This window comes from Methylobacterium sp. CCH7-A2 (assembly GCF_001557075.1).
Taxonomy (GTDB): domain Bacteria; phylum Pseudomonadota; class Alphaproteobacteria; order Rhizobiales; family Beijerinckiaceae; genus Allobosea; species Allobosea massiliensis.
On record NZ_LSKN01000235.1, the window covers coordinates 55,480 to 111,032 of the forward strand.

General features: G+C 68.8%; 53 protein-coding genes and 2 tRNA genes (1 of these 55 running past the window's edge). 34 read left to right on the plus strand and 21 right to left on the minus strand.

From position 1 onward, the window contains the following. Positions 1 to 53: 53 nt before the first annotated feature. The 4 genes from AX750_RS17510 to bchF are packed head-to-tail and all read right to left on the minus strand — an operon-like array spanning position 54 to position 3,706. Complete coding sequence (locus AX750_RS17510; protein ID WP_066726405.1) at positions 54 to 260, minus strand: hypothetical protein; 207 nt, start codon at positions 258 to 260, stop codon at positions 54 to 56. Further along, positions 235 to 1,899, minus strand: coding sequence for a ferredoxin:protochlorophyllide reductase (ATP-dependent) subunit B (bchB, locus tag AX750_RS17515; RefSeq protein ID WP_066726402.1), 1,665 nt, complete (start codon positions 1,897 to 1,899; stop codon positions 235 to 237). The genes AX750_RS17510 and bchB overlap by 26 nt, the downstream gene beginning before the upstream one ends. A gap of 2 nt (positions 1,900 to 1,901) precedes the next feature. Next, positions 1,902 to 3,191, minus strand: a complete 1,290-nt coding sequence (locus AX750_RS17520; RefSeq protein ID WP_066726399.1) for a ferredoxin:protochlorophyllide reductase (ATP-dependent) subunit N — start codon at positions 3,189 to 3,191, stop codon at positions 1,902 to 1,904. Beyond that, positions 3,188 to 3,706 (minus strand): 2-vinyl bacteriochlorophyllide hydratase, encoded by a 519-nt coding sequence (gene bchF, locus AX750_RS17525; RefSeq protein ID WP_066726396.1) that lies wholly within the window; start codon positions 3,704 to 3,706, stop codon positions 3,188 to 3,190. The genes AX750_RS17520 and bchF overlap by 4 nt, the downstream gene beginning before the upstream one ends. Positions 3,707 to 4,182: 476 nt before the next feature. Between bchF and AX750_RS17530 the strand changes: the two genes are divergently transcribed. The 5 genes from AX750_RS17530 (at position 4,183) to AX750_RS17550 (ending at position 9,642) form a co-directional block, all read left to right on the plus strand. Then, on the plus strand, positions 4,183 to 5,091 hold the full coding sequence (locus AX750_RS17530) for a cobalamin B12-binding domain-containing protein (protein ID WP_082735477.1): 909 nt from the start codon (positions 4,183 to 4,185) through the stop codon (positions 5,089 to 5,091). A gap of 73 nt (positions 5,092 to 5,164) precedes the next feature. Then, positions 5,165 to 6,619 carry a transcriptional regulator PpsR gene (gene ppsR / locus AX750_RS17535; protein WP_082735478.1) on the plus strand — a complete coding sequence of 485 codons (1,455 nt, stop codon included), beginning with the start codon at positions 5,165 to 5,167 and terminating at the stop codon, positions 6,617 to 6,619. A gap of 193 nt (positions 6,620 to 6,812) precedes the next feature. Then, positions 6,813 to 8,153, plus strand: coding sequence for a BCD family MFS transporter (locus AX750_RS17540; RefSeq protein WP_066719083.1), 1,341 nt, complete (start codon positions 6,813 to 6,815; stop codon positions 8,151 to 8,153). Between the two features lie 5 nt (positions 8,154 to 8,158). Next, the gene (locus tag AX750_RS17545; protein ID WP_066719090.1) at positions 8,159 to 9,373 is read left to right on the plus strand and encodes a geranylgeranyl diphosphate reductase; all 1,215 of its coding nucleotides are present in this window, start codon (positions 8,159 to 8,161) and stop codon (positions 9,371 to 9,373) included. Then, entirely contained in the window at positions 9,373 to 9,642 is a 270-nt protein-coding gene (locus AX750_RS17550) for a hypothetical protein (RefSeq protein WP_066719079.1), read from the plus strand. The genes AX750_RS17545 and AX750_RS17550 overlap by 1 nt, the downstream gene beginning before the upstream one ends. A gap of 15 nt (positions 9,643 to 9,657) precedes the next feature. Here AX750_RS17550 and ppsR (AX750_RS17555) read toward each other — a convergent pair whose 3' ends face one another. After that, positions 9,658 to 11,097, minus strand: coding sequence for a transcriptional regulator PpsR (gene ppsR, locus AX750_RS17555; RefSeq protein ID WP_210173043.1), 1,440 nt, complete (start codon positions 11,095 to 11,097; stop codon positions 9,658 to 9,660). Positions 11,098 to 11,747: 650 nt separating this feature from the next. Between ppsR (AX750_RS17555) and AX750_RS17560 the strand changes: the two genes are divergently transcribed. From AX750_RS17560 to hemC, 3 genes are all read left to right on the plus strand, one after another. Beyond that, positions 11,748 to 15,512, plus strand: coding sequence for a magnesium chelatase subunit H (locus tag AX750_RS17560; protein WP_066725399.1), 3,765 nt, complete (start codon positions 11,748 to 11,750; stop codon positions 15,510 to 15,512). Further along, positions 15,509 to 16,435: a chlorophyll synthase ChlG gene (gene chlG, locus AX750_RS17565; RefSeq protein WP_066725401.1), complete on the plus strand. Its 927-nt coding sequence runs from the start codon at positions 15,509 to 15,511 to the stop codon at positions 16,433 to 16,435. Before AX750_RS17560 ends, chlG begins: the two co-directional genes overlap by 4 nt. 173 nt (positions 16,436 to 16,608) lie before the next feature. Next, positions 16,609 to 17,553, plus strand: a complete 945-nt coding sequence (gene hemC / locus AX750_RS17570) for a hydroxymethylbilane synthase (RefSeq protein ID WP_066725403.1) — start codon at positions 16,609 to 16,611, stop codon at positions 17,551 to 17,553. An 8-nt stretch (positions 17,554 to 17,561) separates the two neighbouring features. Here the strand turns inward: hemC and AX750_RS17575 are convergent, their stop codons facing one another. The 3 genes from AX750_RS17575 to AX750_RS17585 form a co-directional block, all read right to left on the minus strand. Next, positions 17,562 to 18,044, minus strand: a complete 483-nt coding sequence (locus AX750_RS17575; protein ID WP_066725406.1) for a TspO/MBR family protein — start codon at positions 18,042 to 18,044, stop codon at positions 17,562 to 17,564. 87 nt (positions 18,045 to 18,131) lie between these two features. Next, the gene (locus AX750_RS17580; protein WP_066725408.1) at positions 18,132 to 18,779 is read right to left on the minus strand and encodes a CDP-alcohol phosphatidyltransferase family protein; all 648 of its coding nucleotides are present in this window, start codon (positions 18,777 to 18,779) and stop codon (positions 18,132 to 18,134) included. Positions 18,780 to 18,864: 85 nt separating this feature from the next. Continuing rightward, positions 18,865 to 18,939 (minus strand) — tRNA-Gln (locus AX750_RS17585). 204 nt (positions 18,940 to 19,143) lie between these two features. On the opposite strand from AX750_RS17585, the gene AX750_RS17590 reads away from it, so the two are divergent. Further along, a tRNA-Pro gene (locus AX750_RS17590) sits at positions 19,144 to 19,220 on the plus strand. A 66-nt stretch (positions 19,221 to 19,286) separates the two neighbouring features. Here AX750_RS17590 and AX750_RS17595 read toward each other — a convergent pair. Next, positions 19,287 to 19,940 carry a hypothetical protein gene (locus AX750_RS17595; RefSeq protein ID WP_066725410.1) on the minus strand — a complete coding sequence of 218 codons (654 nt, stop codon included), beginning with the start codon at positions 19,938 to 19,940 and terminating at the stop codon, positions 19,287 to 19,289. Positions 19,941 to 20,077: 137 nt separating this feature from the next. On the opposite strand from AX750_RS17595, the gene AX750_RS17600 reads away from it, so the two are divergent. Further along, positions 20,078 to 20,215: a hypothetical protein gene (locus tag AX750_RS17600; RefSeq protein ID WP_156446667.1), complete on the plus strand. Its 138-nt coding sequence runs from the start codon at positions 20,078 to 20,080 to the stop codon at positions 20,213 to 20,215. Positions 20,216 to 20,301: 86 nt separating this feature from the next. Here the strand turns inward: AX750_RS17600 and AX750_RS17605 are convergent, their stop codons facing one another. Continuing rightward, positions 20,302 to 20,928, minus strand: coding sequence for a biotin transporter BioY (locus AX750_RS17605; RefSeq protein WP_082733118.1), 627 nt, complete (start codon positions 20,926 to 20,928; stop codon positions 20,302 to 20,304). 126 nt (positions 20,929 to 21,054) lie between these two features. Between AX750_RS17605 and AX750_RS17610 the strand changes: the two genes are divergently transcribed. Beyond that, positions 21,055 to 21,969 carry an MBL fold metallo-hydrolase gene (locus AX750_RS17610; protein ID WP_066725414.1) on the plus strand — a complete coding sequence of 305 codons (915 nt, stop codon included), beginning with the start codon at positions 21,055 to 21,057 and terminating at the stop codon, positions 21,967 to 21,969. Positions 21,970 to 21,972: 3 nt separating this feature from the next. Here AX750_RS17610 and AX750_RS17615 read toward each other — a convergent pair whose 3' ends face one another. Next, on the minus strand, positions 21,973 to 22,749 hold the full coding sequence (locus AX750_RS17615; protein ID WP_066725417.1) for a DUF1499 domain-containing protein: 777 nt from the start codon (positions 22,747 to 22,749) through the stop codon (positions 21,973 to 21,975). Between the two features lie 105 nt (positions 22,750 to 22,854). Here AX750_RS17615 and AX750_RS17620 point away from each other — a divergent pair, with 105 nt between their 5' ends. Continuing rightward, positions 22,855 to 23,337 carry a MarR family transcriptional regulator gene (locus AX750_RS17620; RefSeq protein WP_066725420.1) on the plus strand — a complete coding sequence of 161 codons (483 nt, stop codon included), beginning with the start codon at positions 22,855 to 22,857 and terminating at the stop codon, positions 23,335 to 23,337. A 7-nt stretch (positions 23,338 to 23,344) separates the two neighbouring features. Here the strand turns inward: AX750_RS17620 and AX750_RS17625 are convergent, their stop codons facing one another. Continuing rightward, positions 23,345 to 23,869: a hypothetical protein gene (locus tag AX750_RS17625; RefSeq protein WP_066725423.1), complete on the minus strand. Its 525-nt coding sequence runs from the start codon at positions 23,867 to 23,869 to the stop codon at positions 23,345 to 23,347. Positions 23,870 to 24,087: 218 nt separating this feature from the next. On the opposite strand from AX750_RS17625, the gene AX750_RS17630 reads away from it, so the two are divergent. Then, positions 24,088 to 25,467: an aspartate aminotransferase family protein gene (locus tag AX750_RS17630; protein ID WP_066725426.1), complete on the plus strand. Its 1,380-nt coding sequence runs from the start codon at positions 24,088 to 24,090 to the stop codon at positions 25,465 to 25,467. Positions 25,468 to 25,894: 427 nt separating this feature from the next. Then, positions 25,895 to 26,785: a metallophosphoesterase gene (locus AX750_RS17635; protein ID WP_066725429.1), complete on the plus strand. Its 891-nt coding sequence runs from the start codon at positions 25,895 to 25,897 to the stop codon at positions 26,783 to 26,785. A 24-nt stretch (positions 26,786 to 26,809) separates the two neighbouring features. Here the strand turns inward: AX750_RS17635 and AX750_RS17640 are convergent, their stop codons facing one another. After that, entirely contained in the window at positions 26,810 to 27,406 is a 597-nt protein-coding gene (locus AX750_RS17640; protein WP_066725432.1) for a L,D-transpeptidase, read from the minus strand. A 225-nt stretch (positions 27,407 to 27,631) separates the two neighbouring features. On the opposite strand from AX750_RS17640, the gene AX750_RS17645 reads away from it, so the two are divergent. From AX750_RS17645 to ribB, 4 genes are all read left to right on the plus strand, one after another. Then, positions 27,632 to 28,561, plus strand: coding sequence for a histone deacetylase family protein (locus AX750_RS17645; RefSeq protein ID WP_066725435.1), 930 nt, complete (start codon positions 27,632 to 27,634; stop codon positions 28,559 to 28,561). 240 nt (positions 28,562 to 28,801) lie between these two features. Next, a complete protein-coding gene (locus AX750_RS17650; protein ID WP_066725438.1) occupies positions 28,802 to 32,824 on the plus strand; it encodes a Pls/PosA family non-ribosomal peptide synthetase in 4,023 nt (1,340 codons plus the stop codon). Between the two features lie 72 nt (positions 32,825 to 32,896). Beyond that, positions 32,897 to 34,015: a chorismate synthase gene (gene aroC, locus AX750_RS17655; protein WP_066725441.1), complete on the plus strand. Its 1,119-nt coding sequence runs from the start codon at positions 32,897 to 32,899 to the stop codon at positions 34,013 to 34,015. Between the two features lie 107 nt (positions 34,016 to 34,122). After that, positions 34,123 to 35,400, plus strand: a complete 1,278-nt coding sequence (gene ribB, locus AX750_RS17660; RefSeq protein WP_082735481.1) for a 3,4-dihydroxy-2-butanone-4-phosphate synthase — start codon at positions 34,123 to 34,125, stop codon at positions 35,398 to 35,400. 6 nt (positions 35,401 to 35,406) lie between these two features. Here ribB and AX750_RS17665 read toward each other — a convergent pair whose 3' ends face one another. Beyond that, a complete protein-coding gene (locus AX750_RS17665; protein ID WP_156446668.1) occupies positions 35,407 to 36,003 on the minus strand; it encodes a histidine phosphatase family protein in 597 nt (198 codons plus the stop codon). Positions 36,004 to 36,155: 152 nt separating this feature from the next. Between AX750_RS17665 and folP the strand changes: the two genes are divergently transcribed. Genes folP through folK form a run of 3 tightly spaced genes read left to right on the plus strand, consistent with a single transcriptional unit; the run spans position 36,156 to position 37,877 of the window. Further along, entirely contained in the window at positions 36,156 to 37,001 is an 846-nt protein-coding gene (folP, locus tag AX750_RS17670; RefSeq protein ID WP_066725443.1) for a dihydropteroate synthase, read from the plus strand. Beyond that, the gene (gene folB, locus AX750_RS17675; protein ID WP_066725445.1) at positions 36,998 to 37,372 is read left to right on the plus strand and encodes a dihydroneopterin aldolase; all 375 of its coding nucleotides are present in this window, start codon (positions 36,998 to 37,000) and stop codon (positions 37,370 to 37,372) included. Before folP ends, folB begins: the two co-directional genes overlap by 4 nt. After that, complete coding sequence (folK, locus tag AX750_RS17680; protein ID WP_066725447.1) at positions 37,362 to 37,877, plus strand: 2-amino-4-hydroxy-6-hydroxymethyldihydropteridine diphosphokinase; 516 nt, start codon at positions 37,362 to 37,364, stop codon at positions 37,875 to 37,877. The genes folB and folK overlap by 11 nt, the downstream gene beginning before the upstream one ends. Before the next feature lie 7 nt (positions 37,878 to 37,884). Here the strand turns inward: folK and fabI are convergent, their stop codons facing one another. From fabI to AX750_RS17695, 3 genes are all read right to left on the minus strand, one after another. Continuing rightward, positions 37,885 to 38,727 (minus strand): enoyl-ACP reductase FabI, encoded by an 843-nt coding sequence (gene fabI / locus AX750_RS17685; RefSeq protein WP_066725449.1) that lies wholly within the window; start codon positions 38,725 to 38,727, stop codon positions 37,885 to 37,887. 90 nt (positions 38,728 to 38,817) lie between these two features. Beyond that, complete coding sequence (locus AX750_RS17690) at positions 38,818 to 39,732, minus strand: J domain-containing protein (protein ID WP_066725452.1); 915 nt, start codon at positions 39,730 to 39,732, stop codon at positions 38,818 to 38,820. A 136-nt stretch (positions 39,733 to 39,868) separates the two neighbouring features. Further along, positions 39,869 to 40,330 (minus strand): RT0821/Lpp0805 family surface protein, encoded by a 462-nt coding sequence (locus tag AX750_RS17695; RefSeq protein WP_082735483.1) that lies wholly within the window; start codon positions 40,328 to 40,330, stop codon positions 39,869 to 39,871. Between the two features lie 127 nt (positions 40,331 to 40,457). Between AX750_RS17695 and pdxH the strand changes: the two genes are divergently transcribed. From pdxH to AX750_RS17735, 8 genes are all read left to right on the plus strand, one after another. After that, entirely contained in the window at positions 40,458 to 41,072 is a 615-nt protein-coding gene (pdxH, locus tag AX750_RS17700) for a pyridoxamine 5'-phosphate oxidase (protein WP_066725455.1), read from the plus strand. 68 nt (positions 41,073 to 41,140) lie between these two features. Beyond that, positions 41,141 to 41,863, plus strand: a complete 723-nt coding sequence (locus tag AX750_RS17705; protein WP_082732862.1) for an SDR family oxidoreductase — start codon at positions 41,141 to 41,143, stop codon at positions 41,861 to 41,863. Between the two features lie 15 nt (positions 41,864 to 41,878). Then, entirely contained in the window at positions 41,879 to 42,358 is a 480-nt protein-coding gene (locus AX750_RS17710) for an NUDIX hydrolase (protein WP_066725461.1), read from the plus strand. After that, on the plus strand, positions 42,355 to 42,780 hold the full coding sequence (locus tag AX750_RS17715) for a TIGR02301 family protein (RefSeq protein ID WP_066725464.1): 426 nt from the start codon (positions 42,355 to 42,357) through the stop codon (positions 42,778 to 42,780). Before AX750_RS17710 ends, AX750_RS17715 begins: the two co-directional genes overlap by 4 nt. Positions 42,781 to 42,996: 216 nt before the next feature. Continuing rightward, positions 42,997 to 43,266: a hypothetical protein gene (locus tag AX750_RS17720; RefSeq protein WP_066725466.1), complete on the plus strand. Its 270-nt coding sequence runs from the start codon at positions 42,997 to 42,999 to the stop codon at positions 43,264 to 43,266. A 139-nt stretch (positions 43,267 to 43,405) separates the two neighbouring features. Then, a complete protein-coding gene (locus AX750_RS17725) occupies positions 43,406 to 43,702 on the plus strand; it encodes a GNAT family N-acetyltransferase (protein WP_066725468.1) in 297 nt (98 codons plus the stop codon). 31 nt (positions 43,703 to 43,733) lie between these two features. Next, a complete protein-coding gene (locus AX750_RS17730) occupies positions 43,734 to 44,057 on the plus strand; it encodes a hypothetical protein (protein ID WP_066725470.1) in 324 nt (107 codons plus the stop codon). A 194-nt stretch (positions 44,058 to 44,251) separates the two neighbouring features. Beyond that, the gene (locus tag AX750_RS17735) at positions 44,252 to 45,124 is read left to right on the plus strand and encodes a hypothetical protein (RefSeq protein WP_066725473.1); all 873 of its coding nucleotides are present in this window, start codon (positions 44,252 to 44,254) and stop codon (positions 45,122 to 45,124) included. A 62-nt stretch (positions 45,125 to 45,186) separates the two neighbouring features. Here the strand turns inward: AX750_RS17735 and AX750_RS17740 are convergent, their stop codons facing one another. Beyond that, positions 45,187 to 45,990, minus strand: coding sequence for a DUF1365 family protein (locus tag AX750_RS17740; RefSeq protein WP_066725476.1), 804 nt, complete (start codon positions 45,988 to 45,990; stop codon positions 45,187 to 45,189). After that, the gene (locus AX750_RS17745) at positions 45,987 to 47,339 is read right to left on the minus strand and encodes an NAD(P)/FAD-dependent oxidoreductase (RefSeq protein WP_066725479.1); all 1,353 of its coding nucleotides are present in this window, start codon (positions 47,337 to 47,339) and stop codon (positions 45,987 to 45,989) included. Before AX750_RS17745 ends, AX750_RS17740 begins: the two co-directional genes overlap by 4 nt. Positions 47,340 to 47,594: 255 nt before the next feature. Between AX750_RS17745 and AX750_RS17750 the strand changes: the two genes are divergently transcribed. The 4 genes from AX750_RS17750 to AX750_RS17765 are packed head-to-tail and all read left to right on the plus strand — an operon-like array spanning position 47,595 to position 50,600. Then, positions 47,595 to 48,137: a sigma-70 family RNA polymerase sigma factor gene (locus tag AX750_RS17750; RefSeq protein ID WP_066725482.1), complete on the plus strand. Its 543-nt coding sequence runs from the start codon at positions 47,595 to 47,597 to the stop codon at positions 48,135 to 48,137. Next, positions 48,134 to 48,763 carry a ChrR family anti-sigma-E factor gene (locus tag AX750_RS17755; protein WP_066725485.1) on the plus strand — a complete coding sequence of 210 codons (630 nt, stop codon included), beginning with the start codon at positions 48,134 to 48,136 and terminating at the stop codon, positions 48,761 to 48,763. Before AX750_RS17750 ends, AX750_RS17755 begins: the two co-directional genes overlap by 4 nt. After that, positions 48,760 to 49,566, plus strand: a complete 807-nt coding sequence (locus AX750_RS17760; protein WP_066725488.1) for a DUF1295 domain-containing protein — start codon at positions 48,760 to 48,762, stop codon at positions 49,564 to 49,566. The genes AX750_RS17755 and AX750_RS17760 overlap by 4 nt, the downstream gene beginning before the upstream one ends. An 8-nt stretch (positions 49,567 to 49,574) precedes the next feature. Then, positions 49,575 to 50,600 (plus strand): cyclopropane-fatty-acyl-phospholipid synthase family protein, encoded by a 1,026-nt coding sequence (locus AX750_RS17765; protein ID WP_066725490.1) that lies wholly within the window; start codon positions 49,575 to 49,577, stop codon positions 50,598 to 50,600. Here AX750_RS17765 and AX750_RS17770 read toward each other — a convergent pair. Next, on the minus strand, positions 50,597 to 51,010 hold the full coding sequence (locus AX750_RS17770; RefSeq protein WP_066725492.1) for a DUF2177 family protein: 414 nt from the start codon (positions 51,008 to 51,010) through the stop codon (positions 50,597 to 50,599). The two genes, AX750_RS17765 and AX750_RS17770, sit on opposite strands and share 4 nt — an antisense overlap. Positions 51,011 to 51,238: 228 nt before the next feature. On the opposite strand from AX750_RS17770, the gene AX750_RS17775 reads away from it, so the two are divergent. Beyond that, entirely contained in the window at positions 51,239 to 52,495 is a 1,257-nt protein-coding gene (locus AX750_RS17775) for a cyclopropane-fatty-acyl-phospholipid synthase family protein (protein ID WP_066725494.1), read from the plus strand. Positions 52,496 to 52,517: 22 nt separating this feature from the next. Here AX750_RS17775 and AX750_RS17780 read toward each other — a convergent pair whose 3' ends face one another. After that, positions 52,518 to 55,553: the 3' portion of a PAS domain S-box protein gene (locus AX750_RS17780; RefSeq protein WP_082735486.1), read on the minus strand. 507 nt of this gene lie beyond the right edge of the window; the window shows 3,036 of its 3,543 coding nt (coding positions 508–3,543); its start codon lies off the right edge, out of view — the gene reads right to left on this strand; the stop codon is at positions 52,518 to 52,520.

A 55,553-nucleotide genomic window follows, 5' to 3' on the forward strand; every position in this document is an offset into this window, starting at 1 on the left:
TGGGGTCTTGGCGCGGTAGTCGGCCTTGAGGCCGGGATGCTGGAACAGGACGGTCATGCCCGGGCCTCGCTGGAATGCTCGCCGCTTCGCTCGCGGGCCTGACGCTCCGCGGGGCCCGGCCGGTGGGCCGAGGCCTGCTCCGTCGCGCGCGGGGCGTCGGGGGCGATGGCACCGTCGCCCATCAAGGCGCGGCGCCGGTCGATCATGACCATCGCCAGCAGGGTGGGGACGAAATCAGCGGCCGAAATGGGCTTTGGCATCGTAGAGTGTCTCCACCGTGATCGGGCTGATCCCGCGTTCGCCTGCGAATTTTTCGGTGTTGCGCCGCGCCTTGCCGCGCACGAAGAACGGGATCTTCTTGAGTTCGAGTTCGGCGTCCGGCGCCCAGCTGAGGACGATCGGCCTGTCGGCTTTCTCGCCGTCATTCCGGGGCGGCCCGTCAGGGCCGAACCCGGAAGCCACGACGGGGTGAGCCCGATCGACCGGACCGCTGGCAGCGGCGTGCACGGTCGTGGGTTCCGGGTTCTTCGCTTCGCGAAGCCCCGGAATGACAGGGGTGCCGAGATGCGAGGAGCCGGCGCCGTCGTTGAACTCGAAATCGTCGCGGAACATGCCGAGCAGGTGTTCCTCGAGGCCCATCATCAGCGGATGGACCCAGGAGTCGAAGATGACATTGGCACCCTCGAAGCCCATCTGCGGCGAGTAGCGCGCAGGGAAGTCCTGGACATGGACCGGCGCCGAGATCACCGCGCAGGGGATGCCGAGGCGCTTGGCGATGTGGCGCTCCATCTGCGTGCCGAGCACGAGCTCGGGTTGCAACTCGGCGCAGGCGGCTTCGACTTCGAGGTAATCGTCGGTGATCAGAGCCTCGAGCCCGAGCCGGGCGGCGGCCTCGCGCATGTCGCGGGCCTGCTCGCGGGAATAGGTGCCGAGGCCGACGACCCTGAAGCCCAGCTCCTCGCTGGCGATGCGGGCGGCGGCGACGGCATGGGTCGCGTCGCCGAAGATGAAGACGCGCTTGCCGGTGAGATAGGTCGAATCGACCGAGCGCGAATACCAGGGCAGGCGCGAGGTCTCGTCGGCCAGGACCGGGGCGGGGTCGACCCCGGCGAGCCGGGCCACCTCCGTGACGAAGTCGCGCGTGGCACCGACGCCGATCGGCACGCTGGCGATGGTCGGCTGGCCGAAGGCCCGCTTCAGCCATTGGGCGGCGAGCCCCGCGATCTCGGGATAGAGCACGACGTTGAAGTCGGCCTGGCCTAGCCGGGCGATGTCGGCGGCGCCGGCCTGCCAGGGCGCGACGACGTTCACCCCGACGCCGAGCCGCGCCAGCAGCTCCTTGACGGCGCGGACATCGTCGCGATGGCGGAAGCCGAGCGCCGTCGGCCCCAGAATGTTGCAGCGGGCCGGTTCGCCGAGCTTGCGCGCGGGGCGGGCGCTTCCGGGTGGGGGCATGTGCGGGCCGGCGAGGCCGCGCACCAGCTGGTAGAAGGTCTCGGCCGCGCCCCAGTTCTCCTTGCGCTGATAGGAGGGCAATTCGAGCGGGATCACCGGGATCGGCAGTCCGAGCGCGCGAGCGAGGCCCGCCGGATCGTCCTGGATCAGTTCCCCGGTGCAGGAGGCGCCGACGAGCATGGCGGCCGGCCGGAAGCGCTCATAGGCGTCGAGCGCGGCGCGCTGGAACAGATCGGCGGTGTCGCCACCGAGATCGCGCGCCTGGAAGGTGGTGTAGGTCACCGGCGGGCGCTGGCCGCGCCGCTCGATCATGGTGAAGAGCAGGTCAGCATAGGTGTCGCCCTGCGGGGCGTGCAGGACGTAATGCACGTCGGTCATCGCGGTGGCGATCCGCATCGCGCCGACATGCGGGGGGCCTTCATAGGTCCAGACGGTGAGCTGCATGGCTACACCTCCAGCGCCGCGCGCCGGTTCAATGGCCGTGCGAACAGTTCGGCGAGATCGCCGGCCTGCTCGAAGCCCTGAATCGGGGTGAAGACGAGCTCGATCGCCCATTTGGTCGTCAGGCCCTTCGCCTCCAGCGGATTGGCGAGGCCGAGCCCGCAGACGGTGATATCGGGCGCCGCCGCTAGGCAGCGGTCGAGCTGGCGGTCGACGTCCTGGCCCTCGCTGAGCTGGACGCCGGCCGGCAGCAAAGCGATGTCCGCCGCGAGATGCTCCTTGTGCAGATAGGGCGTGCCGACCTCGACCAGCTCCATCTCGAGTTCGCGGGCCAGGAAGCGGGCGATCGGGATCTCGAGCTGGCTGTCGGGGAAGAAGAAGATGCGCCGGCCGCGCAGGGCGGCGCGCGAATGGTGCAGCGCTTTCACGGCTCGCTCGCGCGGCGCGGCGATGGCGGCGTTGAAGACCGCATCCGCGACGCCGAATGCTTCGGCAGCGGCGCGCAGCCAGGCGGCGGTGCCCTCGGCGCCGAGCGGGAAGGGGGCGGCGAGGCGCGTCGCGCCGCGGTTCTCAAGGGCGCGGGCCGTCTCACCGAGGAACGGCTGGACGAGCAGATAGCGGGTGTTCGGACCCACTGCCGGCATGTCCGCGGCACGACGGGCCGGCAGGAAGGCGAGGCTTGTGATGCCCATCGCGCCGAGGAGCCGGCGGAACTGGTCCTCGACCGCATCCGCCAGCACCCCGACGACGAGCAGAGAGGCTTCCGCGCCAGCGGGTTCGGCCGGCAGGGTCGGGACAAGCGCGGTCAGGCAGGCGTCCTCGCCTTGAGTGAAGGTCGTCTCGATGCCACTGCCGGAATAGTTCAGCACCCGCACCTGCGGTGCGAAGCGCTGGCCAAGCCGCAGCGCGGCCCGCGAGAGGTCGAGCTTGATGACCTCGGAGGGGCAGGAGCCGACGAGGAAGAGCATTCGGATCTCGGGCCGCCGGGCGAGCAGGCGCTCGACGACGGCGTCGAGTTCGGCATTGGCGTCGGCGAGGCCGGCGAGGTCCTTCTCCTCGATGATGGCGGTGGCGAAGCGCGGCTCGGCGAAGATCATCACGCCGGCGGCCGACTGCATGAGATGGGCGCAGGTGCGCGAGCCGACGATCAGGAAGAACGCGTCCTGGATCTTGCGGTGCAGCCACATGATCCCGGTCAGGCCGCAGAACACCTCGCGCTGGCCGCGCTCGCGCAGGACCGGCGGGGCGGCGCAGCCCGAGGCGGGCACGGGCGTGGCGAGAAGCGGCGCGTTCATGATGCCAGTTCCAGCCGGTCGTCGAGCGCGCCGGGGGCGGCCGCGGCCTGCAAGCGGGCCGCGCGCAGCTTCAGCAGGAACTGCGCGGCGTTGACGACATAGGTCGCGTAGGCGGCGAGCGCGATCAGCATCTGCTCGGCCGGCGTCAGCCAGCCCGTGACGATGGTGACCAGATAGGCCGTGTGCAGCGCGATGACGACGAAGCTGACCGCGTCCTCCCAGAAGAAGGCAGGCGCGAAGAGATAGACCCCGAAAACGTCGCGCTCCCACAGGGCTCCCGTCACCATGATGGTGTAGAGCACCAGCGTCTTGAGGATGATCGACAGGTTCGCGGCGTCATAGCCCGCGCCGGTTGCGAGATAGCGCAGCACGAGCGCGAGGCTGACGAGGAAGACGAGGAACTGAAGGGGGGCGAGCAAGCCCTGGACCAGCGTCCAGCGGGAAGCGTCCCGGCGACGACGCTGCTCGGGCGTGTAGAGCGTCTTGACGCTGCCTTCCCTCGGCCCTGCCGGCATCGGACGTCTCCGGTCCGCTGCGCCGCTGGCGGATCGCCGCGGCGTCGATGGGGGGAGATTGGCGTCCTCCAGAGTATGTGTCAACTCATCATGACACTTTGCTGCGCTGCAATGTCAAATTGAGTGGACATATGCGTTGCGGCTGCCTAAGGTTTGATCGCTGCTTCGTGAGCGGCCCGGCAGCTCCAGCGCGTCGCGCTCCCCCCGACCGCTGCCGGAGTAGATCAGTGTGAACGCGCTGGTCCTTTTGTTGTTTTCGCAACAGTTTATCGGTGATCTGTCGCTGCGATTGCCTGCGAATACAGTTTCGATCGATAATCATTTCACGATTGCGGTCAGCGCGATGTCGTGCTTCAATCTTTGACATAGGTCAAAGGAACTGCCTTCCAGACCGTCGGTGCCTTCGGGCGCCATCACGTAACAGGACCGACAGAGTTCCTGGCTGGATCGGACGGTTGCCTGAGGGAGGTGACCTCATGCCTGACTCGGGACGCGCTTTCCTGGCTGCTCGATCGACCTACTCCGAGGACCAGGCCGCGCGACGCGACCTGCCCGGGGCGGAGTGGTGTCCCCTCGACGGTCTTGGTCCCGCCGCAGTGCCCGGACTGAGAGCCGATCTCGCTCGCACCATCGAGGCCGAGATCATTCCGAGGCTGATGCTCGCGCATCGGGCGCCCGGCTCGGCTGGCGCCAAGAGCGAGCCTCAGGCGACCATCGTCATTGACGACAGCGACATCGCGGTCTTCGCCGAAATGATCGTCCACAAGCCGCTCTCGGCGGCGCGGGCGCATCTCGATGCGCTGCGGGACCGCGGGCTGACGGCCGAAGCGATCATCACCACGGTTCTGTCATCGACGGCGCGCCATCTCGGCGTGCTGTGGGAGCAGGACCGCTGCAGTTTCGTCGATGTCACGGTCGGGCTGTCGCGGCTGCAACAATTGCTGCGCGTCTACGGGCCTGATTTCGAACTGGCGCCGGCTCCCGAACTCGATCGCGGGCGAATGCTCCTGGCTGTCGTCCCGGGCGAGCAGCATACCTTCGGCCTCGCTGTGGTGGAAGAGTTCTTCCGCCGGGCGGGCTGGCAGGTGCAGTCCGAATTCCTGCCGTCGCGGGCGATCCTGCTCGGCCATGTCCGCAACAGTTGGTTCGACGTCGTCGGCCTCTCGGCCAGCGGCGAGGTCGCCGCGGCGGGCGTTGCGGCGATCGTCGAGGCGGTGCGGGCGACTGCGCTCAATCGCGACGTCCGCATCATGCTTGGCGGCAATCTGTTCTCGACCAATCCGGAGCTGGCTGTCTCGCTGGGTGCCGATCTCGGTGTTCGCGATGCGGCAGATGCGGTCCGCCAGATCGATCTCATGATCGACGGCAAAAAGATGCCTTGTTGAAGACCGGCTGGGCCTTTATCAGCTTCACGCTTGCTCGACGCCCGTCACAGCCAGGAACCGGGTTTTCGTCGCTATGGATGTCTTCGCGCCGCAGACGCCTACACTGGGGTTCAAGGGTCAGTCGGGCTGGCTCGGCAGACTCGCGCCGGAAACCGCCGGCAGCCTGATCACCGCCTCCAGCGACATCGCTCTCGTGCTCGACCGTGAGGGCGTGATCGTCGATGTGTCTTTGGGGACGCCGGAGCTTCGCCGCGAGGATTGCCGCTCCTGGATCGGACGGCCCTGGACGGAGGTGGTTTCGGTCGAGAGCCGGCCCAAGGTGCAGGATCTGCTCAAGGGCGCTGCCGACGAGGCGGCCATCCAGTTTCGGGAACTCAATCATCCGCTGCCGGGCGGGACGGATCTGCCGGTGCGCTATTCGGCGATGCAGGTCGGCCAGGACGGGACGATCGTCGCGTTGGGGCGCGATCTGCGCAACCTCGCCCATCTGCAGCAGCAGCTGGTCGAAGCGCAGCAGGCGATGGAGCGCGAATATGCGCGGCTGCGCATGGCGGAGACGCGCTACCGCATGCTGTTCCATCTGACGTCGGAGCCGGTGGTCATCGTCGAGGCGACGCAGCTGCGCGTGGTGGAGGCCAATCCCGCGGCGCAGCAGCACCTCGAACTGCCGGCCGACAAGCTGACCAATACCTCGATCCTGGCGGGGCTGGCGCCGGAGAGCGGCGAAGCGCTTCAGGGCATGCTGCGGACGGTGCAGGCGACCGGCCGCGCCGACGAGACGGAGATCGCGTTGGCCTCCGGCGGGAAGCGCTTCCGCGCGCTGGCCTCGGCCTTCCGCCAGGATCAGGCCGGCTATCTGCTGATCCGCCTGACGCCGCTCGCCGGCGAGGGCTCAGCCGGCTCAGGTTTCGAAAGCCGCATTCTCGGCCTGCTCGAGCACCTACCCGACGGCTTCGTCGTCATCAGCCCCGAGCTGAAAATCCTCGAGGCGAACCGGGCCTTCCTCGATCTCGCACAGCTCTCGAGCAAGCATCAGGCCCTCGGCGAGCCTCTCGACATGTGGCTCGGGCGCCCCGGCATCGATCTGCAGCTGCTGATGGTGACGCTGACGGAGCACGGCGTGGTCCGCAACTTCAACACCATCGTCCGCGGCCAGTTCGGGACGGTCGAGGAGGTCGAGATCTCGGCGGTGCCGGCCCTGAGCGGGTCGACGCCGTCCTATGGCTTCGTCATCCGCAGCCTCGGTGTCCGCAATGCGCTGGCCGGCCAACGCGGCCGCGGGCTTCCGCGCTCGGTCGAGCATCTGACGGAGTTGGTGGGGCGCGTCTCGCTGCGCGAACTCGTGCGCGAGACCACGGACGTCATCGAGAAGCTCTGCATCGAAGCGGCGCTCGAGCTGAGCAAGGACAACCGCGCTTCCGCTGCCAACATGCTCGGCCTCAGCCGCCAGAGTTTCTACGCCAAGCTGCGCCGTCACGGCCTTGGCGATCTCGACGATGGCGAGGACGATGGCAGCGATCTGAACTGACGAAGGGGCGGCGGCGTCAATTTTAGTTGACGCTCTTTGGCTTCCTGATTTGTCAATTTTGATTGACGGTTTTGGTATGCGGGCCTAGCCTTCGGTCTATGAAGCGCTCGCCACCCGCAGCTGTTCAGACCCGCAGTCCGCGCTCTCGCGCCGGGCGGTCGCCGTGCCCCGGATGTCGATCAGGGGCTGCGCGATGAGTGCGCCGCTGGGCTGGTTCGGGATCGTCCGTCTCGGGCTCGTCCAGACGGCGATCGGCGCCATCGTCGTTCTCACCACCTCCACCATCAACCGCGTCATGGTCGTCGAACTGGCGCTGCCGGCGGTGCTGCCGGGGCTTCTGGTTGCACTGCATTACGCGGTTCAGATCCTGCGACCGCGCTGGGGGCACGGTTCAGACGTTGGCGGACGGCTGACGCCTTGGATCCTCGGCGGCATGGCGGTGCTGGCGCTCGGCGGCTTCGGCGCCGCCGTCGCGACCGCCCTGATGGGAAGCGCCTTCTGGCCCGGCGTCCTGCTCGCGGCCTTCTCCTTCGCGGCGATCGGCATGGGGGTTGGCGCCAGCGGCACCTGCCTGCTGATCCTGCTCTCGCGCCGGGTTGCCGATGCACGGCGGCCGGCCGCGGCGACCGTCGTCTGGGTGATGATGATCGCCGGATTCATCGTCACGGCCGGGCTGGTCGGCCATCTGCTCGATCCGTTCTCGACAGCGCGGCTCGTCGCCATCTCCGGCGCGGTCAGCGCGATCGCGCTCACCGTGACCGTGCTGGCGGTCCGGGGCGTGGAAACTGAAGCCCGCGCCGCTGCACCTGACGAGCCGGTGGCCTCTGGCGACACGAGCTTCCGCATGGCCCTGCGGGAGGTCTGGGACGAGCCGCAGGCCCGGCTCTTCGCCATCTTCATCTTCGTCTCGATGATCGCCTACAGCGCGCAGGACCTGATCCTCGAGCCTTTCGCGGGAACCGTCTTCGGCTTCACGCCGGGTGAGAGCACGCGGCTCGCCGGCGTCCAGAACGGCGGCGTGCTGACGGGGATGGTGCTCGTCGCCGTCGTCACGACGCTGGCCGGAGCGCGAGCCGGTTCGCTGCGGCTCTGGGCCGTCGGCGGCTGCCTCGCCTCGGCGCTGGCGCTGGCCGGGCTCGCCCTGTCGCCCTTCGCAGGGGCAAGCTTTCCTCTGCGCGGTACGGTCTTCGCGCTGGGCCTCGCCAACGGCGCTTATGCGGTGGCGGCGATCGGTTCGATGATGCGCCTCGTTGGCGAGGGCCGCTCCGAACGGCAGGGCGTGCGGATGGGGCTCTGGGGTGCGGCCCAGGGCGTCGCCTTCGGGCTCGGCGGCCTCTGCGGCGCCGGCGCCACCGATCTCGCACGGCATGTCACGGGCACGCCGGCCTTAGCCTATTCCGGCGTCTTCGCCGTCGAGGCCCTGCTGTTCGTCGTCTCGGCCGCCCTCGCGCTGGCGGTGGCACGGCAGGCGACACAGCGCGAGCGCCGCACAACGCGCGACGGTGACGGACTTCTCCTTCCCAACCCAGGGTGACCGCGATGAATCAGGTCCAGCCGCCTCTGCATGACGAATCGGAGATGACCTATGACGTCGCCGTCGTCGGCGGCGGGCCTGCGGGAGCGACGGCAGCCGACGACCTTGCCCGTGCGGGACACAGCGTCGTGCTGATCGACCGGGCGGGACGGATCAAGCCCTGCGGTGGCGCGATCCCGCCACGGGCGATCCGCGATTTCGCCATCCCACCCTCGCAGATCGTCGCCCGCATCGCCTGCGCCCGCATGGTCGCGCCTTCGGCGACCAGCGTCGATATGCCGATCGACGACGGCTATGTCGGCATGGTCGATCGCGAGCCTTTCGACGAGTGGCTGCGGGAGCGCGCGGCCCAGTCGGGCGCACGGCGCATCACCGCGACGTTCGAACGGTTCGAGCGCGATCCCGACGGGACGGCGCGGCTGCATCTGCGGCCGCGGGACGGCGAGGCGCCGCTCAGCCTGCGGGCGCGGATGGTGATCGGCGCCGACGGCGCGAACTCGCCGCTGGCGCGCGCGGCGATGCCCGGCAGCAAGCGCCCGCCTTTCGTCTTCGCCTATCACGAGATCGTCCGCGTCCCGACCCAGGCCGGCGGCGGCTATGACGGCAAGCGTTGCGATGTGGTCTATCAGGGGCGGATCTCGCCCGATTTCTACGGCTGGATTTTCCCGCATGGCGGCACGGCCAGCATCGGCACCGGCAGCGCCCATAAAGGTTTTTCGCTCAAGGACGCGGTTGCCGTGCTGCGCCGCGAGGCGGGGCTCGAAGGCGCCGAGACGATCCGCCGCGAGGGCGCGCCGATCCCGATGAAGCCTCTGAAGAAGTGGGACAATGGCCGCGACGTCCTGCTGGCGGGCGATGCCGCCGGGGTGGTCGCGCCGGCCTCGGGCGAGGGCATCTACTATGCCATGCTGGGCGGGCGGCTGGCGGGCGAGGCCGTCCAGCTCGCGCTGAAGACCGGCGATGCCCGCGCGCTCGCTACCGCCCGCAAGCGCTTCATGGCCGATCACGGCCGGGTCTTCTGGATTCTCGGCCTGATGCAGTGGATCTGGTATCGGAACGACAAGCGCCGCGAGCAGTTCGTGAAGCTGTGCCGCAACCCGGACGTGCAGAAGCTGACCTGGGATTCCTACATGAACAAGCAGCTGGTGCGCGGCAAGTTCATGGCCCATGTCAGGGTCTTCTTCAACGATCTCAGCCATCTGCTCGGCATGGCGCGCTGATGGCGCTGCCTGGGCTCGCGAGCGTCGTCGATCTGGCGCTCGCCATCATCGCCGTCGAGCTGCTGTTGATCGGGCTGTCTCTGCGCCGCCCTGGCGCATCGTGTGCGGGGTTGTTGTCGACCGTGCTGTCCGGCCTCGGGCTGCTGCTGGCGTTGCGCAGTGCGCTGGCCGGGGCGGCGCCGGCCCTGACGCTGGCGGCGCTCAGCTTCGGCGGCCTCGCCCATGTCGCGGATCTGGTGCTGCGGCTGCGGCGGCATGGCCCACGCTGAGGACGACGCGGCGCGTCAGGCCGGCTCGTCCTGATCAACGAGGGCGCCGAGCCCGTGGCGCCGCAGCTTCGCATAGAAGCCCTGGCGGCTGAGGCCTAGCATCTGGGCAGCGGCCGCGCGGTTGTCCCGGCTGAGATCGAGCGCCGATTCGATGCAGAGCTTCTCGATGACGTCGCTGGTCTCGCGCACGATGTCCTTGAGCGGAACGCTGCCGACGAGTTGAGACAGCTGCTCGACCGAGCGCGGCAGGGCCGGGCCGCGCTGTGGCTGCGGTGCGGCGAGCTGGGCGCCCTTGCTGCGGATGATCAGGCCGGTCGAGCCCGTTTCGCCGGTCCAGGCCGTGACCGCCGACAGTTCCACGGCCTCGACGCTGCCGAAGGCGCCGCGGATGATCGTCGGGAAATTGCGGACGACGCCGTGATCGGCGAGCGTGCCCTGGATCAGCGGCAAATCGATGCCAGGCCGGCCGAGCCAGCGGTCCAGTGGCTCTCCCAGTGCCTGATGGCGCGAGGAGAGCTGGGCCAGTTCGAGGAAAGCCCGATTGGCGTGGAGCACCAGCCGGTCCGGGCTCATGATGACGCAGCCATCGGGCGTCTGCTCGACCATGCCGTGGACGTGGCGCAGCGCCGGGTCGGTCGCGACGCCGGCGCCGTCTGACGGGGTGATCCCGAGGCGGACGAGCAGATGCACCGCGCCATCCTGGCGGAAGGCAATGGCACGGATGGAGGTCCGGCGCGTGGTACCCGCACGAGCGACCTCGATCTCGGCGGCTTCGCCGGAATGGCGCGCGGCGGCCAGGACGGATGCGAGCGCGTCGCCGCTCAGCGGCGAAAAAAGAGAGGTCAGCGACACGCCCGCCAGACGATCCGCCCGCAGGCCGAGTTCATCAAGGGCGGCTGGGTTGGCTTCCACCAGCCTCAGCGTCGCGGCCTCGGCGATGACAATCGGTTCTGGGGCGGAGCGGAAGATCATGCGATAACGCGTTTCCGCGAGCCGCAGCCGCGCATATTCGCGCTCCATCGCCTGCTGCGCCTCCAGCAGGTTCTGCTGAAGCGCCGCAACTCCCGCCAGATCCCGTCCGACGAGGCAACGCAGGCCCCTGTCCGCAGGGGCGATCACCCGGTAACTGAAGGGCCAGAAGCTGCCGTCGGTCCGGAGATGGTTGAGCTCGGCGGCTCCCATCAGGCGTGGATCGCCGCCGGCGGCGAGGCCTGCGGCCTTGGCCCGGCTGTCCGTCGCCACGACATCCGCGAAGGCGCGGCCGATCCAGCCTTTTCCCGGAGCGAGCCTCGGCAGGGTGCTGCCGGTCGCGGAGCGGATGATGCCGTCGCCGTCGATCGTCAGCAGGATATCGGCTGCAGCCTCGGCGACGGCGCGCGCGAGATCGGCTTCGCCTGCCGGCCATGGCTCGGCGGGTGACTGCGTGCTGGGCTCCCGGGGCGGCGGAGAAGACATGGCAACGAGGCCCGTTCCGTTGTCGGCCGGCATGGACGGAAGGCTAATCCGAGCGCCGGAACGGCCGGCGCTGGCGGCATTGTCCTGATCTCGCCCCCAGCCCCTCAAAACGGATCCGGCCTTGCCGATGACGGCGTTTCGCCGTCTCGCAATACCGAGCCCGACCCTGAGACGATGCCGTTTGGTGCCGGCTACACCGGCAGGGGTCACGCGCCTGTGCGGCTTTGCCGATGAGCGCCGCCGCGAACCGATCCCGTTGAGGGAAAGTAGCGCAAGATGTCGGGATGTAAAGATAAATATACACATTGAGCACGATCGATCGTCAATCAAACTTGACATATGCGGCGTGCGGAGCGAGCCTCGTCTTTGCCGCGAGCGCAACCGCCATCCGGTTGTCGGCGTTGGCAGGAGGCGTCCCATGACGTTTCACGCAGAACTGAGCCGGCCGGTCTCTTCCCGCAGCGCGAACACGGTGCCATCCGCCTTTTCCGGTGCGGCGAGGGGAGCGGTGGCGCGTCGCGAACCGCTCTACGACGCCCTCCACGCCTGCCCGACGCGAAGAATGCTGGGCTGGCGGATGTCCGACTCCGCCAGCATCGTCCCGGAGCCGGAAGGCGGTGCCGCAGTCTCCGCAAACGAGCGGTCGTGACATGGTCGCGCCGGGCGCGCAGCACCGGGCCGACGGCGCGACGCCGATCCGCGTCGTCATCGTCACCATGGACACGCATGTCGCCAGCGCGACGGTCCGCGCCCAGGCGGCGCTGACGCGCGATCTTCCCGGGCTCGAGCTCAGCGTGCATGCGGCCTCCGAATGGTCGGCCGATCCGCGCCTGCTCGCACGCTGCCAGGAGGCCGTCGCGGGCGCCGACATCGTCATCGCCACGATGCTGTTCATGGAAGACCATTTCCTGCCGCTGGTGCCGGCGCTGCAGGCGCGGCGCGAGCATTGCGACGCGATGATCTGCCTGATGTCGGCCGGGGAGGTCACCAAGCTCACCCGTGTCGGGCGGTTCCGCATGGACGGACCGCAGAGCGGGCCCATGGCTCTGCTCAAGCGCCTGCGCGGCAGCAAGGGCAAGGCCGCCAGCGGCGGCGCGGGGCAGATGAAGATGCTGCGCCGGTTGCCGCAGATCCTGCGCTTCATTCCCGGCACCGCTCAGGACGTGCGCGCCTATTTCCTGGCGCTGCAATACTGGCTGGCGGGCTCCGAGGAGAACATCGCCAATCTCGTCAGGCTGCTGGTCGACCGCTATGCCGACGGGCCGCGGCGTGTCCTGCGCGGTTCGCTGAAGGTCGGCAAGCCGGTCGATTATCCCGAGACCGGCATCTATCATCCCGCTCTGCCGGGGCGCGTCGGCACCGATCCGCAGGCGCTGCCGGCCATGCCCGGAGCCAAGGGGATCGTCGGGCTGCTGGTGCTGCGCTCCTATGTGCTGGCGGGCAATGCGGCGCATTACGACGGCGTGATCCGCAGCCTCGAGGCCAGGGGTCTCTCGGTGCTGCCGGTCTTCGCCACCGGTCTCGATGCGCGCGAGGCGATCGACGCCTTTCTCGTCCGCGACGGCCGGCCGGTGGTCGACGCGCTGGTCTCGCTGACCGGGTTCTCCCTGGTCGGCGGGCCCGCCTACAACGACGCCGCCGCTGCTCAGGACGTGCTGGCGCGGCTCGACGTGCCCTACATCGCCGCCCATCCGGCCGAGTTCCAGACGCTCGACCAATGGGGCGCCTCCGATCGCGGCCTGCTTCCGGTCGAGTCGACGATCATGATCGCGATCCCGGAGCTCGACGGAGCGACCGGTCCGATCGTCTTCGGTGGACGCACGGACCAGCCGGGCCGATGCAGCGGCTGCGCCCGCGCCTGCACCTTCCCGGCCAGCGAGGGCCAGCGCGACATGCATGTCTGCGCCGAGCGGGCGGAGACGCTGGCGGCGCGGGTCGAGAAGCTGGTGACGCTGCGGCGGCGCAGCCGCGCCGAGCGCAAGATCGGCATCGTGCTGTTCAATTTCCCGCCCAATGCGGGCAACACCGGCACGGCAGCCTATCTCTCCGTGTTCGAATCGCTCCACCGGACGCTCGGTGCCCTGCAGCGCGAGGGCTATGCCGTGGAGATGCCCGCCAGCGTCGAGGCGCTGCGCGAGGCGATCATCCAGGGCAATGCCGCGCGCCATGGCGCGATGGCGAATGTCCATGTCCGTATCGGCGCGGCGGACCATATCCGGCGCGAGCGCTGGCTGTCCGAGATCGAGGCGCAATGGGGCCCCGCCCCGGGCCGCCAGCAGAGCGACGGAGCCTCCCTGTTCGTGCTGGGCGAGCGCTTCGGCAATGTTTTCGTCGGCATCCAGCCCGGCTTCGGCTATGAGGGCGACCCGATGCGGCTGCTCTTCGAGAAGGGCTTCGCGCCGACGCATGCCTTCTCGGCCTTCTATCGCTGGATGCGGGAGGATTTCGGGGCCGATGCCGTGCTGCATTTCGGCACGCATGGCGCGCTCGAGTTCATGCCGGGCAAGCAGACGGGACTCTCGGCCCAGTGCTGGCCGGACCGGCTGATCGGCGACCTGCCCAACATCTATCTTTATGCCGCCAACAACCCGTCCGAAGGCGCGCTCGCCAAGCGCCGTGGGGCGGCGACCCTCGTCAGCTATCTGACGCCGCCGGTCGCCTCGGCCGGGCTCTATCGCGGGCTGATCGAGCTCAAGGGCTCGCTCGACCGCTGGCGTGGGCTTGCGCCCGACGAGATGCGCGAGGCGGCGGAGTTGGCGATGCTGATCCAGGCGCAGGCCGCGGCGCTCGATCTGGCGCTGGCCGAGCCGGAGTGGAGCGGCGAGGAGCGCCATGGCCGAATCGGCAAGCTCACCGAGGCGGTGCTGGAACTCGAATACACGCTGATCCCTCACGGGCTGCACGTCGTCGGCGAGCCGCTCTCGCAGGCTGAGCGCACCGATATGCTGATGGCGATCGTCGACTCTGGTTCCGGCGTCAGGCCGGCGCGGGCCGTCGTCGAAGGGCTGGTGGCCGGGTTGAGCCCGGAGCAGGCGTTGCGGGCGGCGGGTGCGGAGCCGGAGGCCGGCGTTCTGGCCGGGCTCGCCGAGCTCGCGGCGACGGATGCCCTGCTGGCTCGCGACCACGAACTCGACGGGCTGCTGCGGGCTCTGGATGGACGCTTCATCCGACCGGCGCCGGGCGGGGACCTCTTGCGGACGCCGGCCGTGCTGCCGACGGGGCGCAACCTGCACGGGTTCGATCCCTTCCGCATTCCGAGCGCCTATGCGGTGCGCGACGGCGCGCGGCAGGCCGCCAGGCTACTCGACCGGCATGTCGCGGACGGCCACGCCCTGCCGGAGACGGTGGCTCTGGTGCTCTGGGGCACCGACAATCTCAAGACCGAGGGCGGGCCGATCGCCCAGGCGTTGGCGCTGATGGGCGCCGAGCCGCGCTTCGACGGCTATGGCCGGCTGGCGGGCGCGCAGCTCTTGCCGCCGGAGACACTGGGCCGGCCGCGCATCGACGTCGTGATCTCGGTCTCGGGCATCTTCCGCGACCTGCTGCCGCTGCAGATCCGGCTGCTGGCGGAAGCGGCCTTCCTCGCAGCCTCGGCCGACGAGCCGCCCGAGAGCAACTTCGTGCGGAAGCATGCGCTCGCCTACCAGGCCGAGCATGGCTGCGACCTCGAGACCGCGGCGCTGCGCGTCTTCGGCAATGCCGAGGGCGCCTATGGCTCCAACGTCAACAATCTCGTCGAGAGCGGGCGCTGGCAGGACGAGGACGAACTGGCCGAGACCTACAGCCGCCGCAAGGGCTTCGCCTATGGCCGGGGCGGGCGGGCGGTGCAGCAGCCCGAGTTGCTGCGCAGCGTGCTGGGCGGCGTCGAACTCGCCTATCAGAATCTCGATTCGGTCGAGCTCGGCGTCACCACGGTCGACAACTATTTCGACACGCTGGGCGGCATCAGCCGCGCCGTCCGCCGGGCCAAGGGGGGCGCGGCGACGCCGGTCTATATCGGCGACCAGACCCGGGGTGAGGGCACGGTTCGCACGCTGTCCGAGCAGGTTTCGCTGGAGACGCGCACCCGCGTGCTCAACCCGAAATGGTATGAGGGCATGCTCAAGCACGGCTATGAGGGCGTGCGGCAGATCGAGACCCATGTCACCAACACCATGGGCTGGTCGGCGACGACGGGCCAGGTCGAGCCCTGGGTCTACCAGAAGCTGACCGAAACCTATCTGCTCGACCCCGCCATGCGCGAGCGGCTCGCGGCCTTGAACCCGACGGCCTCCGCCAAGCTCGCCAACCGGCTGATCGAGGCGCAGGCGCGGCAATACTGGCAGCCCGACGCGGCGACGCTGGCCGCGCTGCAGGAGGCCGGCGACGCGCTGGAAGACCGTCTCGAAGGCATCGGGCTGGAGGCGGCGGCGTGAGCGAGACCGGCGCCACGCTCCGCCCCGGCGCCGGCGCGGCAATCTATCCGGCGCCGTCGGCCGTGCTCGAACTGCTGAAGCCGATCACCTGGTTCCCGCCGATGTGGGCCTTCGCCTGCGGAGTGGTGTCGTCCGGCGTGCCGCTGATGGCGAACGCCCCCGTCGCACTGCTCGGCATCCTGCTCGCCGGCCCGCTGGTCTGCGCGATGAGCCAGGCGATCAACGACTGGCACGACCGCGAGGTCGACGCGATCAACGAGCCGCACCGGCCGATCCCTTCGGGCCGCATCCCCGGGCGCTGGGGACTCTACATCGCCGCGCTGTGGAGCGTGCTGTCGCTGGCGGTCGCCTCGCTGCTCGGCGCCTGGGTGCTCATCGCGACCTGCCTCGGGCTCTTTCTCGCCTGGGCCTACAGCGCGCCGCCCTTGCGGCTCAAGCGCAACGGCTGGCTCGGTAATGCCGCTTGCGGCTTCTCCTATGAGGGGCTGGCCTGGGTGACGGGGGCGGCGGTGATGCTCGGCGGCGCGCTGCCGCCGGTGCCGGTGCTGCTGCTGGCGCTGCTCTACAGCCTCGGCGCCCACGGCATCATGACGCTGAACGACTTCAAGGCGATGGAGGGCGACCGGCAGATGGGGATCCGCTCGCTACCCGTGCTGCTCGGGGCTGCGGGCGCGGCCAAGGCCGCCTGCCTCGCCATGGCGCTGCCGCAGGTCGGCGTCATCGCGCTGCTGCTCCACTGGCAGCGGCCGCTGCAGGCGGCGATCGTCGCAGGCCTGCTCGCGGCGCAGGCCCTCCTGATGGCGCGCTTCCTGCGCGATCCCATCGGCAAGGCGCTGTTCTACAGCGGCTTCGGCGTGCCGCTCTTCGTCTCGGGCATGATGGCCGCGGCCATCGCCATCCGCAGCCTGCCGGCGGGGCCTTGAGGCGCCCGCGTGACGCCGGCTTCGTCTTCCCTCCACCGGGCACCATCTTTCGGGTCGCCAATCGTCGCGGCGCCCCGTAAAACCAGATCATCCCATCGCACGGCCGCGGCCGCCGCGAGCGGTTCTTCCGTCCCCATGCGCGGCCCCGGCCGCCAGGCCAGGTCAGCCCCATCATGCTCGTGAAAATCGGCACGCGACGCAGCCCCCTCGCCATCGCGCAGACGAATTACATCGCCTCGCTGATCAAGGCGAAGCATCCCGATACCGAATTCTCGCTGCATCCGATCGCCACGATCGCCGACAAGGACCGCGTCTCCGAGTTCCACCAGTTCGGGATCATCGGCGTGTTCTCGACCGAGCATGAGGACCAGCTCACTTCGGGCGAGGTCGACATCGTCGTGCATTCGCTGAAGGACCTGCCGACGACGCTGCGCGAGGGGCTGGTGCTGGCGGCGGTGCCCGAGCGGGTCGATCCGCGCGACGTGCTCTGCGGCGCGAGCCTCGCCGCGCTGCCGCAGGGCGCGCGTGTCGGCACGGGGTCGCTCCGGCGGCGCTCGCAGATCCTGAGCCTGCGGCCGGATGTCGAGGTCGTGCCGATCCGCGGCAATGTCGGGCCGCGGCTCGCCAAGATCAACGGCGATGACGGGCTCGACGCGGTGATCCTAGCGCAGGCCGGTCTGCAACGGCTGGGCCTGGACGGCGCGACCTCCGAGCTGCTCGATCCGATCCTGTTTCCCTATGCGATCGGGCAGGGCGCTCTCGGCGTCCAGGCGCGGGCCGAGGACACGACCCTGCTCGCGATGCTGAAGGACATCGAGGACCCCAAGGCGCGCGCCGAGGTCGATTGCGAGCGCGCGCTGCTGCATGCGCTCGGCGCCGGCTGCAGCCTGCCGGTGGGGGCGAGCACGACCTGGGAGGGCGGCCGGCTGCGGCTGCATGCCCAGATCACCGCGCATGACGGCTCGCAGCGGATCACCGCCCACGATGAGCGGCCGGGCCATGAGGCGGTAGAGCTGGGTCTCGCGACGGCGGAGGCGCTGCGGCTGGCCGGCGGCGTCGACGTGCTGGAGGCGTCCTATCGCAGCGTGGGCGCTCATTTCAAATATGTCGGCGCCTGAGGGCGCCGTCAGCTGCGTGCGGCGTCCGGGTTCATCCGCCAGACGGTGAAGTTGAGCAGGGCGGCGAAGCTGACCCAGGCGAGATAGGGCACGAGCAGCCAGGCGGCGAGCGAATCGATCGGCGCGAAGAGCACGATCAGCGCGACGATCGAGAGCCAGAGCGCGACGACGTTGACGAAGGCGAGGTCCATCCGGCGCAGGCCGAAGAATACCCCCGACCACATCGCATTGAGCAGGAGCTGCACGCCATAGACGGCGAGCGGCAGCGCCGCGCCGGCAAAACCGGCCTTGCGCCAGACCAGCCAGCCGGAGGCCGCGATCAGGCAGTAGAGCAGCGTCCAGGCCGGCGGAAAGAGCCAGTTCGGCGGGCGCCACCAGGGCTTGGCCAGTCCCTCATACCAATCGCCCGGTTTGAAGATCGCCCCTGAACTCGCGACGGCGACGCAAGCCGCGACGAATCCCGCCAGACCCCATCCATCCATCGCATTCATCGGCCAGATCCGGCGCCCGCAGGCAGAGGATGCGACGCTAGCACATCGCCGGGCCGGCTTGCGCGGAAAGACGGCGGTGCCATGCTCTCAGTCTCCCTCGCCTGTCCGGCGCCCGCGGGCGCCCGATGCCGGGCCGAAGACAACCCAGCCCTGCCGCAGCCGGGTGAGGGTGGTCACCAGGCAGGCGCCGGCGAAGACGCAGGCGAAGAGTGCGAAGGAGCCGGGGAAGAGGCACATCAGGACCAGGGCCGCGATGGTCTCGGTGCCTTCGGTGAGACCGGTCAGGTAGTAGATGCCCTTCTGCGGATAGACCTCGCTGCTCATCCCGCGCTTGGCGGCGATGACGGCGAAGGCGAGAAAGCTCGAGCCCGTGCCCATGAAGGCCGCCAGCAGCAGCGCCGCCGGCAGCGCGTTCTGCGCTGGGTCGGCGAGCGCGAAGCCGAGCGGAATGCTGCCATAGAAGGCGAAGTCGAGGGTGATGTCGAGAAAGGCGCCGCGCTCGGTCGGGCCGGCGAGTCGCGCCACGGCCCCGTCGAGCGCGTCGAACAGCCGGCTGACCAGGATCGCGGTGAGCGCCCACCCATAGAGCCGCAGGGCCAGCGCCGGCACGGCTGCGAGGCCGATGACGAAGCCCGTGCAGGTCAGGGCGTCCGCCGCGACGCCGCGCCGCGCCAGCGCCGCTGCGGCCGGCTGCAGGACGATCCTGACGACGGGGAGGAGGAAGCGGTCCAGCACGGTCAGCCTCGCCGCCAGCGGTGAAAACGCTCGGCCAGCCCGAGCAGCCGGTGCGGGACATGGGCCCGCTGCCAGGCGCGAAGGCTGGCTGGGGCGGGAGGATTCGAACCTCCGCATGGCGGTACCAAAAACCGCTGCCTTACCGCTTGGCGACGCCCCAACGCGCCGCGCCTTCTAGAACGCGGCGGGGGCGCGCGCAACCAGCCAGATCGTCGCGAGAGGCCCGCCGGCCTCGGCTGCGGCGGGGGCTCCAGACCCGCGCGAGCCGAGGCGCGGGGAGAGCGTGCGGATAATTCGTCACGCAAGGCCGCCGCGCCTGTTGCGCCGCGCCGCGGCGCTGGCTATAAGCCCGCAACCAGTTGATCGGAGTGTGGCTCAGCCTGGTAGAGCACCTCGTTCGGGACGAGGGGGTCGCAGGTTCAAATCCTGCCACTCCGACCAAAATTTCCCGGGACATCGCAAGACGTTCGGAGACAGGCCCTCACGGGCCTTTTTCTTTGGCGGTCGTCAGCGCCCGTCCGGCGTCATCGCCATCACGCGGTCGAAGCCGCGCTCCCGCGTGAAGAGACAGCGCAGCTTCTTGACGCCCTCGCGGCCCTTGTCGACGGTGCCGTCGATCTGAAAGCCGCCCTCGGCCGAGGGCCCGACGCGTGCTGCGAGCGCGATCCGGCGCGGGCTGACGCCGTACATCGGCGCCGCCTCGGCCCGGCAGCGGTCGCGGAGCCTCGCGTCCGAGCCGCCCGCGCTGCTCCCGGCCGCTCGGCCGGTGATCTCGATCGACAGGGTGTGGCGGCAGGTCTCGTTGCGGCGGGCCGCGTTCCTCATCAGGGAAACCTGCGCGCGATAGGTCCCGGCCCGCGTCGCCGCCTGCGCGAATGCGTTGCCGGCGACCGAGCCGACATGGACCGCCTCGTCGGCGCCCGGCGCGTAGACGTTGAGGGTGCAGGAGCGGTTCGAGGGCGTGAACAGCACCTGCAGCGTCTGCCCGGCGACCGTCTCGAAGGTGTAGTTGAGTCCCCGGTCGCCCCGGATCGAGCCCTTGACGGTGGCTGCGGTCGCGCCGGGCTGGAACCGGACCGGCACGGTGCGATCCTGGGCGAGGGCTGCTGGACCGGGCGCCATCGCGAGGGCCGTCACAGCGAGGACGAGGCGCGCGATCATTGTTTTCCCCAGCGAGGTCGTCTCCGGGGATCATCGCTGTCGATGGCGGAGGCGGCAAGAGAGCAGGCCCTGGCGCCTGCGATGGTCATTTGCCCAACGAGGCTCTAGAAACGGCGGACAGCATCACGGGCATCATCATGAAGCGCGCTTTCCAGCTCCTCGGCATCCTCGGCCTCGCGACCCTGCTCGCGGGCTGCGACAAATGCGGCAATCTCGGTCCCTTCTTCACCGGGCCGGACCAGAAGGTCTGCACGAGTTCGACGCCACAGGGCTGAGCCACTCCCACCGAATCAGGAAACCAGCCGGATATGAAAAAGGCCGGGCTTGCGCCCGGCCTCGATCGTTCGTCAGTACACAGCGTTCAACCGCGGCGCTGCAGGGCCGACCAGCCGGCGCGGGCGAGGCAGGCGACCAGCGCCAGCTTCAGCAGATCGCCCAGGATGAAGGGCTGCACGCCGAAGGCGAAGGCCTTGGCGAAGCCGATCCCGGTGGTGCCGGCGGCCATCTGGGCGCCCAGCGCCAGCCAGCCGAAGCCCAGCGCCATCATCACCACCTCGGCGAGGACGAGGCCGCCGACGAGGCGCGCCAGCGAGGCGCCGCGGACGGAAGCCCAGCCAGCGATGGCGGCGGCGGCGACGAAGCCGACCAGGAAGCCGCCCGTCGGGCCGACGAGATAGAGCGGGCCGGCGGCGACCGGGGGCGTGTTGGTGAAGACCGGCAGGCCGGCGAGGCCATAGGCGATGTAGAGCGCAACGGTGGCGGCGCCGAGCCGCGAGCCATAAGCTGCGCCGAGCCCGAAGACGACGAGCGTCTGCAGCGTCATCGGCACCGGCCAGAACGGCACCTTGATCTTGGCGGCGAGCACGAGGAGCAGGCTGCCGGCGACGGCGAGCGCGATGTTGCGCAGGAGCGCGGCGCGCGGGCCGGAAACGGCGGGCAGGGCCGCATGGGCCAGCGTCGGAGCCTGGAAGGGAAGCATCTGCGCCATGGGCGTGTCGTCCTGTCTGCGATGGCCGCGCTGCGCGGCCGGCTTTTCCGTCTATAGAAAATGCGGCAAAGCCCCACAAGCTGCGCGACCCGCGCAGGCTTGCCCGGCGGCCCTGCGGAAACAGGCATGAGCGACGAGATCGAATTCGACCGCAGCGCGACGGCTCCTCCCGGCGAGGTGGTGCGGCTGTCGCCCCTGGTGCGGCGGCTGATCGCCGGCAATGGCGGGCCGATGACCTTCACCGGCACCTGCAGCTACATCGTCGGGCAAGGCAAAGTCGCGATCATCGATCCGGGGCCGGAGGACGCGGCGCATCTGGCGGGGCTGCTCGCGGCAGTGTCCGGCGAGACGGTGAGCCATATCGTCGTCACGCACACCCATCGCGACCACTCGCCAGGCGCGCGGGCGCTGAAGGCGGCGACGGGCGCCGACATCGTCGGCTGTGGGCCGCACCGGCCGTTCCGCGAGCTCGCGGAGGGCGAGGCCACCCGCCTGGATGCCGCCGCCGATTTCGAGCACGCGCCGGACCATGTCCTGGCGGAGGGCGACGCGGTCACGGGGCCGGGCTGGAGCCTGACGGCGATCGCGACGCCGGGACATACCGCCAACCATCTCGCCTTCGCGCTGCCCGAGGAAGCGACGCTGTTCTCCGGCGACCATGTCATGGCGTGGTCGACCACCATCGTCGCTCCGCCGGACGGCTCGATGGCGGCCTATATGGCCTCTGTCGAGAAGCTGCGCGGGATGGAGCATGCGCTCTACCGGCCGGGCCATGGCGGGCCAGTGACCGAGCCGCAGCGCTTCCTGCGCGGGCTGGTGCTGCACCGGCGCCAGCGCGAGGCCGCGATCCTCGGCCGCCTGCGGGCGGGCGACGAGCGAATCGCCGAGATGGTCCCGCCGATCTATCAGGGGCTGCCGCCGGCGCTGCACGGGGCGGCGGCCCTCTCCGTGCTGGCGCAGCTCGAGGATCTCGTGCTCCGCGGGATCGTCCTCTGCGACGAGGCGGTGCCGGGGCTCGGGAGCCGGTACCGTCCGGCCTGAGGCTCAGCGCGTCTCGACCAGCAGCTCGACCTCCTCGGCGAAGGCGGCGATCCGGGCCGCGTTGACGCCGAGGTCATGGGGGCCGAGGCGGGAGGCCGAGCGGATGTCGATGCGGCTGCCGTCGGCACGCGGGCGGATGCGGATGGTGATGTCCTCGGCCGTGCGCAGGAGGCGGGCGCGGGCCACGGCCTCGATTCGGCCCGCACCACTGCGCCCGCCCGGTCGCGTCGCCTCCAGAACCTGCCAGCCGCGGGCGATGGCGGCGCGGCGGGCGATGTCGAAGGCCGTCTCCGCGGGAACCTCGAGCACGATCGGCACCGTCTTCGGGTAGGCCCGGCGCTGCAGGCGGCGCCGCTCGGCCGGAACGTCGGGCGGCACCCGCCCGGCGCGTGCATCCAGCGCGGCGCGCGAGCGGCTGAAGGTGGGGGGATCGTCGAGATCGGTCGAGATATCGGCCAGCGCCGGCAGGGTGACGAGCTTGAACACGACATAGGCGGCTGGCACCAGCATCAGCACGCCCATGAGGAAGGCGCCGGCGGCCATGCCGACACCGCGATGGCCGGTCTGCCAGATCCGCGCGAAGGCCAGCAGCGACAGGAGCAGGGCGAGCAGCGCAAGCCCATAGGCAGCCGCCACGGGTGCAAGGCCTTCCAGCGTCGGTTCGCCGCTGCGGAAGACCAGCAGGGCGAGCAGCAGCACCGCCAGCGCGAACCAGGCCAGGCGCCGGCTCCAGAGCGCGGCGCGCGAGACGGGTTCCTCGAAGACGAGACGGCGATGCATCGGCCATCGATGACGCGGCGACGCGATGGAGGCAAGGCACCATTGAGATGCCGCCATCACCATCTCGCCTGCGACGGCGAGATGGTTTAGGCGTGATCAATCTTGATGAAGGGCGAGGCCGTGCCGGATTTGAAGACAGCGCCGCGTGCCGATGCGACGGAGCCGGACCGCGTCTGGTTCCGGTTCATGCGGCTGCATCAACGCATGCTCGGGCAGATGACGGCGCGGATCCGCGCGCTCGGCCTCTCGATTCCACAATTCGATCTGCTCTCGACGCTGACCGAGCGCGAGGGCATCAGCCAGAACGAACTGGCGGAGCGCCTCTACGTCACCAAGGGCAATGTCTCCGGGCTCGTCGACCGCCTGGTCCAGGCGGGTCTGGTGGAGCGCCGGGCCATTGCCGGGGATCGGCGCTCTTATGCGATGCATCTGACGCCGGAGGGGCGCAGGCTGGCGGAGGCGGGCATCGCGGCGCAGCGCGATTTCGTGGCGCAGACACTGGGCAAGCTGCCGGCGGACGATCTGGCCGAGCTCGACCGGCTCGTGCTGTCGTGGCGCGATCTCGCCAGGGCGGTTGACGAGGGCTGAGCGCTGCTCAGGCGCCGACGGCCTGCACCTTCTCCAGTGTCTTGCGACCGCCAGGCAGCTCGCGCATCACAAGGCGCTCATCGGCGCTGATTTCGCCCAGCGGGATCTCCCCCTGGGCCATGATCGCGGTCGCGACCTTGTTGACGAAGACGATCACCGGGCGGTCGCCCGCGGCGGCCCAGCGCCTGAGTTGGCCGAGATAGGGATCCTTCCGCCAGGCCTGCGCGGCGCCGGGATCAACCTGGACGAAGAGCCAGCGCGTCGTCGGGTCCATGGTCAGGACGAAGCGGGCGCGGTCCGGCTTCCACTCGGGGCCGAGGAAATCCTGCGTCATCCAGAGGCAGAAGAAGGCGCGGCAATGCTGCGGGCGGGTTTCGTGGATGCCGCAGCCGCGGCCCGGCAGGCAATGGCGGCACCAGCTGCCGGCCCTGCTCTCGACTGCCGGCACCTCATAGACCTTGCAACAGAGCGTGCAGGTGCCGCAGTCCCGGCCCGGGGCGGGCCGGTTCACCATTGCTGCCGGGTCGATCATGCGGCCTCTTCCGAACCGTTCCAAACAGGCGCCGACGATGCCGAGGCGGGAGGCGCCTGACAAGCCCGGCCGGCCTGAGCGGCCGCGGTGATGGATGGATCGAGATCCGCCGGCCCTGCGGCAGAGTCTGCCTCGGGTTGCGATAAATTCGCTCAGCGCTTGCGCGGGCGCCGGTCTATGCTGGCACACGACACCACTCGCATCAGGGGATCCGCACGATGCTGTCCAACCTCGCCGTCCGCGACATCGAGACTCTCGTTCACCCCTATACGAACCTCGCCGCGCATCGGGAGACGGGTCCGCTGGTGCTGGAGAGCGGCAAGGGCGTCTATGTCTATGACAGCAACGGCAAGGAATATCTGGAGGGCATGGCGGGCCTCTGGTGCACGGCGCTCGGCTACTCCAACCAGGAGCTGATCGAGACCGCCTATGAGCAGATGAAGAAGCTGCCCTTCCAGCACATCTTTGGCGGGCGCAGCCACGACCCCGCGATCGAGCTGGCGGAGAAGCTGAAGGAGATCGCGCCGGTTCCGATCTCGAAGGTGTTCTACGGCGCCTCCGGCTCGGATGCGAACGACACCCAGATCAAGATCGTCTGGTACATGAACAATGCGCTGGGCCGGCCGCAGAAGAAGAAGATCATCTCGCGGCTGAAGGGTTATCACGGCGTCACCGTCGCCTCCGCCTCCCTGACCGGCCTGCCCAACAACCACATCGATTTCGACCTGCCGCTGCCCGGCATCCTGCATACCTCCTGCCCGCATCACTACCGCTTCGCCGAGCCCGGCGAGAGCGAGCAGGATTTCTCCTCGCGCATGGCCGCCGAGCTGGAGGAGATGATCCTGCGCGAGGGGCCCGATACCGTCGCCGCCTTCATCGCCGAGCCGGTGATGGGCGCGGGCGGTGCGATCACGCCGCCGGCCGGCTATTTCGAGAAGATCAACGCCGTGCTGGCGAAGTACGATATCCTCTTCATCGCCGACGAGGTCATCACCGGCTTCGGACGGACCGGCAATATGTTCGGCACCACGACCTACGGGCTCGCCGCCGACACGCTGTCCTGCGCCAAGCAGATCACCTCGGCCTATTTCCCGCTCAGCGCGGTGATGATGAACGAGCGGGTCTACGAGGTCCTCGTCGACCAGAGCCGCAAGATCGGCACCTTCGGCCACGGGAACACCTATGCCGGCCACCCGGTGGGCTGCGCGGTGGCGGTCAAGACGCTGGAGATCTACCAGCGCGAGCGAATCGTCGAGCATGTCCGTAGCGTCTCGCCGACCTTCCTGCGCCGCCTGACCAAGCTTGAGGAGCATCCGCTCGTCGGCGAGGCGCGCGGCGTCGGCATGATCGGCGGTGTCGAGCTGGTCCGCGACAAGGCGACGAAGGCCTCGTTCGAGATCAAGAAGGGCGTCGGGCCGAAGTCGGTGCTGTTCGCGCAGCAGGAAGGCCTGATCCTGCGGGCGATGGGCGACCGCGTCGCCTTCTGCCCGCCGTTGATCATGAAGGAGGCGGAGATCGAGGAGATGTTCGACCGCTACGAGCGCGCTCTCGACAAGACCCTGGCCTGGGCCAAGGCGGAAGGCCTGCTCGCCGCCTGATGCGGCGGCGGCCCTTCGCGGCATGCGGTGGGTGCGGGTCTTTCATGATTGTGGCGCGGGGCGAACCTCCTGACACAATTTGCCCGAAGCGCATCACGATCATGCCGTTTTGGCGTCCCGATCGTTGGGCAAGTTTCGCTGCGGCGACGGTCCCGTCGCTGCCACGGAAACCAACCCAGTCGGAACCCATGACGACCCCGTCTCAACCCCGCCGCGCGATCCCCGCCCATGCGAGTTTCCACGATGCCCACGCCAGGGAGGCCTACGCATCCTGGTTCAAGCCCATCGCGCTGCCTGCATTGGCCGCTGGAACAAGACGCGCCCCGGCTGCGTTGGATCACCGTGCGAAGGATGCACCATCCCGGCTTGCCGGTGTCCTCCGCAACGGATTCGACGACTGACTTCCTAGACCCCTTCGAGACCCTCCATGCTTGACCGGCGCAGAGTTCTTCGGACTCTCGCCGGTCTTTTTTTGGCCATGGCGGGGCCGGGCGCCTATGCGGCGGTCTGGGAGCCGGGGCGGCAGAACGTGACCCGCTACCGGCTCACCCCGCGCGGCTGGCCGGAGGGACGGCGCCTGAGGTTGGCGATCCTGTCCGATCTGCATGTCGGATCGCTGCACGTGCCGCTCTCGCGGGTGTCCGAACTCGTCGCTGCGACCAATGCGCTGGCGCCCGATCTGACGCTGCTGCTCGGCGATTTCGTCGCCAGCCGAGCACGTATCGCCTCCGATCCCAGCCTCGCGGATCTGGCAACCGAACTCGCCCGGCTTCAGGCGCGGGACGGCGTCTTCGCCGTGCTGGGCAATCACGACTGGTGGCATGACGAGCCGACACAGCAGCTGCGACAGGGACCGACGCAGGTCGGTCTCGCGCTGGAGCGCGTCGGGATCCCGGTTCTGGAGAACAAGGCCGTCAGGCTCGACACGGCAGGCGGGCCGCTCTGGCTGGCCGGGCTCGGCGACCAGATCGCCTTCCTGTCGAGAGGGCGCCGTCCGCGCGGTATCGACGACCTCGCAGGAACGATGGCGCAGATCACCGATGACGAGGCGCCGGTGATCATGATGGCCCACGAGCCCGACGTCTTCGCCCGCATGCCCGACCGGGTGACGCTGACGCTCTCGGGCCACACTCATGGCGGGCAGGTGCGGTTTCTGGGCTGGGCGCCGATCGTGCCGTCGCGCTATGGCAATCGTTACGCCTATGGCCATGTCCGCGAGGCGGGGCGCGATCTCGTCGTCTCGGGAGGCATCGGCACCAGCCAGCTGCCGATCCGCTTCGGCATTCCGCCCGAGATCGTGCTGATCGAACTGGGCTGAGCGCCGGACGGCGTCCCGCTCGGATCAGGTCACGATCACCTTCGTGCCGTTGGGCACGCGGTTGAACAGGTCGATCACGTCGATGTTGCGCATTCGGATGCAGCCGGAGGAGGCCGAGCGGCCGATCGTCTCGGGTTCGTTGGTGCCGTGGATGCGATAGAGCGTGTCGCGGCCGTTCTGGTAGAGATAGAGGGCGCGGGCACCGAGCGGATTGTCGGGTCCGCCCTCCATGCCGCCGGCGCGCGGCGCCAGATGCGGCCAGCGCGCGATCATTTCGGCCGGCGGGGTCCAGCGCGGCCATTCCGCCTTGCGCTGGACGACCGCCTCGCCGGTCCAGCCGAAGGCCTCGTCGCCGGTGGCGACGCCGTAGCGGATCGCCTTCTTGTTCGGCAGCACGTAATAGAGATACTTCTCCCGCGTATCGACGACGATGGTGCCGGGTGGCTGGTCCGTCGGGTCGGCGATCTCGTAGGGCAGATGGGTGAGATGGTGCTCGAACTTCGGCACCAGGGCGATGTACTCGGCATCCCTCTGAGACAGGGCCGGCGCGTTGACGCTCTTGTACTGGCAGGCTCCCAGCAGGGTCGAGAGCGCCAAGGCAAGGATCGCGGTCTGTTTCATGACGTCCACCAGACGGCCCGAAGGCGATCTTTATGATGAATTCAGGGTTAACGCTTCGTATCCGTCGGCTTCAGCTCGACTTTGCGCGCTGGCGGATGGTCTAGGGCGCAAACGGACACGGCGCAATTTGGGTTCCGCTGGGGCGCGCCGAATCACGCGTTTCGCACTGCACCGTGGCCATCTTGCCACGTTTTCTGTCTCTAACCGTCCCGAGGGGCCCCGCCTGTGACGACACTCCTGCTGACGCACCCCTCCAGCCTTGCGCATGAGACCCCGCTCGGCCATCCCGAGCGTCCCGACAGGCTTCGGGCCGTCGAAGCGGCGCTGGAGACCGAGCGTTTCGCGCCGCTGATTCGCGAGGCGGCGCCGCGGGGCACGCTGGAGCAGGTCGGCCTTTGCCATCCGCACGACTTCGTCGAGGCGGTGCTGGCGGCCTCGCCCGCGCAGGGGCTCGTCCCCTTCGATGCCGACACGACGATGTCCCCCGGCACGCTCGAAGCCGTGCTGCACGGCGTCGGCGGCGCGGTGCAGGCGGTGGACGAGGTGATGACCGGCCGCGTCGCCAACGCTTTCAGCGCCACGCGGCCGCCCGGCCACCATGCCGAGAGCGTCAAGGCGATGGGGTTCTGCTTCTTCAACCAGGCGGCGATCGCGGCCCGTCATGCCCAGCGGCGCCATGGGGCGGAACGGGTGGCGATCATCGATTGGGACGTCCATCACGGCAACGGGACCCAGGAGATCTTCTGGGACGATGCCAGCGTGCTCTACGCGTCCAGCCATGAGATGCCGCTCTATCCGGGCACGGGCGCGGCGTCCGAGCGCGGCGCCCACGACACCATCGTCAACGCGCCTCTCAGCGCCGGGGATGGCTCCGACGCCTTCCGGGAGGCGATGGAGAGCGTCCTGCTGCCGCGCATCGCCGGATTTTCGCCGGATCTGATCATTATTTCGGCGGGATTCGATGCACATTGGCGCGATCCGCTCGCCAACCTGAATCTGAAGGAGCCCGATTTCGCCTGGGCGACGCAGAGGCTGATGGAGATCGCGGATCGTCAGTGCGGCGGGCGCATCGTTTCCGTGCTGGAAGGCGGCTACGACCTCGAAGGTCTGTCGCGTTCGGCGGCGGCACATGTGATGGCGCTGATGCGTGGATGACGCAGCGTCGCATCGGCCCATGCGTGGTGTTCATCATGGGTTCAGAGGTGCGTGGGCAGGAGAAGCGTGCTAGAGCGAGGCCGCGTTGCGGCACTCGCCCGGCCGGGGGAAGCGATCGGAAAAGGCGCGGGATCGTGCGTTTTCCAGCAGGCAAGAGGTGCGTGACAGCGGCGTCGGATCGGGATGCGGGCGAGGGCGCCGCGCTTCGCGAAACCGGTCGGCTGCGCGCAGCGGGGCGCAATGAACGACATGACCATGCTGCCGGGAACGGCAGACCAGGCGAGCCCGACCCCCGTCGCCATGATGGCGGGCGACAAGCGCCCCGAACTGTTGCGCGACGAGGTCCTGGGCGAAATCCTAGCCGCCACCGTCGCGGACCGGGGAGCGCATCCCGCGCTGGTCGATGGCAGCCGCCGCCTGAGCTATGACGAGATCTGGGCGCTGGCTGGCCGGCAGGCGCGCGGGCTCGCGCTGCAGGGCGTCGGACCGGGCGATCTCGTCGGTCTTTGGATGCCGCGGGGCATCGATCTGCTGGTCGCGCAGATCGCGATCACGCGCGCCGGCGCGGCCTGGATCCCTTTCGATGCCGAGGCGCCGGTCGAGCGCATCGCCGTCTGCCTGGCCGATGCGCAGGCCAAGGGCATCGTCACATGCCCGGCCTGGATCGGTCGCGCCGCCTCGACCGAGCGCATCGTCTGGACGCCGGATGGGCTCGCGGAGGGCGATGACGGGCATGCGATGCCCGCCCGTGCCACCGGGCTGACGCGCGAGCATCCCGCTTATCTGATCTACACCTCCGGCTCGACGGGTACGCCGAAGGCGATCGTCATCAGCCACCGCAACATCTGCCATTTCCTGCGGTCGGGGAACGCGCTCTACGGAATCGGCCCGGACGACGTCGTGTTCCAGGGCGCCTCGGTCGCCTTCGACCTCTCGATGGAAGAAATCTGGACGCCCTATCTCGCGGGCGCGACGCTCTTTGTTGCCTCGCCGGAGATGATGGGCGATGCCGAGAAGCTGCCGGCGATCCTGACCCAGGCCGGCGTCACGGTCATCGACACCGTGCCGACGCTGCTCGGCATCCTGCCCGCCGACGTGCCCTCGCTGAAGCTGATCCTGCTCGGCGGCGAGGCGCTGCCGCCGGCAACGGTGCAGAAATGGTCGAAACCTGGCCGGCGCATCCTGAACACCTATGGCCCGACCGAGGCGACGGTTGTCGCCACTGCGGCCGAGGTCCATCCGGGCGAGACGGTGACCATCGGCCGGCCCATTCCCAACTACACCGCCTATGTCGTCAACGAGGCGATGGCGCTGGTCGGCCCCGGCGAACAGGGCGAGCTGCTGATCGGCGGGCCGGGCGTGGCGCAGGGCTATCACGGCCGCCCCGAGCTCACCGCCGAGAAGTTCATCCCCAACCCGTTCGGGCAGCCCTTCGGCCCCGATGATCCGGTGCTCTATCGTTCGGGCGACGCGGTCAGCCTCGACGAGGCCGGCAACATCGTCTTCCACGGGCGCATCGACGACCAGATCAAGATCCGCGGTTTCCGTGTCGAGCTCGGCGAGATCGAATCCAAGCTCGCCGACGAGCCCGGCGTGCACCAGGCCGCCGTGGTGATGCGGACCGATGACGAGATCGAGCGCCTCGTCGCTTTCGTCGTGGCCGAGCCCGGCGTCGCGGTCGACGGCGCGGTGCTGCGCGCGGCGCTGCGCGAAAAGCTGCCGCCCTATATGGTGCCGGCGCATTTCGAGGCGGTGGGCTCGCTGCCGCGCATGGTCTCCGGCAAGGTCGACCGGCGGATGCTGAAGGCCGCCCCGCTGACGGCGCCGAGCGCGCAAGGCGAGCAGGAGCCGCCGCGCAACGCCACGGAAGCGGCGCTCCTCGACGCCGCCAAGCGCGTGCTGGGGGCATCAAGCCTGCCGCTGGAGGCCGATTTCTTCGTCGATCTCGGCGGGCATTCGCTGCTGGCGGCGCGCTTCATCTCGATCGTCCGCGAGAACCCGGCCTATGCCGGCATCACGCTGCAGGACGTCTATGGCGCGCGCACCCTGCGCGGCATGGCGGCGTTGCTCGACGGGCGCGGCATCGCCGAGGCGCAGGACCTCTCCTTCACGCCGCCGCCCTTCCTGCGCCGCTTCCTGTGCGGACTGGCGCAGGCCGTGGCGCTGCCGGTGATCATCGGCCTCTCGACGGCGCAATGGCTCGGCATCTTCGTCACCTACATGCTGCTTTCCGGCGAGGATCTGCCGCTGGTCGGCCAGATCTTCGCGCTGCTCGGCGTCTATGTCGCCATCACGGTCGTCACGGGCCTCATCGCGATCGCGCTGAAATGGATCGTGCTGGGGCGGACCAAGCCCGGGGTCTATCCGCTCTGGGGCGTCTATTACTTCCGCTGGTGGTTCGCGGCGCGCGTCGCCGGGCTCGTCCACATCAAGTGGCTGCAGGGCTCTCCGGTAATGCGGGTCTACTGGCGTTTGCTGGGCGCCAAGGTCGGGCGCGACGTCATCATCTCCGATTACGAGGCCGGCGCCATCGACCTGATCGAGATCGGCGACGGGACCACGTTCGGCTCCAAGACGACCTTCGCCAATGGCGAGGCGATCGGCGACAAGCTGATCATCGGACGGATTACCATCGGCCGCGATGTCTGCGCCGGCGCCTCCGTCGTTTTCGGTCATGATTGCGTGATCGGCGACCATGTCGAGATCGGCGATTTGACCGCGATCCCGCCGCGGGCGCAGATCGCCGAAGCCGAGATCTGGGACGGCTCGCCCGCCCGCAAGACCGGGACGGTCGATCTCGCGGCGCTGCCGCCGCAGGCCGAGGCCGGGCCCGGCCGCCGCGCGGCGATGACCGCCTTCTGCGTGCTGATGCTCGTCGTCGTGCCGCCGATCAGCTTGCTGCCGATCTTCCCGGCCTTCTGGCTGTTCGACCAGATCGACGACTGGATCTCGTCCTGGTCGGAGATCAGCTATCTCTGGTATCTGCCGCTGCTGACCTGGCCGACCGCGATTGGGCTGATCTCCTTCACCGTCTTCCTGATGGCCGGGCTGCGCTGGGCGATCCTGCCGCGGGTGACCTCGGGCTCTTATTCGATCCATTCCGGCTTCTATGCCCGGAAATGGACCGTCTCGCTGGCGACGGAGGTAACGCTCGAGACGCTCTCTTCGCTGTTCGCGACCATCTATATGCGCGCCTGGTATCGGCTGATGGGCGCCCGCATCGGCTCCGGCGCCGAAATCTCGACCAATCTCTCGGGGCGCTTCGACCTGACCGCCATCGGTGCCGGAAACTTCATCGCCGACGAGGTCGTCTTCGGGGACGAAGACATGCGCCGCGGCTATATGCGGCTCGACATGACGCGCACCGGCGAGCAGGTCTTCGTAGGCAACGACGCCGTGGTGCCGCCGGGCGCGGTCATCCCGGATCGCGTGCTGATCGGCATCAAGTCGAAGCCGCCGGCCAATGACCGGATGCAGCCCGGCGACACCTGGTTCGGTTCACCGGCCATCCGGCTGCCGACGCGGCAGAAGGTCGATCTCGGGGCGGACTGGACCTACAAGCCCTCGCTGCGCAAGCAGGTGGCGCGCGGCACCTTCGAGGCCCTGCACACCTCCTTCCCGGCGATGCTGTTCATCACCTTCGGAACCATCGCGGTCGATCTCGTGCTGCAGCAGCGCATCAACGAGCAGGACTGGGGTGGGCTGGTGCTCGCCTTCATGGGCGTCGCGGTGCTGATCGCGATCACGCAGGCGGTCATCTGCGCCACGATGAAGTGGCTGATGATGGGCGTCTACAAGCCGGTGATGAAGCCGATGTGGTCCTGGTGGGCGATGCGGACCGAGGCGGTGGCCGTGCTGTACTGGGGGCTCGGCGGCAAGGTGCTGTTCGACCATCTGCGCGGCACGCCCTTCCTGCCGTGGTTCCTGAAGCTGTTCGGCGCGAAGTACGGCAAGGGCGTCTGGCTCGACTCGACAGACATCACCGAGTTCGACTGCATCAATGTCGGGGACTATTGCACGATCAACGCGCATTCCGCCCTGCAGACCCATCTCTACGAGGACCGGGTAATGAAGGTCGGCCGGGTGAAGCTCGGAAAGGGCGTCTGCGTCGGGGCCGGCGCGACGGTGCTCTACGACACCCATGTCGGCGATTATGCGCAGGTCGGGCTGCTGACCGTCATCATGAAGGGCGAGAACCTGCCGGCGCACACGCGCTGGGAGGGAGCGCCGGCGGTGCCGGCGGCGGTGTCTGCGGGGCATTGAGCGACAGCGTGGTGTTTGACCGCCAGTCCTGCCCGGGACTATGAGCCTGCACGGATTTCTGTGCAGGTTTCCATGTCCCACAACTCGTTCGGCCATCTCTTCCGCGTCACGACATTCGGCGAGAGCCATGGGCCGGCCATCGGCTGCGTGGTCGATGGCTGCCCGCCGCTGATCCCGCTGACCGAGGCCGACATCCAGGGCGATCTCGACCGGCGCAGGCCCGGCCAGTCGCGCTTCACCACGCAGCGGCAGGAGCCCGATCAGGTCCGCATCGTCTCGGGCGTCTTCGCGCGCGAGAGCGACGGCGTGCAGGTCACGACCGGCACCCCGATCGGGCTGATGATCGACAATGTCGACCAGCGCTCGAAGGATTATTCCGAGATCAAGGACAAGTACCGCCCGGGGCATGCCGATTTCACCTATGACGTGAAATACGGCATCCGCGACTATCGCGGCGGCGGGCGGTCCTCGGCGCGCGAGACGGCGATGCGGGTGGCGGCGGGCGCGATCGCGCGCAAGGTCGTGCCGGGGCTCGTCGTCCGCGGGGCGCTGGTCCAGATGGGGCCGCACAAGATCGACCGCGCCAACTGGGACTGGGAGGAGGTCGGCCGCAATCCCTTCTTCTGCCCGGACGCGAAGGCCGCCGCTTTCTTCGAGGGCTATCTCGACGGCGTCCGGAAGTCCGGCTCCTCGACCGGGGCGGTGCTCGAGATCGTGGCGGAGGGCGTGCCGGTGGGGCTGGGCGCGCCGATCTATGGCAAGCTCGACGCCGAGATCGCGGCCGCGCTGATGAGCATCAACGCCGTCAAGGGAGTCGAGATCGGCGACGGTTTCGACGCGGCCGCACTTTCCGGCGAGGAGAACGCCGACGAGATGCGCGCCGGCAATGACGGGCGGCCGCTGTTCCTCTCCAACCATGCCGGCGGCATCCTCGGCGGCATCTCGACCGGGCAGCCGATCGTGGCGCGCTTCGCGGTGAAGCCGACCTCGTCCATCCTGGCGACGCGGGCGACCGTGACGCGCAGCGGCGGCGAGGCCGAGATGTTCACCAAGGGCCGCCATGACCCTTGCGTCGGCATCCGCGCGGTGCCGGTGGGCGAGGCCATGGTCGCCTGCGTCCTGGCCGATCATTTCCTGCGGCACCGGGCGCAGGTCGGCGTGGTCGAGCCGCGGTGGCCGTTCCAGGAGTGAGGCCAACCCGCGTACCTCGCCGATGATGGCGCCTTTGCATTTCAGTCATACTGAAATTGCGCGCTTGCTTCATTGCGGATGAAGGGCGGTTGCCTTAGTTTGCGGGGATGAAGCTCGACGCTTGGCTCACGCAGAACAAGATCGGCCGCAGCGCCTTCGCGCGGCTGGTCGGCCTGTCGCCGGCCAGCGTGACGGCCCTCTGCAACGACCAGAGCGCCTGGATCTCGCGCGAAAGCGCCGAGCGCATCGCCGCCGCGACGGGCGGCGCCGTCACCCCCAATGATTTCCTCGGCCTGGTCAGGCCACGCGAGGCCGCCATGCCCAACAACGTCACCGCCACCATCGAGGCCTTCGCCCGCGGCGAGATCGTCATCGTCACCGATGACGACGATCGCGAGAACGAGGGCGACCTGATCGTCGCCGCCTCGCTCTGCACGCCGGAGAAGATGGCCTTCATCATCCGCAACACCTGCGGCATCGTCTGCGCGCCGCTCACAGCCTCCGAAGCCCGGCGCCTGCGGCTCGACCCGATGGTGTCCTCGAACGACGCGCCCCTGGGCACGGCCTTTACCGTCACGGTCGACGTCAAGCACGGGCTGACGACGGGCATCTCGGCCGAGCAGCGCTGCAACACGGTGCGGGCGCTGGCGAACGGCAATATGGGCGCGGGCGATTTCGTGCGGCCGGGCCATGTCTTCCCGCTGATCGCGAAGGAGGGCGGGGTGCTGATGCGCTCGGGCCATACCGAGGCCGCGGTGGACCTCTGCAAACTGGCCGACCTGCCGCCGGTCGGGGTGATCTGCGAGCTCGCCAATGACGACGGCACGGTGATGAAGGGGCCGCAGATCGCCGCCTTCGCCGAGAAGCACGGCCTGAAGCAGATCACGGTGGCCGATCTCATCGCCTATCGCCAGTCGCGCGAGAAGCTGGTCGAGCGCGTGCATTCTTTTCCGGTCAAGAGCGCCTTCGGCGAGATGACCGGCCATGTCTATGTGACGCCCTTCGACGACACGCAGCATTTCGCCTTCGTCATGGGCAAGATCGGCGAAGGCGAGCGGATTCCCTCGCGGCTGCACCGCGCCGATGTCGTGGCCGATGTCATCGGCGGAGCGAGTGCGATCCAGTGCGCGCTGCTGGCGTTCGAGCAGGACGGGCGCGGCGTGCTGGTCTATCTCCGCGATGGCTCGGCCGGCGTGCCGATCAAGCCGGTCGAGGAGGGCGCGGATGCGCAGCGCTCCCAGCAATGGCGCGAGGTCGGCCTCGGCGCGCAGATCCTGCGCGATCTCGGCGTGCGCTCGATCGTGAACCTCGCCTCGTCGCCGCGCTCCTTCGTCGGGCTCAGCGGCTTCGGCATCGAGATCGTGGAGACACGCCCGCTGGCGTGAGGGACGTCAGAGCCAGTCGGCGCGGTTGCCGGTAACGACCAGGATCTTGCCCTGCCAAATCTCGACCATCGAGGCCTTGGCCGGCGGCACGGCCCCGACGAGGGCGAGCACGGCGCGGGCGACGCCGCCATGGCTCACCACCACGGTCTCGCCGGGCAGGGCTTCCAGCACCGGCCGGATGCGTTCGGCGAGCATGGCGTAGCTTTCGCCGCCCGGCGGGACGAAGCTCCATTTGTCGCGCTCGCGCAATTGCGCCTGCTCGCGCTCGGCCTTGCGGATGTCGCGCCAGGTGTAGCCTTCCCAGCTGCCGAAGGTGAGTTCCTTGAGCCGGTCGTCGGTGCGGTAGGCGCCGGCCTCCAGCCCGAGCGTGGCGCGCAGGATGTCCATCGTCTCGCGCGCCCGCTTCATCGGCGAGCCGATATAGTCGAGCGCAGCAAAGCCGGGAGCCAGCGCCCGCAGGCGCTCGGCCGCTTCCGCCGCCTGACGCCGGCCGAGATCGTTCAGCGGAATGTCCTGGCCGCCCTGGAGACGGCCTTCGCGATTCCAGTCGGTCTCGCCGTGGCGGATGAGGATGAGCCGGTGCGGGAGCGTGATCGGGACCATGCCGGGCTTCTGCACCGGGCCGGGCGCGAGGTCAAAGCATCTGCCGGGCGCGGGGCCATGCGTCGCAGCCATGGCGGCGGGCGAGCGTTTCGTTTGGCCTGTCGCAGCCGCCGGTCTATAGGCGGGCCTCCGCTTCTTTCGGACCCCGCTTCATGCCGCCGGCCCTGACATTGCCCGATGGTCGCAGGCTCGCCCTGGACGACCGTCCCCTGCTGATGGGGATCGTCAACATCACGCCCGATTCCTTCTCTGATGGCGGGATGCTGCAGAATGCCGGGCAGGCGATCGCGCATGGTGAGAGGCTGGCGGAGGAGGGCGCGGACATCGTCGATGTCGGCGGGGAATCGACCCGGCCCGGCCATGCGCCGCTCGACGCAGCCACGGAGCTCGGACGCGTGCTGCCGGTCATCGCCGGATTGCGCGAGCGGGTCGGCACGCCGCTGTCGATCGACACCTGGAAGGCCGAGGTCGCGGACGCCGCGCTGAAGGCGGGGGCCTCGATCGTCAACGATGTGTGGGGCGCGCAGCGCGACCCCGCCATCGCCGGTGTCGCGGCCCGCCACGGCGCGCCGATCATCCTGATGCACAACCGCGAGACGACCGACCCGGCGCTCGACATCCTGTCAGACGTGCTGCGCTTCCTCGAACGCTCGATCGGCATCGCGCTGGAGGCGGGCGTTCCACGCGGGCAGATCGTGGTCGACCCCGGCATCGGGCTGTTCGGCAAGACGCCGGAGCAGTCGCTGCGGCTGATCCGCGAACTGGCGAAGCTCGAGAGCCTGGGATGCCCGATCCTGCTCGGGGCCTCGCGCAAATCGGTGATCGGCGTCGTGACCGGCCAGAGTGTTCCCGCCGAGCGCGTCGCCGGTAGCGTCGCCGCGCATCTCTTCGGCGCGACGCAGGGAGCGGCCATCCTCCGCGTCCACGACGTCGCCGCCCACGCCCAGGCCTTCAAGGTCTGGCGCGCCCTGTCCCTGCCTTCGGAGCCAAGCGCGTGAGCGAAACCGGCGTCATCCTGATCGAGAAGCTCGATATCTACGCCTATCACGGCTTCTTTTCCGAGGAGGAGCGGCTCGGGCAGCGTTTCGTGCTCGATCTCGCGCTGGACACCGATCTGCGGCCGTCCTCCGTCAGCGACGCGCTGGCCGACACGGTGAACTACGGCACGGTCGTCGGTGTCGTAACGGAGGTCTTCACCACGCGCCGCTTCAACCTGCTGGAGGCGGCGGCGCGGGCCGTGGCCGAGGCGGTCCTGGAGCGATTTCCGCCCGTCACCCGCGTCGAGGTCACGCTGCGCAAGCCGACCCCGCCGATCCATGCGACGCTGGCGAGCGTCGGCATCAAGCTGAGTTTTCCGCGTGAGGGTTGAGGCCGCGCTCGGCCTCGGCGGCAATCTGGGCGATCCCGTCGTGGCTTTCGCCACGGTGCTGCGGCGGCTCGAGGCGCATGAGGCGGTCTCGCGGGTCAGCCCGTCGAGCGTCTATCGCACCGCGCCCTGGGGCAAGCTCGACCAGCCGGAATTCCTGAACATGGCGGTTCTGGTCGAGACCACACTGTCGGCCCGCGCGCTGCTCGACCTCTGCCTGTCGCTCGAGCGCGAGGGCGGCCGTGAGCGGCGCGAACGCTGGGGGCCGCGCACGCTCGACATCGACATCCTGACCTATGGCGGAGAGACGATCGACGAGCCGGGACTGCAGGTGCCGCATCCGCGGATCGCGGAGCGGGCCTTCGTGCTGGCGCCGCTGGCGGAGATCGCGCCGGGGATGATGATCGGGGGACGATCGGTCGCGGACCTGCTCGAAGCGGTCATGGACGAGACCATCCGCCGGGACCCGGCCGCGACGGAGCGGCTGCAGGGCGTGCAGACGGTCTAGCTTTACATCAGACGCCCTTTTCGAGCGTGATGTCGGGCGCCTCCGGCACCTTCATGCCGACGACATGGTAGCCGGCGTCGACATGCAGGATCTCGCCGGTGATGCCGCGCGACATGTCGGAAACGAGGAACACGGCGGTCTCGCCGACCTCCTCGATCGTCACGGTCCGGCGCAGCGGCGAGTTGTACTCGTTCCAGCGCAGGATGTAGCGGAAGTCGCCGATGCCGGAGGCGGCGAGCGTCTTGATCGGCCCGGCCGAGATCGCGTTGACGCGGATCTTGGAGGGGCCGAGATCGGCGGCGAGATACTGTACGCTCGACTCCAGCGCAGCCTTCGCCACGCCCATGACGTTGTAATGCGGCATCCACTTCTCGGCGCCGTAATAGGTCAGCGTCAGCAGGGAGCCGCCATCGGTCATCAGCTTCTCGGCGCGCTGGGTGACGGCGGTGAAGGAGTAGCAGGAGATCAGCAGCGACTTGGTGAAGTTCGCTTCGGTCGTCTCGACATAGCGCCCGGTCAGCTCGTCCTTGTCGGAGAAGGCGATGCAGTGGACGACGAAGTCGAGCTTGCCCCAGAGCTTCTCGACCTCGGCGAAGACGGCGTCGATCGAGGCGGAATCAGTGACGTCGCAATGGCCGACGACATGGCCGCCCAACTCCTTGGCGAGCGGCTCGACGCGCTTCTTCAGGGCGTCGCCCTGATAGGTGAAGGCGAGCTCGGCACCCGCGTCAGCCGCCGCCTTGGCAATGCCCCAGGCGATCGAGCGGTTGTTGGCGACACCCATGACGAGGCCGCGCTTGCCCTTGAGGAGATTGGCCGTCGGCCGGGCGAGAGCGTTTGATTCAGGCATGGGGGACCCGCGAACTGGAAAAGACGAGGGCGCTTCTTAGAGCATGGCGCGACAAGTGGAAACCGGATTTGCCCCGCGCGGCACGAAGCCTTACTCCGCCCGCGCCTTCATCAGTGCGGTCAACTCGGCATCGTGTTCCGGCATCTCGATATCGATCGAGACGAAGAGATCGCCGGGCTTCTCGCCTTCGCCCTTGATGCCCTTGCCGCGCAGGCGGAAGGAGCGCGTTGTGCCCGTCAGCGGCGGGATCGTCATCTCGACCGCGCCGGTCAGCGTCGGGACATGAACGGGGCCGCCCAGCACGGCGCGCGCCAGCGACACCGGCACGCGGGTGCGCAGGTCGTCGCCGTCCACGGTGAAGCGCGGATCGGGCTTGACCTTGATGGTCATCAGCACGTCGCCGGTCTGGCCCGAGAACGGGTCGGTCTGGCCGAGGCCCCGCAACCGCATGACCTTGCCGTCGGCGACACCTTCGGGGATCGTGACCTCGACCTCGCGGCCGCCCGGCAGCCGTACCCGCCGCGTCGCGCCCGCGACGGCCTGGGCCAGCGTCACCTCGAGGGTGAAGCTCTGCTCCGGCGGCTTCTGGGCCTCGGGCCGGGCCTTGCCGGCGCGTCGCGCCGCATCGCCGAACAGCGAGCCGAAGATGTCAGACGGGTCGAAACCGGCGCCCGCGCCGCCGCCGGTGCCGAAGGGGTGGCCGCCCTGGCCGAAATTGAACTCGAAGCCGCCGGCGCGGCCACCACGGCCGGCACCCATGCCCTCGAAGCCGGAGAACTTCGGCTTGCCCTCGCCGTCGATCTCGCCGCGGTCGAACTGCTTGCGCTTGGCCTCGTCGCCGAGGATCTCATAGGCGCCGTTGAGCTCCGCGAAACGGTCCTGCGCCTTCGGATCATCCTGGTTGCGGTCGGGATGGAGATCCTTGGCGCGCCGGCGATAGGCTTTCTTGATGTCGGCCTCGCTGGCCGAGCGGGCGACGCCCAGAATCTGGTACGGGTCGCGCATTCCTGAACCCCATGTGGTACTGCTGACCGCCGCGCCGGAGGCGGGCCGGCGGGTATCCTGATCTCGCAGCCTTATCTGGGAATGGTGTGGCCTGAGCGCAACAGCCGGGCCGACACGTTCAACAAGAGAATGCGGCTCAGCCGGTGCCCTTCCAGGGGCCGATGTCGCGGACGGCCCATTCGCCGCCTGAGGGCCGGCAGGCCGTGCCCTGCAGGCGCTTCGGCTGCGTCTGCGTCTGAACATTGGCGATGAAGGCGCGGCAGATCTCGTCGGCCCGGAGGAAGGGGCCGCCGACCGGGATGAAGGAGCCCTTCACGCCGCTCTGCGGGTTGTCCCAGGAGACGGCGGCGCCGTTGCCCTGCGGGTCCAGCGCCACGGCCATAGCGCCCTCGGCGCGGCGAAGGTCCTCCGGGCCGAGTTCGGAGGAGAGCGAGGCGAGGGGGCCGGGCTTGCTGGTGCCGCGCGACGGCAGGATCGAGGAGGTCGTGGCGATCTCGTCCTCGGCCTTGCTGGAAAGGCCGAGGATGGGGAAGGAGACCGAGCAGCCGGCGACGGCGAACCCCGACAGCACAGCGCCAGCCAGGGCGAGCCTACGCATGGCGCCGCTGCGCCGCGCATGGCTTTGGGACGGCCCGCGCCCTGTCCTATATAGTCGCTCGGATCGGTCCGGTTTCACCGCTCGCGCTCGCCCAAACGCAGTGCTTCATTCGTCGAGGATTAGACACGTGGAACAGTTAACGAGCGGTGACTTCACCCAGGAACAGGACCCCTTCGCCCTGTTCCAGAGCTGGTTCGAGGAGGCGAAGAAGAGCGAGCCGAACGATCCCAACGCGATGGCGCTCTCGACGGTCGATGCGGACGGTCTGCCGAACAGCCGCATGGTCCTGCTGAACGGGCGGGACGGCGAGGATTTCGTCTTCTACACCAACACCCAGAGCCAGAAGGGCACGGAACTGCTCGCCCAGCCCAAGGCGGCGCTGCTGTTCCACTGGAAGAGCCTGCGCCGGCAGGTGCGCATCCGCGGCGCCGTCTCGCTGGTCAGCGACGAGATGGCGGACGCCTATTTCGCCTCGCGTCCGCGCGACAGCCGGATCGGCGCCTGGGCCTCGCAGCAGTCGCGCCCGCTGGAAAGCCGCTTCGCGCTGGAGAAGGCGGTCGCCCTGCAGGCGGCGAAGTTCGGCGTGGGCACCATCCCGCGTCCGCCGCACTGGACCGGCTTCCGCGTCAGCCCTGTCTATCTCGAATTCTGGCGGGACGGCGCCTTCCGGCTCCATGACCGCGTCGTCTTTCGCCGTACCGCGGTCGACCAGCCCTGGTCGCGCGAGCGGCTTTACCCCTGAGGATCGATAGCCCCATGGCGATGCCCAAATTCGACTTTCCCAAGACCGAGCCGGGCCAGAGGCCGGTGATGCTGCTGACCGGGGCCAGCCGCGGCATCGGCCATGCGACGGTGATGCAATTCGCCATGGCGGGCTGGCGCATCCTGTCCTGCTCGCGCCAGGCCTTCTCCGACAAATGCCCCTGGCCGTCGGGGGCGGACGATCACATCCAGATCGATCTGGGCGATCCCGAGGACACGATGCGCGGCATCGCCGAGATCAAGCGGCGGCTGGCGGCGGAGGGCGGCAAGCTCAACGCGCTGGTGAACAATGCGGGCATCTCGCCCAAGGGGCCGAAAGGGGCGCGGCTCGGGGCGGCGACGACCTCGTTCAACGACTGGCACAAGGTCTTCCAGGTCAATTTCTTCGCGCCGATCATGCTGGCGCGCGGCCTGCTCGACGAGCTGACCGCGGCGAAGGGGACGATCGTCAACGTCACTTCGATCGCCGGCTCGCGCGTCCATCCCTTCGCCGGAGCCGCCTACGCGACCTCGAAGGCGGCGCTCGCCAGCTTGACGCGCGAAATGGCGTCGGATTTCGGGCCGCTCGGTATCCGCGTGAACTCGATCTCGCCCGGCGAGATCGATACGGCGATCCTCTCGCCCGGCACCGAGAAGATCGTCGCGACGCTGCCGCTCGGGCGGCTGGGGCGCACGGAGGAGGTCGCCCGCGCGATCTATTTCCTCTGCACCGATGCGTCGAGCTATGTGACCGGGGCGGAGCTGCACATCAATGGCGGCCAGCACGTATGACCCGGGCGGGCTGAGATGAGCGGCGACGGCGCGCAGGTCATTCGCTTTCCGGTTCCAGGAAAGGCGCCGGCGCGTCCCGTGCTGGCGGCCTCCGTTGCGGTTTTCAAAGACGGCAAGGTGCTGCTCGCCACGCGGACCAAGCCGCCCGCCGACCGGCTCTGGTCGCTGCCCGGCGGCAAGGTCGAGGCGGGCGAGACGCTCGAGGCGGCCGCCCTGCGCGAACTGGAGGAGGAGGTCGGCGTCAGCGCCCGCATCCTCGGCTTCAACCGCCATGTCGAGATTTTTGGGCGGGATGAGAGCGGCGCGGTCACGCATCATTTTGTCGTGGCGTCCTTCGTCGGTGAATGGCTGTCGGGGGAGCCGAGCCCCGGGCCGGAGGCGGGCGCCGTGATGTGGGCGGATCCGCTTCGCCTCGGCGGCCTCGCCACGACGCGAGAGCTCGCCGACGTGGTGCGCAGGGCACAGCGGATTCTGCTGGGAGACGCGCCCGCATGAGGGGGCCGGGACTGTGGCTGCTCGCATTGCTGATCGGCGTGGCCCCCCAGACGGCGTTCGCGCAGCAGCCGCGCGCGCCGGCCGCGGCCAAGCCGGCCGAGCCGCCGCCTGAGCCACCTCCGCCGCCTTATGAGCCGCAACTGCTCAAGCTCGCCGAGATCATGGGGTCGCTCGCCTATCTGCGGACGCTCTGCGCGGCGCCCGAGGCGCAGGGCTGGCGCGAACGGATGGCGGCGCTGGTCGAGGCGGAGGGACGAAGCGCCGGGCGGCGGGACAGGCTGACGAGCGCCTACAACCGGGGCTTTCGCGCCTATTCGCTGACACATCGCTCCTGCACGGCCGGCAGCCAGGAGGCCTCGACGCGGCTCGCCGCCGAGGGCGAGCGGCTCGCGCGCGCGCTGGCCGGGCGCTATGGCGGATAGGTGACAGCCGCGGAGAACCTGCGCCGTTTCGCGCGATTTGGCTCCGGGCGTTAACCTTTTCGAAAGGGGGCAGTAGCGTGCCGCTCTGGCACGCCCTATGGTCATGGTCGACGCGATCCACCGCGAAGCGGGCCGAAACCGGCGCGATTTGCGACACCGACACCAGCGCCGCGCGACAAGACGCAGAGCCGAGCCAGCCGTAGAGTCCTCGCCTTCATGTCCATCATCTCCGACGATCTGCCGCTCGATCTGGTTCCGGCCGAGGATGCGCATGACGCAAGGCGCGTCGCCTATGGCTATGTCGAGGACGCCTTCGCCGAGGCCCAGCAGGATGGGCTCGACAGCGATGCGCTGGCTCATGCCGCACTGTTCGCTGCCTTCCGCACCCTGGTCGAGACCTATGGCGAGGAGGCGACGGCCGTGTTTGCCGAGGGGCTCGCCGACAAGGTCCGGACCGGCGCTTTCAGCAACGGCACGCGCCACTGAGCGCAGCCGCCGCAGCGTGCCCTCGAGCCGCGCAGCGGGTGTCATCGGGATCGTCTCGGCTTGCGGGCCCGGATCGCGGCCCCATATCCCGTGCAGAGACTCGCGCGCCGGATTGCTGTGGGTCGAGACGGGAGCAGCTATGGCAGCGCAGGACCAACAGACCGGGATCGTCGTCGAGAACACCGCCGCCGGCCGGTTCGAGATGCGCTTTCCCGGCGGAACGGCCTTCGCGTCATTCCGGCGCGACGGCGACAGGCTTATTGTCACCCATACCGAGGTACCAGCCGCCCATGAGGGCCGCGGCATCGGCTCGCAACTGGTCCGCGGCCTGTTCGAAACGGCCCGTGACAGCGGGCGCCGCATCGTCCCGGCCTGCTCCTTCGTCGCAGCCTGGGCGCGCCGTCACCCTGAATTCGCCGAAGTGCTGGCGCAGTGATCCTCGCCTCGCCCCACCTCGTAGAGCCAGCATGAGTCAGACGCGGTCCTTCTATAGTGCCCAGCAGGAGCTTCGTGCCGCCTTCAAGCGGCTGGAGCGGATCTTGCCGGCGCGTCTCGCCTCCGGCCTGCGCTGGCTGCGGCACCCGGCGTCGCGCTGGGCGCGGCTGCCCGCCGGGCTGGTCCTGATCGTCGGTGGCGTCTTCTCCTTCCTGCCCGTGCTTGGCATCTGGATGCTGCCGCTCGGGCTGATGCTGATCGCAGCCGACGTTCCCTTTCTGCAACGGCCGATGGCGCGCTTCGCGATGTGGATCATCGAGCGGGTCGAGCGCTGGCAAGCGCGCCGCCCGAACTGACGTCGCACCGGCGCCGGCGCGAGCCGGCTGCGGCCGCCCCAGCGGAACTTCTGTCCGGCCGCATCGTTGAGCGGACATCGGCGTTTGCGCGCCTGCTCAATGGGGGCTGTCATGAACAGTATCATCTATCTCGTCGGTCTCGTCGTGGTCGTGCTCGCGATCCTGTCCTTCCTCGGACTGCGGTGAGGTCTCCCATGTCGCTTGGCTCTACCGACGTCGTCGTCGTTTCACCGCCCGGTTCCGACACCGCGGCCGGTTCCTATCTCGAATGGAGCCCCATTCTCGGCGGCGCCGTGCTGTCCGCCGCGATCTCCACGATCATGGCGGCTTTCGGCTCGGCGATCGGCCTGTCGCTCGTCTCGGCCGAGACCGAGCGCTCGATGGGGGTGATGGGGCTGGCCATTGCCGGCGCTCTCTGGGCGCTCTGGGTCACCGTCTCCGCCAGCGGCGCCGGCGGTTATCTGGCCGGCCGGATGCGCAAGCCGCTCGGCGATGCGAGCTCTCACGAGCGCGGCGTTCGTGACGGCGCGCATGGGCTCGTCGTCTGGGCCGTTGGCGCGTTGCTCGTGGCCTTCATCACCTCGTCGTCGCTGATGGGCGCAGCGCGGACCGCGGCTTCGGGCGCGGCCTCGCTCGCCAGCGGCGCCAGCTCGCTCGTCAGCCAGCAGGCCGATCCGCTGGCCTCGGCGCTCGATACGGTGATGCGCTCGAACGGCGCGACGCCACCGACGCAGGGCGAGCGCGAGGAGGCCTCGCGCATTCTGGTCCGCAGCCTCGCGAATGGCAGCCTGGAGGCTGGTGATCGCGAATACATCGCCTCGAGGATGGCGACGCGGATGAACATTCCGCAGGCCGAGGCCGAGAAGCGCATCGACGACGCCTATGCGCGGCTCAACCAGGCCAAGGAAACCGCCAAGCAGGCGGCCGAGAAGGCCCGCCGCACCGGCATCATCGTCGCCTTCCTGACGGCGGCCGTGCTGCTGGTCGGCGCTGCGGCGGCCTATCTCGCCGCGATGCTGGGCGGTCGTCACCGTGACGAAGAGATCGACCTCTTCGGCGGTCGCTGAGCGGCAGTTGCAGTCGACACACGCGAAAGGGCGCCTCCGGGCGCCCTTTTTCTTATTCGCCGTCAGAGGTGGCCGCCGTCCCGAGCGGGCCGCGGGTGGCCGAGCGTCACGTTCGGCTGCAAAGGCGGCGAGTGCCGGACGAGCGGAATGCGCTTCAGCACTAGTCTGAGCGCATGCCAGTGGATGGCGAGCGTGACCTTCAGCGTCAGCAGGGGATGGCTCGCCAGAAGGCCGAGCAGGGCCCTGTCGGATAGTGGCTGCCGCTCGCCGCTCATCGTCGCCGCGATCAGCCGCCCTTCGGCGTCTGAGCCGTCGATGGCGACCGACATGGTGGCGGACGGTGGCACCACCGCGAAGCGGTAGTCCATGGCGAGGTGCATAAAGGGCGAGACATGGAAACGCTTCGGCGCTTCCTGTTCCACAAGGCCATCCGTCTCCACCACCCTGGAGACGTAGCTGTGCGTCTCGCCGAAGGTGTTGTGCACCTCGTAGACGATCGCCATCAGCCTGCCGTCGCGGCTGTGGCAGAACCATGTGCTGAGCGGGTTGAAGGCGTAGCCCAGGATGCGCGGCATGGTGAGCAGCCGGATCGGCCCGCCATCGGGATCGAGCCCCGCCTCGCGCAGCAGCGCCTCGATCTGCGGGCGCAAAGGGGCGCCGCTGCGGTCACCGTAATCGGCGTCGCGGAATGCATAGAGATTGAAGCGGTTACGGGAAAAGACGCGCAGCCGTCGCGCAAGGCTGTCGATCTCGTCGAGATCGAGCAGCATCCAGAAGACGCGATAGGCGAGCTTGTGCCGGCGCGGCCGGAACCGCAGATGTCGCACCCGGCCGACATACAGCGCCGAGGCGGTCTCCGTCGTCATGCCGCGCGTTCCAGCCCCGCCGTCACCGGCGTGCGGACGATCCTGCCGGAGTCGTCCGCCACGGTCCAGGGACGCGTCATGCCGCCGAGATCCTCCGCGACCGCGAGGCCAGCCTGAAGGCCATCCTCGTGGAAGCCAGCGCCGAAATGGGCGCCACAGAACCAGGTGTTGCGTCCACCCTGCAGCGACCAGAGCTCCTCCTGGGCCGCCAGAGCCGGCCCGTCGAAGATTGGATGCTCGTAGATCTCCTCGCGCAGCACGGTCTCGGGTGCCGGATCGCGGGGGGGGTTGAGGGTGACGAAGAGAGGCTGCTCGGTTTTGAGACCCTGAAGCAGGTTCATCCAGTAGGTCACGGCGCAGGGCGCGTCCGGCGCCCGGCGCTCGCCGAGATGGTTCCAGCTCGCCCAGGCGCTGCGGCGGCGCGGCATCAGCATCGCGTCGCTGTGCAGGATCGCGCGGTTGCGGCTGTAGCGGAAGGCGCCCAGCAGCCTCGTTTCTTCGGCCGAGGGATCGCCGAGCAGGGCCAACGCCTGATCGGCATGGGTCGCCAGCACGACATGATCGAAGCCGCGCGCCTCGCCATCCGCAGTCTCGACACGGACCGCGTCCTCGAGACGCGTCACCTGTCGCACGGCGTTGCCCAGTACGATGTCGCCGCGGAACGCATCGCGCAGACGCTCGACATAGGAGCGGCTGCCGCGATCGACCGTGCGCCAGACCGGGCGATTGGTCAGCTTCAGCAGGCCGTGGTTGTGATGGAAGCGGATGAAGGCGGCTGCGGGGTACTCCAGCATCTCGTTGCAGGGGGCCGACCAGATCGCGGCCGCCATCGGAAGGAGATGATCCTCCCGAAACGCCTCGCCATAGCGGCCCGCGTCGAGATAATCGCCCAGCGACTGGCCAGCGAGCGTCGAGGACTGCGCGTCCCGCGTCGCCTGGGCATAGAAGCGGCGGAGATCGCTCAGCATCGACCAGAAGCGCGGGCTGAGCAGATTGCGCCGCTGCGCGAAGAGGCCCGAGAGGCTGGTGCCGCTGTATTCCAGGCGTCCCTCGTCGAGCGAGACGGCGAAGGACATTTCCGTCGGCTTGGTCGCGACGCCGAGATGGGCCATCAGCGCCGTGAAATTGGGGTAGGTCGCCTCGTTATAGACGATGAAGCCGGTGTCGACCGGCACATCCGCGCCGCTGTGCTGCACGACATCGACCGTGTTGGCATGCCCGCCGAGCCGCGGCGCGCTTTCGTACAGCGTGACGTCATGTCGCTGCGACAGCAGCCAGGCGCTGGAAAGCCCTGAGATCCCGGAGCCGATGACGGCGATCCGGAGGGGCTGGGAGAAGGAGCCGTGCATGAACCGACCTTTTGTCGCGGCAGAGCGAAAGGTTACGACCGGCTGTCCCCATCGGTTCAGTCTTTATCGTTGGGGCAGGGAGTGGTAGCCGGTCCGGAGCCGTCTTTCTCACGGAGCGACGGCTATCGCAGCTGGCGATCTGATCCAGATGCGGACGGGCCGCGTAAAGGGGCCATGTTCGCAACGCCCGCAACAGGACAGAAGTCACGATCCCCGGTCACGGCCGGGGTGCGGAGAGGTTCGATCACCGTCCCCATGGATGCAGACGCCCTTGTTCAGGCCATCGCGTCTTCCGCCGACCGCCAAGCCTTCGCGCGCTTGTTCGACCATTTCGCGCCTCGCGTGAAAGGCCTGCTGATGCGCGGCGGCACGCCGCCGGATCTGGCGGAGGAGCTGGCCCAGGAAACGCTGATGACAGTGTGGCGCAAGGCTGCCCTGTTCGACCCCGCCAAGGCCGGCGCCAGCACCTGGATCGCGACGATCGCGCGCAATCTCCGGATCGATCATGCGCGGCGGGAGAAGCGTTCGCGCCAATCCCAGGTCTTCGACCTGCTGGAGGAGGAAGACGGGCCGGAGCAGCCCGACGAGGTTCTGTCCGGCTCGGAACGTGATGCTCGGGTACGCGTCGCGCTCAAAGGACTGTCCAAAGAGCAATATCGGGTCGTTGAACTCGCCTTTCTCGAGGGATTCAGCCACCAGGACGTGGCCAACAAGCTCTCTATCCCGCTCGGAACGGTGAAGTCGCGTCTGCGGCTGGCCATGGCGCATCTGCGCCGACATCTGGAGGATCTGCGATGAACGCCCGGCATCTCCCGTCGGACGAGACCTTGGCCGGCTTCGCCGCAGGCCGGCTCGACGAAGGCATGTCGCTCGTGGTCGCGGCGCATGTCGAAATGAATCCGGCCTCAGCGCGGGCCCTGCGCGAGATCGAGGCGGTCGGCGGTGGTGTACTCGCGGCCGGCGAAGCGGTTCCGATGCTGACCTCGGCCGAGGACGCGCTGGCACGCCTCGAGCGCGAAGACCACGACGAGCCTCCGGCTTTGCGGCCGGTGGAGACAGGATTGCCGCGCGTGCTGCAGCCCTATGAGCTTGGCCGCTGGCAGCCGATCGGGCTCGGGGTTTCGCTGCGGCGGGTCAAGGTTCCGGGCGCCGAGTCGCGTGTCTTCATGCTGCGGGCCGCTCCCGGGACGCGGCTGCCGGAGCATCGCCATACGGGCCATGAGTGGACCACGATCCTCTCGGGCGCCTATGAGCATGAATATGGCCGGTTCGCCCGCGGTGATTTCGACGAGGCGAACGAGAACCACGAGCACCATCCGCGTGTCGATGCCGTAGAAGGATGCACCTGCATCGTCGCGCTGACGGGCGAGGTGAAATTCGAGGGCTGGCTCGGCCGCCTGCTGCAACCGCTGGTGCGGCTGTGACCGCGCTCTCCTTCCTGCTGGCGCTGGCGACCGTCGCGCTCGTCATGGTCGTCGCGATGACGGGGGCCTGGTTGGTCGAGCGGCGCACAGGCAATTCGGGCTGGATCGATTCGATCTGGACCTTCGGGCTGGGGACGGCCGGCATGGTCGGCTCGCTGTTGCCTTTCGGCGCCGGGCCGATGTCGCGTCGTGTTCTCGTCGCTGGGTTGGCGGCGGCGTGGGCGCTGCGGCTGGGCCTCCATGTCGCTTCGCGCACGCGGGGCATCTCGGATGATCCGCGCTACGCCAAGCTCAAGCGCGATTGGGGGGCCGACAAGGACCGCCAGATGTTCCGCTTCCTGATGCTGCAGGCGCTCGCCAGCGCGCCGCTGGCGATGGCGATCGTGCTGGCCGCGCACAATCCCGCCTCCACGCTGGGTCTCCAGGACTTCGTCGGCGTGCTGGTCTTCGCCATCGGTGTCGGTGGCGGCGCCATCGCCGACCGGCAATTGCGTGCTTTCGCCCGCGATCCTGCCAACAAGGGCAAGGTCTGCGACCAGGGGCTTTGGGCCTGGTCGCGCCACCCCAACTACTTCTTCGAATGCGTGCTTTGGAGCGCCTATCCGGTGATCGCAATCGCGGTCTCCGGCTATGGCTACGGCTTCATCGCTCTGCTGGCGCCGATCGCCATGACGCTCCTGCTGACGCGCATCTCCGGCATTCCGCCGCTCGAGGAACACATGGTCGCCAAGCATGGCGACGCTTACCGGGCCTATCAGCGGCGCACCAGCGCGCTGCTGCCCTGGCCGCCCGCCACCGGCTGAGGTTTGCGATGACGATTCTGGACCATCTCGGCAATTGGGGCGAGCGCCTGCCGCTGCCCGACGTCGTCACCCGCGCCGGCATCGCCACGCTCGTCGGTCGCACCGATCGCAAGCTGCGTCAGGGCGAGGCCGAGCCGGACTCCTCCTTTGTCGCGTCGATGGGCCAGTACCCGATCGCGCAGCATGCGGACGCCGCCAACCGCCAGCATTACGAGGTGCCGGCGGCCTTCTTCCAGGCTGCGCTGGGAGCGAGGCGGAAATACTCCTGCTGCTACTACGACACGCCGCAGACGACGCTGGACGAGGCTGAGGTTCGGGCGCTCGAACTCACCCTCGAGCATGCCGATCTCCGGGACGGGCAGCGCATCCTCGAGCTCGGTTGCGGCTGGGGCTCGCTGTCGCTGTTCATGGCGGAGCGGCTGCCGTCCGCTCAGATCACCGCTGTTTCCAACTCGGCCTCGCAGCGTGCCTTTATCGAGGGCGAGATCGCGGCGCGGGGCCTGTCGAATCTGCGGATCGTCACAGCCGACATGAACGCCTTTGCCAGCGAGGGTGGCTTCGACCGCATCGTCTCGGTCGAGATGTTCGAGCACATGGCGAACTGGACCGAGCTGCTGTCGCGGGCGCGGGGCTGGCTGAAACCCGAGGGACGGCTCTTCCTGCACGTCTTCACCCATCGCTCGGCCTGCTATCGCTTCGATGTCGAGGACAAGTCGGACTGGATCGCCCAGCACTTCTTCACCGGCGGGCTGATGCCGAGCCGGCGGCTGGTGCACTGCTTTCCGGAGCTGTTCGACGTCGAATCGGAATGGCACTGGAGCGGCGAGCATTACAAGCGCACCGCAGAAGACTGGCTCGCCAATTTCGACCGCAATCTGCCGGTGATCGACCCGATCCTGTCGCAGGTCTATGGCGCCGATGCGGGTTTGTGGCGCCGGCGCTGGCGGCTGTTCTTCCTCGCCACCAGCGGGCTCTTCGGCCATGCCGGCGGCGAGTCCTGGGGCGTCGGCCATTACCGGCTGAAGCCAGCCTAAAGCCAGCCCCAGCCGCGCATCGCGACCACGCCCGCATAGGCCGCCAGCGTCGAAACGCCGGCCACCAGGCTGCCATAGACGAGGTCGGCCAGGGTGATCGTCAGCGTCCAGCGCCGCAACGTGGCATAGTTGGTCAGGTCATAGGTGCCGTAAGCGAGCAGCCCGAGCAGCGCGCCGTTGACGAAGGCTGCCATCGGCGAGCCGCCCGCCAAGGCGGGCATCAGCGCGAAATGGATCAGCCCGGCCGGGAAGGCGAAATAGAACAGCAGCGCCGGCGCCCAGCGGATCCGCTCGAGCAGGGCATCGCCCAAGGTCGGGCGATAGAGCGCGCCCGCCATCAGCGAAAGCCAGATCACGTCGATCACGCCGAACACGACCAGGAAGATGAGGTAGCCTGCGAGGAAGGTCATTCTGTTCTCCGGGTCATCCTGTTCTCCGGGGCATGGGCCCTGTTACGTTGACCGCGGAAGCGCGGATCGCCTTTCTTGGGACGGCCGCTCGCGCTGCAAATCTGTTTGCGCGCTTGCAGCGTATGCAGTCTGACACGCTTCGACAGGACAGATGAGGCGCGGCGGCCTGCCCCAGCCTCAACGTCGAGACCGGGGCGGCGTTCCAGCGGAAACGGTCGGATACGGACGATGACAGACGAAACACGGCAGCAGGATCTGGTTCGCGTGGCACGGCTCGCCCCGGATTGGAGTCTGGGGCTGTCGCGGGCGTTCCTGGCGAAGCTGATGGCGCGGCTGGCGCGGGGACGACTGACGGTGGTGACGCCGGATGGCGCCGTGCTCGTGCAGCAGGCGCCGGAGCCCGGCCCCGACGCGATGATCGTCCTCAAGCGCTGGCGGGCCATTCGCCGGCTCGTGCTGCAGAGCGATATCGGCTTCGCCCGCGCCTATTGCGACGGCGATTTCAGCAGCCCTGACATGACGGCCGTGATCGAACTGGCGGCCGTGAACGACCACACGCTGCGCGCCATGATCTCCGGGAGCTGGCCGGCGCGCATGCTGACGCGGATGCTGCATCTCGGGCGCGCCAACACCCGCCGCGGCAGCAAGCGTAACATCACGGCCCATTACGACTTGGGCAATGCCTTCTACGCGCAGTGGCTCGACGAGAGCATGACCTATTCCTCGGCGCTCTATACGCAGCCGGGCCAAACGCTCGAGCAGGCCCAGGTCGCCAAGCTCGACCTGATCGTCGAGCGGCTGCAGCTCAAGGGCGGCGAGCGCGTGCTCGAGATCGGCTGCGGATGGGGCGCGCTGGCGGAACGGCTGGCCCGCGAAGGCTGCCATGTCACGGGCATCACGCTCTCGCCCTCGCAACTGGCCTATGCGCAGCAGCGCATTGCCGATGCCGGACTGTCCGACCGGGTCGATCTGCGGCTGCAGGACTACCGCGACGTGACCGGACAGTTCGACCGGATCGTCTCGATCGAGATGATCGAGGCCGTCGGCCGCGAGTTCTGGCCCGCCTATTTCGCGACGCTGCGCAACTGCCTCAAGCCCGATGGCCGCATCGTGCTGCAGGCGATCACGATCGAGGACAGCCGTTTCGCCTCCTATGCCAGCGGCGCTGACTTCATCCAGCACTATATCTTCCCCGGCGGGCTCCTGCCCTCGCACAGCGCTATGAACGAGCAGATCGACGCGGCGGGGCTGAAGCTCGCCGACCGGTTCAGTTTCGGCGAGAGCTATGCGCTGACTCTGCAGGAATGGCGCCGACGCTTCCTGGTGCAGTGGCAATCGATCCGCCCGCTCGGCTTCGACGAGCCCTTCCGGCGGCTCTGGGAGTTCTATCTCTGCTATTGCGAGGGCGGCTTCCGCAGCGCCGCCACCGATGTCGGTCTGTTTGCGATTACAGTGGGCGAGGGTAAGTCCAAGGCGCCCGCCTGAGCCACTCGCACGGGCCCGCGTGTCAGCGCGGGCCCAGCAGCGCTGCGATCTTCGCGACCGCGGCGGCGAGGTGGCTGGGCTGATAGGGCTTCACCACCAGCGCGGTCCGCTCGTCGATCTCGACGCCTTCGACGCGTGAATGGCCCGTGGCGAAGACGACCGGCAGATCGGGCCGCTTCTCGCGGGCCTTGGCGACGAGCGCCGTGCCCGGCATATCCGGCAGGCCCACATCGGTCAGAAGGATATCGACCTGCGCCTTGTCCAGCATGGCGAGGGCGTCGCGGGCCAGACCCGTCTCGATGACGGAATGGCCGAGATCCTCCAGCATGTCGACGGTCGCCATGGCGATCAGGGCGTCGTCCTCGCAGAGCAGGATCGAGAGCTTGCGCACAGCGGCCGGGGCCGGCTCCGCCCGCGGAGGGGGCGCTGCTGCCAGCCGCTGCTGGGCGGCGTTGGCGAACTGGTGGCGCACCTTCCGCGCGAGCTGCTCGAGCGAGTAGGGCTTGCTCAGCAGCTCGACACCCTCGTCGAGCCGCCCCTCATGGACGATCGAGTTCTCGGTGTAGCCCGAGGTGAACAGCACCGTCAGCCCCGGCAGTCTTTCGACCGCCTTGCGCGCCAGTTCGGTGCTCTTCATCGGGCCGGGCATCACGACATCGGTGAAGAGCATGTCGATATGGATGCCGCTCTCGACGATGGCGAGGGCCGATTTCGCATCGGGCGCCTGCAGCACGCGATAGCCGAGATCGGTCAGCGTCTCGATCACCGTCTCGCGGACGCCCTTGTCGTCCTCGGCCACGAGGATCGTCTCGGTGCCGCCGGCGATCGGCCCGGTATCGAACGCCACCAGCTCGTCCTCGCTCTCGACCGAGCGCGGCAGGTAGAGCCGGATCGTCGTGCCTTCGCCGGGTTCGCTGTAGATCTTCACATGGCCGCCGGACTGCTTGACGAAGCCGTAGACCATGGAAAGGCCGAGCCCCGTGCCCTTGCCTTCCGGCTTGGTGCTGAAGAAGGGGTCGAAGACCTTGTCGACGATCTCGGGCGGGATGCCGGAGCCGGTGTCGGTTACGGCGAGCATGACGTAGCGGCCCGGCGCGACGTCAGGATGGATGCGGGCATAGGTGCTGTCGAGAACCGCATTGCCGGCCTCGATCGTCAGCTTGCCGCGGCCGTCCATGGCGTCGCGGGCGTTGATGGCGAGGTTGAGCAGGGCGTTCTCGACGTTGCTGGGATCGACCAGCGTGTTCCAGAGGCCGCCAGCAACGACGCTTTCGATTTCGATCGTCTCGCCGAGCGCACGCCGCAGCATCTCGTCCATGCCACGGATCAGCTTGCCGAGATTGATGACCTTCGGGGCCAGAGGCTGGCGCCTGCCGAAGGCGAGAAGCTGCGAGGCGAGGCGGGAACCGCGGGCGACGCCCTCCATCGCGTTCTGGATGCGCCGGGCTGCCCTCTCATTGCCCGCGACATCGCGGGCGAGAAGCTGGAGATTGCCGCTGACCACCTGCAGCAAATTGTTGAAGTCATGGGCGACGCCGCCGGTGAGCTGGCCGATCGCCTCCATCTTCTGCGCCTGGCGCAGCGCCGCCTCGCTGCTCGCGAGCGCCGCGGCGGCTTCCGTCTCCGCCGTGATGTCGCGGCCGAACGCATAGATCGTGTCGCCGTCGGGCACGCTGGTCCAGGCGATCCGACGCCTTCCGCCATCCGCCGTCAGAATTGCGCTTTCGGAAGCCATGATCGGCGCACCGCTTGCCAGACGGGCGAGGCGCTCCGCTGCGGCCTCGCGATCGTCGGGATCGACGAAATCCAGGATCGTGCGGCCGACGGTCTGGGCCGATGACCAGCCGAGCACCTTTGTCCAGGTCGGATTGACCGCCGTCACCGTGCCGTCGGGCTTGGCGACGACCTTGAGAACGGGCGAGAGGTTCCAGATCCGGTCACGGTCGCGGGTAGCGCGGCGCTCCTCGGTGATGTCGCGCCCGATAGCGTGGATGCGGCCGGAATCCGGCACGGCCGTCCAGTCGAGCAGGCGGTAGCTGCCGTCGCGGCAGCGATAGCGGTTCTCGAAGGCCAGCGTCGTCGCGCCATGCGAGAGCTTGAGAACCTCGGCCGCCGTGCGGTCCAGGTCATCAGGGTGGACGAAGTCCGACAGGGGCCTCCCTGCCATTTCGCACTCCGTCCAGCCGAGAAGCCGCTCGGCCGATGGATTGACCGCCGTCACGATGCCCTCATAGTCGCAGACCAGCATCAATTCCTGCGACAGCTTCCAGAGCCGGTCGCGGTCTCGCGTGGTCTCGACCTCGGCCAGTTTCTGCTCGTGGATGTCTGTGCTGGTGCCGATCCAGCGGATGATCTCGCCCGCTTCGCTACGGATCGGCACGGCGCGGACCAGATGCCAGCGGAACTCGCCGGCCGCGCTGCGAATGCGGAACTCGGTCTCGTAGCGTTCGCCGGAGGTCAAAGCTCCCTGCCACAGCTTGACCGCCGCATCGCGGTCGTCGGGATGGACGATGGCGAGCCATCCCTCCGCCAGAAGCTCCTGGGCCTCGCGGCCGCTGTATTCCATGACGCGCTCGTTGAACCAGTCGAGCCGGCCGTCCGCCGGCGCGGTCCAGACATGGTTCGGCATCGCCTGGGCGAAGGAGCGGAACTGCGCCTCGCTGGCGCGGATCGCCTCCTGCGCAACGATGCGGTCTGTGACGTCGATGCCGTCGACGAAGATGCCTGTCACCTGGCCGGTTGCATCGGTGATGGGCTGGAAGACAAAATCGACGAAGCGCGTGTAAGACGGGCCGCCATCGGGGTTGCGCGCCTGGAAGCGCGCCCCGGAGGCGCGATAGGCCATTCCGCTCGCGAAGACGTCGTCGAGGATGCGGACATAGCCCTGCTCGGCCGCGTCTGGCAGGGCCTCGGCGACAGTCCGACCCATCACGTCGCGACGGCCGATCAACTGCTGATAGGCCTCGTTGACGAGGGAGAAGCGGTGCTCCGGCCCCTCCAGCATCGCCATGAAGGAGGGCGCCTGCTCGTACATCTGCTGCAGGCGCAGGCGCTCGTT

Coding starts and splice junctions, on each gene's coding strand:
- AX750_RS17510 (WP_066726405.1), bottom strand. CDS start 260: ATGCCAAAGCCCATTTCGGCCGCTGATTTCGTCCCCACCCTGCTGGCG.
- bchB (WP_066726402.1), bottom strand. CDS start 1,899: ATGCAGCTCACCGTCTGGACCTATGAAGGCCCCCCGCATGTCGGCGCG.
- AX750_RS17520 (WP_066726399.1), bottom strand. CDS start 3,191: ATGAACGCGCCGCTTCTCGCCACGCCCGTGCCCGCCTCGGGCTGCGCC.
- bchF (WP_066726396.1), bottom strand. CDS start 3,706: ATGCCGGCAGGGCCGAGGGAAGGCAGCGTCAAGACGCTCTACACGCCC.
- AX750_RS17530 (WP_082735477.1), top strand. CDS start 4,183: ATGCCTGACTCGGGACGCGCTTTCCTGGCTGCTCGATCGACCTACTCC.
- ppsR (WP_082735478.1), top strand. CDS start 5,165: ATGGATGTCTTCGCGCCGCAGACGCCTACACTGGGGTTCAAGGGTCAG.
- AX750_RS17540 (WP_066719083.1), top strand. CDS start 6,813: ATGAGTGCGCCGCTGGGCTGGTTCGGGATCGTCCGTCTCGGGCTCGTC.
- AX750_RS17545 (WP_066719090.1), top strand. CDS start 8,159: ATGAATCAGGTCCAGCCGCCTCTGCATGACGAATCGGAGATGACCTAT.
- AX750_RS17550 (WP_066719079.1), top strand. CDS start 9,373: ATGGCGCTGCCTGGGCTCGCGAGCGTCGTCGATCTGGCGCTCGCCATC.
- ppsR (WP_210173043.1), bottom strand. CDS start 11,097: ATGTCTTCTCCGCCGCCCCGGGAGCCCAGCACGCAGTCACCCGCCGAG.
- AX750_RS17560 (WP_066725399.1), top strand. CDS start 11,748: ATGGTCGCGCCGGGCGCGCAGCACCGGGCCGACGGCGCGACGCCGATC.
- hemC (WP_066725403.1), top strand. CDS start 16,609: ATGCTCGTGAAAATCGGCACGCGACGCAGCCCCCTCGCCATCGCGCAG.
- AX750_RS17575 (WP_066725406.1), bottom strand. CDS start 18,044: ATGAATGCGATGGATGGATGGGGTCTGGCGGGATTCGTCGCGGCTTGC.
- AX750_RS17595 (WP_066725410.1), bottom strand. CDS start 19,940: ATGATCGCGCGCCTCGTCCTCGCTGTGACGGCCCTCGCGATGGCGCCC.
- AX750_RS17600 (WP_156446667.1), top strand. CDS start 20,078: ATGAAGCGCGCTTTCCAGCTCCTCGGCATCCTCGGCCTCGCGACCCTG.
- AX750_RS17605 (WP_082733118.1), bottom strand. CDS start 20,928: ATGGCGCAGATGCTTCCCTTCCAGGCTCCGACGCTGGCCCATGCGGCC.
- AX750_RS17610 (WP_066725414.1), top strand. CDS start 21,055: ATGAGCGACGAGATCGAATTCGACCGCAGCGCGACGGCTCCTCCCGGC.
- AX750_RS17615 (WP_066725417.1), bottom strand. CDS start 22,749: ATGCATCGCCGTCTCGTCTTCGAGGAACCCGTCTCGCGCGCCGCGCTC.
- AX750_RS17620 (WP_066725420.1), top strand. CDS start 22,855: ATGAAGGGCGAGGCCGTGCCGGATTTGAAGACAGCGCCGCGTGCCGAT.
- AX750_RS17625 (WP_066725423.1), bottom strand. CDS start 23,869: ATGATCGACCCGGCAGCAATGGTGAACCGGCCCGCCCCGGGCCGGGAC.
- AX750_RS17630 (WP_066725426.1), top strand. CDS start 24,088: ATGCTGTCCAACCTCGCCGTCCGCGACATCGAGACTCTCGTTCACCCC.
- AX750_RS17635 (WP_066725429.1), top strand. CDS start 25,895: ATGCTTGACCGGCGCAGAGTTCTTCGGACTCTCGCCGGTCTTTTTTTG.
- AX750_RS17640 (WP_066725432.1), bottom strand. CDS start 27,406: ATGAAACAGACCGCGATCCTTGCCTTGGCGCTCTCGACCCTGCTGGGA.
- AX750_RS17650 (WP_066725438.1), top strand. CDS start 28,802: ATGAACGACATGACCATGCTGCCGGGAACGGCAGACCAGGCGAGCCCG.
- aroC (WP_066725441.1), top strand. CDS start 32,897: ATGTCCCACAACTCGTTCGGCCATCTCTTCCGCGTCACGACATTCGGC.
- ribB (WP_082735481.1), top strand. CDS start 34,123: ATGAAGCTCGACGCTTGGCTCACGCAGAACAAGATCGGCCGCAGCGCC.
- AX750_RS17665 (WP_156446668.1), bottom strand. CDS start 36,003: ATGGTCCCGATCACGCTCCCGCACCGGCTCATCCTCATCCGCCACGGC.
- folP (WP_066725443.1), top strand. CDS start 36,156: ATGCCGCCGGCCCTGACATTGCCCGATGGTCGCAGGCTCGCCCTGGAC.
- fabI (WP_066725449.1), bottom strand. CDS start 38,727: ATGCCTGAATCAAACGCTCTCGCCCGGCCGACGGCCAATCTCCTCAAG.
- AX750_RS17690 (WP_066725452.1), bottom strand. CDS start 39,732: ATGCGCGACCCGTACCAGATTCTGGGCGTCGCCCGCTCGGCCAGCGAG.
- AX750_RS17695 (WP_082735483.1), bottom strand. CDS start 40,330: ATGCGTAGGCTCGCCCTGGCTGGCGCTGTGCTGTCGGGGTTCGCCGTC.
- AX750_RS17705 (WP_082732862.1), top strand. CDS start 41,141: ATGCTGCTGACCGGGGCCAGCCGCGGCATCGGCCATGCGACGGTGATG.
- AX750_RS17710 (WP_066725461.1), top strand. CDS start 41,879: ATGAGCGGCGACGGCGCGCAGGTCATTCGCTTTCCGGTTCCAGGAAAG.
- AX750_RS17715 (WP_066725464.1), top strand. CDS start 42,355: ATGAGGGGGCCGGGACTGTGGCTGCTCGCATTGCTGATCGGCGTGGCC.
- AX750_RS17720 (WP_066725466.1), top strand. CDS start 42,997: ATGTCCATCATCTCCGACGATCTGCCGCTCGATCTGGTTCCGGCCGAG.
- AX750_RS17725 (WP_066725468.1), top strand. CDS start 43,406: ATGGCAGCGCAGGACCAACAGACCGGGATCGTCGTCGAGAACACCGCC.
- AX750_RS17730 (WP_066725470.1), top strand. CDS start 43,734: ATGAGTCAGACGCGGTCCTTCTATAGTGCCCAGCAGGAGCTTCGTGCC.
- AX750_RS17735 (WP_066725473.1), top strand. CDS start 44,252: ATGTCGCTTGGCTCTACCGACGTCGTCGTCGTTTCACCGCCCGGTTCC.
- AX750_RS17740 (WP_066725476.1), bottom strand. CDS start 45,990: ATGACGACGGAGACCGCCTCGGCGCTGTATGTCGGCCGGGTGCGACAT.
- AX750_RS17745 (WP_066725479.1), bottom strand. CDS start 47,339: ATGCACGGCTCCTTCTCCCAGCCCCTCCGGATCGCCGTCATCGGCTCC.
- AX750_RS17750 (WP_066725482.1), top strand. CDS start 47,595: ATGGATGCAGACGCCCTTGTTCAGGCCATCGCGTCTTCCGCCGACCGC.
- AX750_RS17755 (WP_066725485.1), top strand. CDS start 48,134: ATGAACGCCCGGCATCTCCCGTCGGACGAGACCTTGGCCGGCTTCGCC.
- AX750_RS17765 (WP_066725490.1), top strand. CDS start 49,575: ATGACGATTCTGGACCATCTCGGCAATTGGGGCGAGCGCCTGCCGCTG.
- AX750_RS17770 (WP_066725492.1), bottom strand. CDS start 51,010: ATGACCTTCCTCGCAGGCTACCTCATCTTCCTGGTCGTGTTCGGCGTG.
- AX750_RS17775 (WP_066725494.1), top strand. CDS start 51,239: ATGACAGACGAAACACGGCAGCAGGATCTGGTTCGCGTGGCACGGCTC.